At 67.1% G+C, this 57,671-nt stretch carries 45 protein-coding genes and 3 tRNA genes (2 of these 48 only partly in view); 26 read left to right on the top strand and 22 right to left on the bottom strand.

What is annotated here, in order from left to right:
* A protein-coding gene (locus DIE22_RS20515) for an 8-oxoguanine deaminase (RefSeq protein ID WP_124500074.1) crosses the window boundary here: on the top strand, nucleotides 1-372 show its 3' end. It extends 1,041 nt beyond the left edge of the window; the window shows 372 of its 1,413 coding nt (coding positions 1,042-1,413); its start codon lies off the left edge, out of view; the stop codon is at nucleotides 370-372.
* 135 nt (nucleotides 373-507) lie between these two features.
* On the opposite strand, the gene DIE22_RS20520 is transcribed toward DIE22_RS20515, so the two are convergent.
* Nucleotides 508-1,437 (bottom strand): LysR substrate-binding domain-containing protein, encoded by a 930-nt coding sequence (locus DIE22_RS20520; protein ID WP_006402708.1) that lies wholly within the window; start codon nucleotides 1,435-1,437, stop codon nucleotides 508-510.
* Nucleotides 1,438-1,659: 222 nt separating this feature from the next.
* Nucleotides 1,660-1,869, bottom strand: a complete 210-nt coding sequence (locus DIE22_RS20525; protein ID WP_059503232.1) for a dodecin — start codon at nucleotides 1,867-1,869, stop codon at nucleotides 1,660-1,662.
* Between the two features lie 134 nt (nucleotides 1,870-2,003).
* Here DIE22_RS20525 and DIE22_RS20530 point away from each other — a divergent pair, with 134 nt between their 5' ends.
* Nucleotides 2,004-2,897 (top strand): NAD(P)-dependent oxidoreductase, encoded by an 894-nt coding sequence (locus DIE22_RS20530; RefSeq protein WP_124500075.1) that lies wholly within the window; start codon nucleotides 2,004-2,006, stop codon nucleotides 2,895-2,897.
* Between the two features lie 77 nt (nucleotides 2,898-2,974).
* Here DIE22_RS20530 and DIE22_RS20535 read toward each other — a convergent pair whose 3' ends face one another.
* The 4 genes from DIE22_RS20535 to DIE22_RS20550 form a co-directional block, all read right to left on the bottom strand.
* Nucleotides 2,975-3,421 (bottom strand): hypothetical protein, encoded by a 447-nt coding sequence (locus DIE22_RS20535; RefSeq protein WP_027784713.1) that lies wholly within the window; start codon nucleotides 3,419-3,421, stop codon nucleotides 2,975-2,977.
* Nucleotides 3,422-3,764: 343 nt separating this feature from the next.
* Complete coding sequence (gene mscL / locus DIE22_RS20540; protein WP_034207569.1) at nucleotides 3,765-4,196, bottom strand: large conductance mechanosensitive channel protein MscL; 432 nt, start codon at nucleotides 4,194-4,196, stop codon at nucleotides 3,765-3,767.
* 234 nt (nucleotides 4,197-4,430) lie between these two features.
* Nucleotides 4,431-5,618, bottom strand: coding sequence for a tetratricopeptide repeat protein (locus DIE22_RS20545; RefSeq protein WP_124605992.1), 1,188 nt, complete (start codon nucleotides 5,616-5,618; stop codon nucleotides 4,431-4,433).
* Nucleotides 5,619-5,696: 78 nt separating this feature from the next.
* Entirely contained in the window at nucleotides 5,697-6,377 is a 681-nt protein-coding gene (locus tag DIE22_RS20550; RefSeq protein WP_124500077.1) for a PspA/IM30 family protein, read from the bottom strand.
* Nucleotides 6,378-6,816: 439 nt separating this feature from the next.
* On the opposite strand from DIE22_RS20550, the gene DIE22_RS20555 reads away from it, so the two are divergent.
* Entirely contained in the window at nucleotides 6,817-9,336 is a 2,520-nt protein-coding gene (locus tag DIE22_RS20555; protein WP_124500078.1) for a penicillin-binding protein 1A, read from the top strand.
* Between the two features lie 87 nt (nucleotides 9,337-9,423).
* On the opposite strand, the gene DIE22_RS20560 is transcribed toward DIE22_RS20555, so the two are convergent.
* From DIE22_RS20560 to mfd, 4 genes are all read right to left on the bottom strand, one after another.
* Nucleotides 9,424-9,852, bottom strand: coding sequence for a DUF3574 domain-containing protein (locus DIE22_RS20560; protein ID WP_124605993.1), 429 nt, complete (start codon nucleotides 9,850-9,852; stop codon nucleotides 9,424-9,426).
* 175 nt (nucleotides 9,853-10,027) lie between these two features.
* On the bottom strand, nucleotides 10,028-11,047 hold the full coding sequence (locus DIE22_RS20565) for a threonine/serine dehydratase (RefSeq protein ID WP_124500080.1): 1,020 nt from the start codon (nucleotides 11,045-11,047) through the stop codon (nucleotides 10,028-10,030).
* A 61-nt stretch (nucleotides 11,048-11,108) separates the two neighbouring features.
* A complete protein-coding gene (argE, locus tag DIE22_RS20570) occupies nucleotides 11,109-12,329 on the bottom strand; it encodes an acetylornithine deacetylase (protein WP_124500081.1) in 1,221 nt (406 codons plus the stop codon).
* Nucleotides 12,330-12,425: 96 nt separating this feature from the next.
* Complete coding sequence (mfd, locus tag DIE22_RS20575) at nucleotides 12,426-15,896, bottom strand: transcription-repair coupling factor (protein WP_124500082.1); 3,471 nt, start codon at nucleotides 15,894-15,896, stop codon at nucleotides 12,426-12,428.
* A gap of 108 nt (nucleotides 15,897-16,004) precedes the next feature.
* Here mfd and ispD point away from each other — a divergent pair, with 108 nt between their 5' ends.
* Nucleotides 16,005-16,715, top strand: a complete 711-nt coding sequence (gene ispD, locus DIE22_RS20580) for a 2-C-methyl-D-erythritol 4-phosphate cytidylyltransferase (RefSeq protein ID WP_124500083.1) — start codon at nucleotides 16,005-16,007, stop codon at nucleotides 16,713-16,715.
* 29 nt (nucleotides 16,716-16,744) lie between these two features.
* Complete coding sequence (gene ispF / locus DIE22_RS20585) at nucleotides 16,745-17,230, top strand: 2-C-methyl-D-erythritol 2,4-cyclodiphosphate synthase (protein ID WP_124500084.1); 486 nt, start codon at nucleotides 16,745-16,747, stop codon at nucleotides 17,228-17,230.
* A gap of 158 nt (nucleotides 17,231-17,388) precedes the next feature.
* Here the strand turns inward: ispF and DIE22_RS20590 are convergent, their stop codons facing one another.
* The 4 genes from DIE22_RS20590 to ompR form a co-directional block, all read right to left on the bottom strand.
* The gene (locus DIE22_RS20590) at nucleotides 17,389-17,916 is read right to left on the bottom strand and encodes a carboxymuconolactone decarboxylase family protein (protein ID WP_006752031.1); all 528 of its coding nucleotides are present in this window, start codon (nucleotides 17,914-17,916) and stop codon (nucleotides 17,389-17,391) included.
* 76 nt (nucleotides 17,917-17,992) lie between these two features.
* Complete coding sequence (locus tag DIE22_RS20595) at nucleotides 17,993-18,541, bottom strand: peroxiredoxin (protein WP_124500085.1); 549 nt, start codon at nucleotides 18,539-18,541, stop codon at nucleotides 17,993-17,995.
* Between the two features lie 189 nt (nucleotides 18,542-18,730).
* On the bottom strand, nucleotides 18,731-20,092 hold the full coding sequence (locus DIE22_RS20600) for an ATP-binding protein (RefSeq protein ID WP_124500086.1): 1,362 nt from the start codon (nucleotides 20,090-20,092) through the stop codon (nucleotides 18,731-18,733).
* Nucleotides 20,093-20,132: 40 nt separating this feature from the next.
* A complete protein-coding gene (gene ompR, locus DIE22_RS20605; RefSeq protein WP_006478565.1) occupies nucleotides 20,133-20,867 on the bottom strand; it encodes a two-component system response regulator OmpR in 735 nt (244 codons plus the stop codon).
* A gap of 258 nt (nucleotides 20,868-21,125) precedes the next feature.
* Here ompR and DIE22_RS20615 point away from each other — a divergent pair, with 258 nt between their 5' ends.
* The 3 genes from DIE22_RS20615 to DIE22_RS20625 all read left to right on the top strand — a co-directional run bounded on the left by DIE22_RS20615 (nucleotide 21,126) and on the right by DIE22_RS20625 (nucleotide 24,339).
* The gene (locus tag DIE22_RS20615; protein WP_124500088.1) at nucleotides 21,126-21,404 is read left to right on the top strand and encodes a hypothetical protein; all 279 of its coding nucleotides are present in this window, start codon (nucleotides 21,126-21,128) and stop codon (nucleotides 21,402-21,404) included.
* A gap of 141 nt (nucleotides 21,405-21,545) precedes the next feature.
* Nucleotides 21,546-23,048, top strand: coding sequence for a DUF1800 family protein (locus tag DIE22_RS20620; RefSeq protein WP_124500089.1), 1,503 nt, complete (start codon nucleotides 21,546-21,548; stop codon nucleotides 23,046-23,048).
* A 67-nt stretch (nucleotides 23,049-23,115) separates the two neighbouring features.
* Nucleotides 23,116-24,339: a DUF1501 domain-containing protein gene (locus DIE22_RS20625; protein ID WP_124500090.1), complete on the top strand. Its 1,224-nt coding sequence runs from the start codon at nucleotides 23,116-23,118 to the stop codon at nucleotides 24,337-24,339.
* A gap of 25 nt (nucleotides 24,340-24,364) precedes the next feature.
* Here the strand turns inward: DIE22_RS20625 and hpnD are convergent, their stop codons facing one another.
* Nucleotides 24,365-25,198: a presqualene diphosphate synthase HpnD gene (hpnD, locus tag DIE22_RS20630; protein WP_124500091.1), complete on the bottom strand. Its 834-nt coding sequence runs from the start codon at nucleotides 25,196-25,198 to the stop codon at nucleotides 24,365-24,367.
* Between the two features lie 236 nt (nucleotides 25,199-25,434).
* On the opposite strand from hpnD, the gene DIE22_RS20635 reads away from it, so the two are divergent.
* A tRNA-Leu gene (locus tag DIE22_RS20635) sits at nucleotides 25,435-25,521 on the top strand.
* A gap of 257 nt (nucleotides 25,522-25,778) precedes the next feature.
* Here DIE22_RS20635 and DIE22_RS20640 read toward each other — a convergent pair.
* Entirely contained in the window at nucleotides 25,779-26,111 is a 333-nt protein-coding gene (locus tag DIE22_RS20640; protein ID WP_124500092.1) for a hypothetical protein, read from the bottom strand.
* Nucleotides 26,112-26,350: 239 nt separating this feature from the next.
* Here DIE22_RS20640 and bcsD point away from each other — a divergent pair, with 239 nt between their 5' ends.
* Genes bcsD through DIE22_RS20670 form a run of 6 tightly spaced genes read left to right on the top strand, consistent with a single transcriptional unit; the run spans nucleotide 26,351 to nucleotide 37,180 of the window.
* A complete protein-coding gene (gene bcsD / locus DIE22_RS20645) occupies nucleotides 26,351-26,806 on the top strand; it encodes a cellulose biosynthesis protein BcsD (RefSeq protein WP_124500112.1) in 456 nt (151 codons plus the stop codon).
* Between the two features lie 45 nt (nucleotides 26,807-26,851).
* Entirely contained in the window at nucleotides 26,852-27,271 is a 420-nt protein-coding gene (gene bcsP, locus DIE22_RS20650) for a cellulose biosynthesis protein BcsP (RefSeq protein ID WP_124605994.1), read from the top strand.
* The gene (gene bcsQ / locus DIE22_RS20655) at nucleotides 27,268-28,047 is read left to right on the top strand and encodes a cellulose biosynthesis protein BcsQ (RefSeq protein WP_124500094.1); all 780 of its coding nucleotides are present in this window, start codon (nucleotides 27,268-27,270) and stop codon (nucleotides 28,045-28,047) included. The genes bcsP and bcsQ overlap by 4 nt, the downstream gene beginning before the upstream one ends.
* Nucleotides 28,044-30,221, top strand: coding sequence for a UDP-forming cellulose synthase catalytic subunit (bcsA, locus tag DIE22_RS20660; protein WP_124500095.1), 2,178 nt, complete (start codon nucleotides 28,044-28,046; stop codon nucleotides 30,219-30,221). Before bcsQ ends, bcsA begins: the two co-directional genes overlap by 4 nt.
* A gap of 16 nt (nucleotides 30,222-30,237) precedes the next feature.
* Nucleotides 30,238-32,721 (top strand): cellulose biosynthesis cyclic di-GMP-binding regulatory protein BcsB, encoded by a 2,484-nt coding sequence (gene bcsB / locus DIE22_RS20665; RefSeq protein ID WP_124605995.1) that lies wholly within the window; start codon nucleotides 30,238-30,240, stop codon nucleotides 32,719-32,721.
* A gap of 1 nt (nucleotide 32,722) precedes the next feature.
* Nucleotides 32,723-37,180, top strand: a complete 4,458-nt coding sequence (locus DIE22_RS20670; protein WP_124500096.1) for a cellulose synthase subunit BcsC-related outer membrane protein — start codon at nucleotides 32,723-32,725, stop codon at nucleotides 37,178-37,180.
* A gap of 343 nt (nucleotides 37,181-37,523) precedes the next feature.
* On the opposite strand, the gene DIE22_RS20675 is transcribed toward DIE22_RS20670, so the two are convergent.
* The 4 genes from DIE22_RS20675 to DIE22_RS20690 all read right to left on the bottom strand — a co-directional run bounded on the left by DIE22_RS20675 (nucleotide 37,524) and on the right by DIE22_RS20690 (nucleotide 41,268).
* Nucleotides 37,524-37,754 carry a hypothetical protein gene (locus DIE22_RS20675; protein ID WP_124500097.1) on the bottom strand — a complete coding sequence of 77 codons (231 nt, stop codon included), beginning with the start codon at nucleotides 37,752-37,754 and terminating at the stop codon, nucleotides 37,524-37,526.
* 101 nt (nucleotides 37,755-37,855) lie between these two features.
* On the bottom strand, nucleotides 37,856-38,965 hold the full coding sequence (locus tag DIE22_RS20680) for a class II histone deacetylase (protein ID WP_124500098.1): 1,110 nt from the start codon (nucleotides 38,963-38,965) through the stop codon (nucleotides 37,856-37,858).
* Between the two features lie 16 nt (nucleotides 38,966-38,981).
* Nucleotides 38,982-40,199, bottom strand: a complete 1,218-nt coding sequence (locus DIE22_RS20685; protein ID WP_124500099.1) for an MFS transporter — start codon at nucleotides 40,197-40,199, stop codon at nucleotides 38,982-38,984.
* A gap of 22 nt (nucleotides 40,200-40,221) precedes the next feature.
* Complete coding sequence (locus DIE22_RS20690; RefSeq protein WP_124500100.1) at nucleotides 40,222-41,268, bottom strand: porin; 1,047 nt, start codon at nucleotides 41,266-41,268, stop codon at nucleotides 40,222-40,224.
* 302 nt (nucleotides 41,269-41,570) lie between these two features.
* Between DIE22_RS20690 and DIE22_RS20695 the strand changes: the two genes are divergently transcribed.
* Nucleotides 41,571-42,716 (top strand): LuxR C-terminal-related transcriptional regulator, encoded by a 1,146-nt coding sequence (locus DIE22_RS20695; RefSeq protein WP_124500101.1) that lies wholly within the window; start codon nucleotides 41,571-41,573, stop codon nucleotides 42,714-42,716.
* Between the two features lie 101 nt (nucleotides 42,717-42,817).
* Nucleotides 42,818-43,816, top strand: a complete 999-nt coding sequence (locus tag DIE22_RS20700) for a 2-dehydropantoate 2-reductase (protein WP_124500102.1) — start codon at nucleotides 42,818-42,820, stop codon at nucleotides 43,814-43,816.
* A 252-nt stretch (nucleotides 43,817-44,068) separates the two neighbouring features.
* Here DIE22_RS20700 and DIE22_RS20705 read toward each other — a convergent pair whose 3' ends face one another.
* Together DIE22_RS20705 and DIE22_RS20710 are read right to left on the bottom strand one after the other, a co-directional pair.
* Entirely contained in the window at nucleotides 44,069-44,518 is a 450-nt protein-coding gene (locus DIE22_RS20705) for a MarR family winged helix-turn-helix transcriptional regulator (protein WP_124500103.1), read from the bottom strand.
* 62 nt (nucleotides 44,519-44,580) lie between these two features.
* Entirely contained in the window at nucleotides 44,581-45,750 is a 1,170-nt protein-coding gene (locus DIE22_RS20710; protein WP_124500104.1) for a glycerate kinase, read from the bottom strand.
* Between the two features lie 375 nt (nucleotides 45,751-46,125).
* Between DIE22_RS20710 and tig the strand changes: the two genes are divergently transcribed.
* The 9 genes from tig to DIE22_RS20765 all read left to right on the top strand — a co-directional run.
* On the top strand, nucleotides 46,126-47,472 hold the full coding sequence (gene tig, locus DIE22_RS20715; protein WP_124500105.1) for a trigger factor: 1,347 nt from the start codon (nucleotides 46,126-46,128) through the stop codon (nucleotides 47,470-47,472).
* A 140-nt stretch (nucleotides 47,473-47,612) separates the two neighbouring features.
* A complete protein-coding gene (clpP, locus tag DIE22_RS20720; RefSeq protein ID WP_124500106.1) occupies nucleotides 47,613-48,266 on the top strand; it encodes an ATP-dependent Clp endopeptidase proteolytic subunit ClpP in 654 nt (217 codons plus the stop codon).
* Nucleotides 48,267-48,430: 164 nt separating this feature from the next.
* The gene (clpX, locus tag DIE22_RS20725) at nucleotides 48,431-49,702 is read left to right on the top strand and encodes an ATP-dependent Clp protease ATP-binding subunit ClpX (protein WP_006754177.1); all 1,272 of its coding nucleotides are present in this window, start codon (nucleotides 48,431-48,433) and stop codon (nucleotides 49,700-49,702) included.
* A gap of 197 nt (nucleotides 49,703-49,899) precedes the next feature.
* Entirely contained in the window at nucleotides 49,900-52,323 is a 2,424-nt protein-coding gene (gene lon, locus DIE22_RS20730; RefSeq protein ID WP_124500107.1) for an endopeptidase La, read from the top strand.
* Nucleotides 52,324-52,770: 447 nt separating this feature from the next.
* The gene (ltrA, locus tag DIE22_RS20740) at nucleotides 52,771-54,141 is read left to right on the top strand and encodes a group II intron reverse transcriptase/maturase (protein ID WP_124605996.1); all 1,371 of its coding nucleotides are present in this window, start codon (nucleotides 52,771-52,773) and stop codon (nucleotides 54,139-54,141) included.
* A gap of 137 nt (nucleotides 54,142-54,278) precedes the next feature.
* Nucleotides 54,279-55,316 carry an IS110 family transposase gene (locus DIE22_RS20745; RefSeq protein WP_124605997.1) on the top strand — a complete coding sequence of 346 codons (1,038 nt, stop codon included), beginning with the start codon at nucleotides 54,279-54,281 and terminating at the stop codon, nucleotides 55,314-55,316.
* 449 nt (nucleotides 55,317-55,765) lie between these two features.
* Nucleotides 55,766-55,841, top strand: a tRNA-Val gene (locus DIE22_RS20750).
* A gap of 23 nt (nucleotides 55,842-55,864) precedes the next feature.
* Nucleotides 55,865-55,941, top strand: a tRNA-Asp gene (locus DIE22_RS20755).
* A 319-nt stretch (nucleotides 55,942-56,260) separates the two neighbouring features.
* Nucleotides 56,261-57,671 carry the 5' portion of a SurA N-terminal domain-containing protein gene (locus DIE22_RS20765; RefSeq protein ID WP_124605998.1) on the top strand. It continues 524 nt past the right edge of the window, so 1,411 of the gene's 1,935 nt are visible here — the first part of the coding sequence; the start codon lies at nucleotides 56,261-56,263; the stop codon falls past the right edge of the window.

Raw genomic sequence — 57,671 nt, forward strand, 5'->3', positions numbered from 1 at the left:
ATGGTCGCGGAAGTAAGGCAGGCGCTGCTGCTGCAGCGGGTCGGCTTCGGGCCCGATGCAATGACCGCGCGCGAAGCGCTCGAGATCGCGACGCTCGGCGGCGCGAAGGTGCTGAACCGCGACGATATCGGCGCGCTGAAGCCCGGCATGGCCGCGGACTTCGCCGCGTTCGACCTGCGCCAGCCGCTGTTCGCGGGCGCGCTGCACGATCCGGTCGCGGCGCTCGTGTTCTGTGCGCCGTCGCAGACGGCGTACACGGTGGTGAACGGGAAGGTGGTGGTGCGGGAAGGGCGGCTCGCGACGCTCGACCTGCCGCCCGTCATCGAGCGCCATAACGCGCTTGCGCAGGCCCTCGTGGAGGCGTCGCGCTGACGCACGGGCCTGGCGGGTCGCGCCGCGCGCCGCGGATCGGGCGCGCGGCGGTGGCCGCACCCGCCATACACCACCCGCCATACGCCGCGCCAGGCCGCACCGCAACGGCATGGCCGGCGCGCGCGTCGTGCGCGATTACGGCTCGATCAGCGTGCGGGTCGCTTCGGCGACGAGGCCGCGCAGCCAGCGCACTTCGTCGGAGTAGTGGCAGCGCTCGTGCCACAGCTGGTAGTACTGCATCGGCGGGAAGTCGAGCGGTGCCGGCACGACCGACAGCGGCAGGAACTTCGCGTAATGATCGGCGAACAGGCGCGTCGTCGTGAAGATCAGGTCGGACTTCACCAGCACGTACGGTGCGAGGTTGAAGTATGGCAGCGTGACGACCACGTGGCGCTTGAGCCGCTCGCGCGCGAGGTGCACGTCGATCGCGCCGCGCTGGCCGACCGAGTACGGCGTCGGCGCGAGATGCGGCGCGTTCAGGTACTGATCGAGCGTGAGCCCGCCGCGCTTCGCGAACGGATGCGTGTTGCTCATCAGGCAGACGATTTCGTCGACGAACAGGTTCGACAGGTGCAGCTGCTCGGGCGGCTCGGGCCAGTTGCCGACGACGATGTCGAGCTTGCCGTCTTCCAGCGCGAGCTCGTAGTCGAACGCGGGGCCGAGCGAGTGGAATTCGAGCGTCGCATTCGGTGCGGCCTGACGGAAGCGTTCGACGACGGTCGGCACGAACAGCACGTTCAGGTAGTCGGGGCAGCCGATCCGGTAGCAGCGGATCGACGTGGCCGGGTCGAAATTGTGCTGCTGGAACTTGATGCGCTCGATTTCGCGCAGCGCGTTCTGCACCGGCTCGAGCAGGCGCAGCCCGTATTCGGTCGGGACCATGCCGGACTTGCCGCGCACGAGCAGCGGGTCGCCGGTGATGTCGCGCAGGCGCCGCAGCGCGGCGCTGATCGCCGGTTGCGACTGGTTCAGTTTGACGGCCGCGCGCGTGACGCTGCGCTCCATCAACAAGGTGTGCAAGACGCGCAAGAGGTACGTGTCGATCGCCTCGCGTTGCTGACTCATGATATCTCCGTTTATATGTCCAGGCTGATCGAGGGGCGGGTGGGGTATATGGTTTTTAATATGAACCAAAGTCAGCGTCAAGAGATGGATACCCGCAGACGTCCGCCGGCCGGGCCTCGACAAGGGTCCGAACGGAGCGGAATGCAGGTGTGCGCGGCGCCGCGCGGACGCGCATTGCACGCGTCCGGTGGCCGGGGCGCCGCGCGTGGCGCGCGCGGCGCGTCAGTCGTCGATGCGCATGCCGACTTTCAGCGTGACCTGCCAGTGGATGACCTGGTCGCCTTCGATGTGGCCGCGCGTTTCGGTCACCTGGAACCAGTGCAGGTTATGCAGCGTCTTGCCGGCTTTCGAGATCGCGTTGCGGATGGCGTCGTCGCACGATTGCTGCGACGAGCCGGTCAGTTCGATCAGCTTGTAGACGTGGTCGCTCATGATGCGCTCCCTGGGATGTCGGTGTGTGCGGCCGGGCAAGCGGCGGGCCCGAAGCGGCGCCGCGCGTGTCCGGCTTCTTGAGTGATAGGTATGATGGGCGGCAAGTGCAACCCCAACTGGAGACGAGGAACATCGTGGAAGTCGGATTTTGCGGACCGGGATTGATGGGCGCGCCGATGATTCGGCATTTGCTGGCGGCGGGCCATCGGGTCAGCGTATGGAACCGGACGCGCGGCAAGGCCGAGGCGCTTGAAAAAGACGGCGCGCAGGTGGTCGACACGCCGCGTGAGCTGGCCGAGCGCGTCGACACGGTGTTCGTGTGCGTGCTCGACGGCCGCGCGGTCGGCGACGTCGCGTTCGGCGAGCACGGGCTCCTTGCCGGCGATGCGCATGCGCGCCGCTTGAAGCGCATCGTCGATCATTCGAGCATTGCGCCTGCCGCGACGCGCGACTACGCGGCGCGCGCGGCCGCGCTCGGCGTGGGCTGGATCGACGCGCCGGTGTCGGGCGGCGTGCCTGGCGCGCAGGCCGGCACGCTCGCGGTGATGGCGGGCGGCGGCGCGGCCGACCTCGACACGGTGCGGCCGCTGATCGACACCTACGCGTCGCGCATCACGCACATGGGCGCCGCAGGCGCGGGCCAGACCGCGAAGCTGTGCAACCAGGCGATCGTCACCGCGACGGTGACCGCGATCGCGGAAGCCGTCGGCCTGGCACAGGCGAGCGGCATCGACGCCGCGCGTCTGGCCGACGCGCTGGCGGGCGGGTGGGCCGATTCGGTGCTGCTGCAGACCTTCGTGCCGCGCATGACGTCAGGCGGCCATCCGCCGATCGGTGCGCTGAGCACGTTCCAGAAGGACGTCGATGCGATCGCCGACGCAGCGCGCGACACGGGCGCCGTGATGCCCGTATCGGCCACGGTGCAGCAGGTGCTGCGGCTGGGCGCCGCGCAGGGGCTCGCCGGTGCCGATTTCGCCGCGTTCATCGACATCGTCCGGCCCGGCAACGGGCGCGGGGCGGCACGGTGATCGCGCAGCGGCGGTGAAGCGGGAAGCCTGAATGGCCGATGGGCCGCCCGGAGGCGGCCCATCGTGTCGGTGTCGGTTCAGCCGAGTGAGCGCGGTGTCGTGTCGCCGGCGTTCTGGCGCCCGAGCCCGCCGCGCAGGCTCGCCTTCGTGCCTGCACCAAATTCGGGCAGGATGCGCGCGCGGGCACGACTCGCGAACACGAGGAAGCCGAAGCCGTTCGCCTCGTACCAGTATCCGCCGTTCTCGAGGCCGTCGAGCGGTTGTTCGAGCGCGTTGGCGATCGATTCGATGCAGCGCTTGCGCAGTTCGGCGATGGCCGGATAGGGCGGCTGTGCGCCGCGCACGCTGCACAGGAGCACGTCGAGGCCGGGCAGCACATGCGCGTAGAGGACAGGTTCGTCCTGCGCACGGGCGCGGGCAATCTTGGTGTCGAGCTGCGCGAACGGTTTCGAATGGCGCAATACCGCGAGGAAGGACTCCTGGCCATCCTGTTGCGCACGTCGACGTTTTTTCGGGAAGGACATAAACACTCGCCTCAAAAACAATTGCAAGAAATGCGGCACTTTCATGCGACCCACTCCCGGCTATGTACGCCGCATGTCGATCCTTTATAGCACACGAAAATGCTGCACTCGTGCGGTACGACGATCAATGTCTCCCGTCGACCCGCTTGCCACGATGATCGACACAGCCAGCGTCTTGGCGCCCGTACTGTCGTTTAGTCTCCATCATAGACCTGCTTTTCCCGCGCGTGCATTCGCGCGTCACAAAAAAGTGAGACAGGCATCGCGCGATGCGTGCACGATGCGTGCCCATGAAAAAAAGCCCGCACTTGGCGGGCCCGGCAGACGCGGCGTGGCGCGGTGCTCAGCGCTGCTTGAGCGAATCGCGGATCTCGCGCAGCAGCACGGTGTCTTCCGGCGTCGCGGCCGGCGCGGCCTCTTCCGGCTTGCGCAGCTTGTTGATGAATTTCACCATCAGGAAAATGATGAACGCGAGGATCACGAAGTTGATCGCCACGGTGATGAACGAGCCGTAGCCGAATGCGGCGACGCCTGCAGCCTGCAGGTCCTTGAACGAATCGGGATTACCCTTGAACGACGGGGGGATGGTGCCGAGCAGAACGAACTTGTTCGAGAAATCCAGACCACCGGTCAGCACGCCGATGACCGGCATGATGAGGTCTTTCACGACCGAGTCGACGATCTTCGAGAATGCGCCACCGATGATCACGCCGACGGCGAGATCCATCACGTTGCCTTTGACGGCGAACTCCTTGAATTCCTTGATTATGCTCATGAGCGGCTTTCTCCTGATTGGGGCGAGGGGAGGCGTGCCGCGACGCGCGGGGCTGCGAAACGTCGGAGGGGGTCGGAGGCACGCCGATGGCCGCATGATAGCGAACGTACCCCATTGCCGGTAGCCCATCTTGAAATGATTGACAAATCCGGCTGCCGGCGCGAGTGGAAATGAAAGCGGGCGCGGCGTGAAGGGCGGGCGTCGCGCGAAGTGTCGATGCCCGCGTGCGAATGCTCAGGTGTTGTCGTCGGTCCAGCCGTCGTCGTTGCTGCCGAGATCGACACCGCCGCCGTTGCCGTCGCTCCAGTTCGAATTGTCGCCACGACCGAAGTCGAAGCCCGGATCGTTGTTCTCCTGCCGCCGGCGCTGGTCGTCGACGATCACGTCGCGTTCGACCACGCGCTCGCGGCCGCCGGACATCGCTTCGCCGAGTAGCACGCCGGTCAGCAGCCCGCCCATTCCGCCGCCGAAACCGCCGCCTTGCTGGACCACGACGGGCGGCTGCTGTTGCGGATACGGTTGCGGCGGGTACGGCTGCTGCGGGTACGGTTGCTGCTGATACGGCTGGCCTTGCATGCCGGTCACGCGATCGGCTTCCTGCGCATACGCGGAGCCGCTGCCGTTCGCCGGCGCAGCGGGTCGCGCGCCCGGGTCGGGACGGCCTTCGACGCGTGCCTTCACGCTCGCATGCCGCTGTTCGAGTTCGTCGATGCGATAGGGCGGCACCGGATTCTTGCCGTTCGACAGCGCTTCGACGAGCGCGCGCGCGTCGGTCTCGATGCCTTCGAGCTCGCCGGTGAGCGCGGTGGCGCCGGGCGCCGTCGACAGCTTCGCGTCGAGTTTCAGCGGACGGATGTCGTTCAGCACGTCGGTCGCGCGCTTCAACTGCGTGCGGCGTTCGTCGTCGGCGCGGCTGTCGTCGGCCGAGCGCGCGCGCCGCAGCGTCCAGCGCAGCACCAGTGCAATGATCGCGACGATCAGCCCGATGCCGATCCACATGCCGGTCGACGGACCGTGTTTCGCGACCGGCGCGGCCGGTGCGAGCGACGACTGCAACGAACCGCTCTGCGTGACCGACGGTGCGTTGCCGCTGACGCGCGCGGCGTCCGCGCGAATGCGCGATTCGGTCTGCGCGAAGCGCGACGCGTCGGTGAAGCGCAGTTGCGGATCGAGCGACTTCGCCTGTTGCAGTTGCGCGAGCGCGTCGGACGCGCGGCCTTCGCGGTCCAGCACCTGTGCGTACAGGTAGTGCGCATGCGCGTTGTTCGGATGGGCAGCGATGACTTGCGACAGCTGCGTGTCGGCGCGCTGCCAGTCGCGTTGTGCGATCGACTGCTCGACTTGCTGCAGCGACGGGACCGCAAATGCCGCGGACGACAGCAGCATCAGCGAGAAGCCGAGTGCGGCGAGAGATTTCTTCATGGTCGAACCGGGCGCGAGCGCCCGTCTCCTGACGATCGGTGCGCGCCGCGGGCCCGGCGGGCCGCGGCGCGGTTGCCGTTACTGCGCGGGCGTGTCGAGCTGCTTCTTCAGCGCGGCGAGGCGGTCCTCGACCGACGGGCCCTTGTTCAGCGCGGCGAGCTTGTCGTCGAGCGCCTTGCCGCTCGACGTGTCGGCCGAATTCAGGCGTGCGTCCGAGCGTGCGTTCTGCAGCGCGACCTTGTCCTCGAGCTTCTGGAAATCCTCGGACAGGTTCTTGCCGCCGATGCCGCCCAGCGCGCTTGCCGCGACGTCCTTCGCCTGCGCAATTTCCTGCTTCGCCTGCAGGATGTTCGAGCGTGCGTTCAGGTCGTTGCGGCGCTGGCGCATGTCGGCGATCTGCCCCTTCAGCTTGTCGACCGACGGTTCGAGCGTCGTCAGCTCGGCCGCGAGCGCGTCGCGCTCGGCTTCCGCGTTCGACTGTGCGGCGAGCGCCTCGCGTGCGAGCGCTTCGTCGCCGGTCTGCAGCGCGCGCTTCGCGCCGTCCTCGTACTTCTTCACCTTGTCGTCGGCCGCATCGCGCTTGCTGCGCTGGGTCGCGACTTGTGCCTCGATCTCGATCAGCGAATTCTCGGCACGGCCGATGCTGTCGTCGAGCTCCCGCACGATCTGCCGTGCGTCGCGCGACGGATCCTGTACCGAGTCGGCCGCATCGTTCAGCAGGCCCTTGATCGTGCGCGAAACAGAGTCGAAAAGCGACATGAAATCCTCCGTGGTTGAAAGGCGCCGCGTGAGCGCGGCAGTGCCCGTCGCGAATCGGTTCCGACCCGCGTGAGCCGGCGGATATTACACCGCCGGCCCCTTAAATACGGCTTAAGTGCCGGAGTTCAAGCGTCACGCGCGTCCAGCATTCGAACCTTTCGTGTTTGAAAGCCATGCGGCGGCACGCACCGGGCTGCGAGTCCATGATAGGCGGAGCATGCCGCCAATACGTTCCGCAATTCACGCTTGTGCGGGAATTTTTACAAAAAATCGCGAAGCCGATCGGTCGATTTCATTAAAATGCGCTGTCACGTCGCGGGAACGGATCGCCGCGCGGCGGGGTCTGTCGACGTGACAGTTGCCACGATGCACACACTCTGATTCATCCGCTTGCATTTCCGCATGCGTCCGAGGGCGCCACGCCGCCCGCCATTCCGACATGCCAATCATCAAACGACCGTCTTCTCCTTCCGACCGGAACGAACCCCACTACACGTTGCGCCGTTCGCCGTCGGGAGCCTATTACCCCGATGATGACGACCGCGGCGACGACCGCCGCGCGCAGCGCAGCGCAGGCGGGGGCGACGGCCGCCGCTCGTTCGGCTCGCGCGTCGCGCTGTGGTTCGTCGGGCTGTTCGCGACGCTCGCGATCGTCGGCGCGCTGATCGTCGGCTACGCACTCGTCGTGATGGCACCGCAACTGCCGTCGCTCGACGCGCTGACCAACTACCAGCCGAAGGTGCCGCTGCGCGTGTTCAGCGCCGATCACGTGCTGATCGGCGAGTTCGGCGAGGAGCGCCGCAGCCTCGTGCGCTTCCAGGACATTCCCGACGTGATGAAGAAGGCGGTGCTCGCGATCGAGGACTACCGCTTCTACGAACACGGCGGCGTCGATTTTCTCGGCATCCTGCGCGCGGGCGTCGCGGATCTGATGCACGGCGGCGCGCGCCAGGGCGCGAGCACGATCACGATGCAGGTCGCGCGCAACTTCTTCCTGTCGAGCGAGAAGACCTACACGCGCAAGATCTACGAGATGCTGCTCGCGTACAAGATCGAGAAGGCGCTGACGAAGGACCAGATTCTCGAGCTGTACATGAACCAGATCTACCTGGGCCAGCGCTCGTACGGCTTTGCCGCCGCTGCGCGCGTGTATTTCGGCAAGGACCTGAAGGACATCACGCTCGCGGAAGCCGCGATGCTCGCGGGGCTGCCGAAGGCGCCGTCCGCGTACAACCCGGTCGTCAATCCGAAGCGCGCGAAGGTCCGTCAGGAATACATCCTGAAGCGCATGCTCGAGATCGGCTACATCACGCAGCCGCAGTACGACCAGGCGGTGAAGGAGGAGATCCGCGTGCGCACGCCGGGCAACCAGTACGCGGTGCACGGCGAGTACGTCGCCGAGATGGTGCGGCAGATGATGTACCAGCAGTACAAGGACGAAACCTATACGCGCGGGCTGACCGTCACGACGACGATCAACTCGGCCGACCAGGAAGCGGCATACCAGGCGGTGCGCCGCGGCATTCTCGATTACGAGCGCCGCCACGGCTATCGCGGGCCGGAAGGCTCGATCAACCTGCCGGCGGCCGGCGACGAACGCGACGAGGCGATCGACGACGCGCTCGCCGATCACCCGGACAACGGCGACCTGCAGTCGGCGGTGGTGCTGTCGGCTTCGCCGAACGCGGTCGAGGTGCAGTTCGTCGGCGGCGCGACGACGACGATCGGCCCGGCCGGGCTGCGCTTCGTGTCGGCCGCGCTGAGCCCGCGCGCGAATGCGACGCTGCGCGTCAAGCCCGGCTCGATCGTGCGCGTGCTGAGGGACGGCAAGACGGGCTGGCAGGTCGTGCAGCTGCCGCAGGTCGAAGGCGCGCTCGTCGCGATCGCGCCGCAGGACGGCGCGATCCGCTCGCTCGTCGGCGGTTTCGACTTCAACAAGAGCAAGTTCAACCACGTGACGCAGGCGTGGCGCCAGCCGGGTTCGTCGTTCAAGCCGTTCATCTATTCCGCGTCGCTCGACAAGGGGCTCGGGCCGGCGACGATCATCAACGATGCGCCGCTGTACTTCCCGCCGAGCGTGCCGGGCGGCACCGCGTGGGAGCCGAAGGACGACGACCAGCCGGACGGCCCGATGTCGATGCGTACCGGCCTGCAGCGTTCGAAGAACCTCGTGTCGATCCGGATCCTCGCGTCGATCGGCACCCAGTATGCGCAGCAGTATGTGACGCAGCGCTTCGGCTTTGATCCGGCGAAGACACCGCCGTACCTGCCGATGGCGCTCGGTGCGGGGCTCGTGACCCCGCTGCAGCTCGCGACCGGCTATGCGGTGTTCGCGAACGGCGGCTACAAGGTCGATCCGTACCTGATCGCCGAAGTCGACGACGCGCGCGGCCAGCCGCTGCAGAAGTCGCAGCCGGTGGTGGCCGGCGGCACGGCGCCGCGCACGATCGAAGGCCGCAACGCGTACGTGATGAACAGCCTGCTGCACACGGTCGCGACGGCCGGCACGGGCGCGGGCACCAACGCGCTCGGCCGCGGCGACCTGCAGGGCAAGACGGGTACGACGAACGACGCGAAGGACGGCTGGTTCGCCGGCTACCAGCAGTCGCTCGTCGCGGTCGCGTGGATGGGCTTCGACCAGCCGAAGAGCCTCGGCAGCCGCGAATTCGGCGCGCAACTCGCGCTGCCGATCTGGGTGAACTACATGCGCACCGCGCTGAACGGCGTGCCCGAGCAGCAGATGCCGATGCCGGACGGCCTGACGACGGTCGACGGCGAGCTGTACTATGCCGATCGCACGCCGGGCAACGGCTTCGTCGGAAGCGTGGACATCAACCCGGCCGCGAATGCGATCAGCGCGAACGATGCACTCGGCTCGGCCGGCTCGGAGGGGCTCGCACCGCCGCCCGTCACGCAGCAGGAGAAGCGGCAGATCATGGACATGTTCGAGAACAAGTAAGCGATACGCGGATGTTTCGCATGCGACGGGCGCCTTCGGGCGCCCGTTCTTTTTGCGTGTCGTCGCGCGTGGGCCGCGCAGCGCGAATCAGAACGACGCGCAGGCCGGCACGAGGGTGATGCCGACCGAGTCCTGCCGGAAGCGCTCACGGTACGCATGCCGGATCGCGGCGAGCCGCGCGTGCGTGTCGGCGGTATCGTCGGCGACGATACGGACCACGAAGCTCGCTTCGCGGATGATCCGGCCGGTGGCGCGGTCGCGCCATTGGCCGTGGGTGTCCCAGTAGGTGAAGCCGTCCGGGAAGCGCGGCGTGACGACGTCGGCGAGGAAGGCCGAGCGTTCCGCATCCGTGACGGGGCCGCGTCCGGCGATATCACGCCCGAACAGCAGGTCGGCCTGCAGCATCCGGTGTGCGTCCGGCTGTGTGCAGGCCGCAGAAGCGTCGATGACGGGCGAGGGCGGTGCCGCGCAACCGGCGAGCAGGGCGATGGCGGCGGCGCCGATCACGTGCCGCATGCGACGCCGCCACGTCGCGGTACGTGCGCTCGGCGGCGGCATCTGCCTATTTCGCGTCCGGCGCCCTTCGCACACATAAAACGCTGCGCGCTCAACCACTTGCGTGTTTGTCCGGCGGGTTATCAACAGGGCTGTCAACATAAACTGGGGATAACCCTGAGTATCCTGCGTGGATTCAGTGATGCAGTGTCGCGTGCGCGAGATGCATGCCGAGCGTGGCGGGGTCGGTGTTCGTGCCGGACAGCAGCACGCCGACCCGCTTGCCCTGCAGCGTTTCGCGCAGCGGGCCGAGCAGCGCCGCGAGCGGCGCCGCGCAGGCCGGTTCGACCGACAGCTTCAGGTGCGAGAACAGGAACAGCATCGCCGCGCGCAGCGCGTCGTCGGACACCGTGACGATGCGCTCGAGGTGGCGCCGGCACAGCTGGTAGCTGTATTCCTCGGTGTGCGGCGCCATCAGCGAATCGGCGATCGTCTGCATCGCGCTCATCTTGATCGTGTGATTGGCCGCGAAGCTGCGGCTCATCGCGTCGGCGCCTTCCGGCTCGACGCCGTACACGCGCACACGCGGGTTCGCGAGCCGCAGCGCGGTCGCCATGCCGGCCGCGAGCCCGCCGCCGCCGATCGGCACGATCACCGCGTCGAGATCGGGCGTCTGCGTCGCCCATTCGTAGCCGAGCGTCGCGGTGCCGAGAATCGTGTGATAGCCGTTGAACGGATGGATGAAGAAGCGGCCTTCCTCGGCCTCGATCCGCCGCACGAGGTCGAACGCCTGCGACGCGCTGCCGGCGAGCACGACTTCCGCGCGGTACTGCTTGCACTGCGCGATGCGCGCGGGGCTCGCGGTATGGAACATCACGACCTTCGCGCTGCTGCCGAGCCGCATCGCCGCATACGCGACGGCCGCCGCATGATTGCCGGCCGACACACAGGTGACGCCGGCGTTCTTGCGCGCTTCATCGAGCGCCAGCAGGTGCGTGAACGCGCCGCGCGCCTTGAAGCTGCCGCTCGCCTGCAGCAGCTCGAACTTGAAGTTGACGTGCGTGCCCTCGAGGGACGGCAGGTCGGCGCGCTCGAACACAGGGGTGCGCGCGACCCACGGCGACAACGCGAAATGCTGCGCGGCGATTTCGTCGAGCGTCGGAATCGGCTCGCCGTCGATCGTCGTATGGGCAGTGCCCTGTTGTTCAGTCGACATGACGTGGCGGGTGGCGGGGGTGGGGGCCGGCCCGCACACGCAGGCCGGCGTGGCGGGGCAGTCAGTGTGCGTCGACCGACATGCTGCGGATGAACTTGCGCAGGAACTGCTCGCAGCCGGCGAGCTGCGCGAGCTCGACATACTCGTTCGGCTTGTGCGCCTGTTCGATGTTGCCGGGCCCGCAGACGATGCTCGGGATGCCCGCGCGTTCGAACAGGCCGGCTTCGGTGCCGTATGCGACCTTGCGCTTGTCCTGGTCGGCCGTCAGCGCGCGCACGAGCTGCGTGATCGCCGCCTGTTCGGTTGCGTCGAGGCCGGGCGCCGCGGCGATCTTCGAGAACTCGATCGCCGCGTTCGGATGTTCGCGACGCATCTGCGGCAGCAGCGTTTCCTGCGCATACGCTTCGATGCGCGTGAAGATCTGCTCGGGATCGAGCGTCGGCAGGTTGCGGAACTCGAAGTCGAACCGGCATTCGGCCGGCACCGTGTTGATCGCGTTGCCGCCCTGGATCGTGCTCGTCTGCGCGGTCGTGAACGGTACGTCATACAGCGCGTCGAACGGGCCTTCGGCGCGGAAGCGCTCGGCGATGTCGCGGATGTGGCAGATGAGGCGCGCCGCGTATTCGATCGCGTTCAGGCCCTTCGGGGTCAGCGACGAGTGCGCCGCGTGGCCGCGCACGCAGCAGCGGTACGCGTTGATGCCCTTGTGCGCGATGATCGGCCGCATGCTGGTCGGCTCGCCGACGATGCAGCCGGACGGCTGCACGCCGCGCTTGACGAGGTCGGCGATCATCAGCGGCGCGCCCGCGCAGCCGATTTCCTCGTCGTAGGACAGCGCGAAATGGATCGGCTTCGCGAGCCTGGCCGCCTGCATCTCGGGCAGCAGCGCGAGCGCGGTGCCGATGAAGCCCTTCATGTCGCAGGTGCCGCGGCCGTAAAGCCGGCCGTCGCGGATTTCCGGCGCGAACGGGTTGCTGTCCCACTGCTGGCCGTCGACCGGCACGACGTCGGTGTGCCCCGACAGCACGATGCCGCCGTTCGTCGAGCCGTCGTGCGCGGGCACGGTCGCGAACAGGTTGGCCCAGCCTTCGCGCGGATCGTGCGTGATCGTCGACGCGATGCCCTTCGCGGCAAGCGCGTCGCACACCGTTTCGATCAGGCCGAGGTTCGGCACGCGGCTTGTCGTGTCCATCGACACCAGCTGCTTGATCCAGGGCAGGCTGACGAGCGAAGCGTCGCCTTGGTCGGCGGCGGACGGCGCCGTCGCGTCGAGAGTGGACATGGCAAAACTCCGTCTGATGAATGGGAAAATCATACTCAAAAACGCGTCCGCCCGCCTTCTCCGGCCGCGATGCGGTGCAGCATCGCGGCCCTGCCGTCAGCGTGCGGCGCTCGCCGCGTCGGCGCGCGGCGCGAGCGCACGCAGCGTTTCCTTGATTGTCGACACGCGGATCGCGAGGTCGGGCGAGCGCGTCTCGATGCGCAGCTTGTCCTGGCCCGCGAGCTTGATGTGCCGATGCTTCTGCACCATCTCGATGATGCGCATCGGATCGATCGGCGGGTTCGGCTCGAATTGCAGCCCGATCGCGGCCTCGCTCGCATCGATCTTGACGATGCCGAGCGGTTTCGCGGCCAGCCGCAGCCGGTGCGTCTCGACGAGCGCGTGCGCCTGCGGCGGCAGCTTGCCGAAGCGGTCGATCAGCTCTTCGTGGATGCCGTCGATCGCGTCGCCGTGCTCGCAGTTCGCGAGACGCTTGTACAGCGACAGGCGCTCCTGCACGTCCGCGCAGTAGTCGGCCGGCAGGATCGCGGGCGCATGCAGGTTGATTTCCGTCGTCGCGGCGAGCGGGGCGGTGAGGTCGGGCTCCTTGCCGTTCTTCAGCGCCTTCACCGCGTCGTTCAGCATGTCGGTGTACAGCTGGAAGCCGATCTCGTGGATCTCGCCCGACTGCTTGTCGCCGAGCACCTCGCCGGTGCCGCGGATCTCGAGATCGTGCATCGCGAGATAGAAGCCCGAGCCGAGTTCCTCCATCTGCTGGATCGCCTCGAGCCGGCGCTGCGCCTGCTTGGTCAGCGACTGCGGATCGTGGACCAGCAGGTAGGCATACGCCTGGTGGTGCGAACGGCCGACGCGGCCGCGCAGCTGGTGAAGCTGCGCGAGGCCGAACTTGTCCGCGCGGTGCATGATGATCGTGTTCGCGCTCGGCACGTCGATGCCGGTCTCGATGATGGTCGTGCACAGCAGCACGTTCGCGCGCTGCGCGACGAAATCGCGCATCACGCGTTCGAGTTCGCGCTCGTGCATCTGGCCGTGCGCGATCACGATGCGCGCTTCGGGCACGAGTTCCTCGAGCATCGCCTTGCGGTTCTCGATCGTCTCGACCTCGTTGTGCAGGAAGTACACCTGGCCGCCGCGCTTCAGCTCGCGCAGCATCGCCTCGCGCATCACGCTTTCCTCCTCGCGGCGCACGAAGGTCTTGATCGCGAGCCGCTTCTGCGGCGCGGTTGCAATGACCGAGAAGTCGCGCAGCCCCTCGAGCGCCATCCCGAGCGTGCGCGGGATCGGCGTTGCGGTGAGCGTCAGCACGTCGACTTCCGCGCGCAGCGCCTTCAGCGCTTCCTTCTGGCGCACGCCGAAGCGGTGTTCCTCGTCGATGATCACCAGGCCGAGGCGCTTGAACTGCACGTCCGACGACAGCAGCTTGTGCGTGCCGATCACGATGTCGACGCTGCCTTCGTTGATCTGCGCGATCGCCGCGTTCACTTCCTTCGCGGTCTTGAAGCGCGACAGCTCGACGATGCGCACCGGCCAGTCCGCGAAGCGGTCGGCGAAGGTTTGCGTGTGCTGCTCGGCGAGCAGCGTGGTCGGCGACAGCAGCGCGACCTGCTTGCCGCCCAGCACCGCGATGAACGCGGCGCGCAGCGCGACCTCGGTCTTGCCGAAGCCGACGTCGCCGCACACGAGGCGGTCCATCGGCTTGCCGCTCGTCATGTCGCCGATCACGGCCGCGATCGCCGCGGCCTGGTCGGGCGTTTCCTCGAAGCCGAAGCTCTCCGCGAACTTCACGTAGTCGCGCGGGTCGAGCGAGAACGCATGGCCTTCGCGGGCCGCGCGGCGCGCATACAGGTTCAGCAGCTCGGCGGCCGTGTCGCGGATCTGCTGCGCGGCCTTGCGCTTCGCGCGCTCCCACTGGCCCGAGCCGAGCGCGTGCAGCGGGGCGCTGTCGGGGTCGGCGCCGCTATAGCGCGAGATCACGTGCAATTGCGCGACGGGCACGTAGAGCTTGCTGTCGCCCGCGTATTCGAGATGCAGGAATTCGGTCTCGCCTTCGCCGAGATCCATCGACACGAGACCCATGTAGCGGCCGATGCCGTGCTGCGCGTGGACGATCGGATCGCCGACCTTCAGCTCGGACAGGTCGCGCACCATCGCGTCGACGTTGCTCGCCTGTTCCTGGCGGCGGCGCCCCGCGCGGCGGCCGAGCGCGCCGTACAGCTCGGTCTCGGTGACGATCGCGTAGCCTTCGCCCGGCACCGCGAAGCCGCTCGCGAGCGGCGCGACGCCGAGTGCGAACGGCGCTTCGCTTTCGAGCCAGCCCGCGAAGTGGTCGTTCGACGCGGGGCGCAGGTGATGCTCGGCGAGCAGCTGCAGGATCGTTTCGCGGCGGCCGGCCGATTCGACCGTCAGCAGCACGCGCTTGCCCGACGATTCGACGAACGTGCGCAGCGCGGCGAGCGGATCGTCGGCATGGCGATCGACCGTGAGTTCGGGCAGGCCCGTGGCCCAGCCGCCGGCCGGCTGGGCGGGCAGCACGACGCGTGCGAACGGCTTCGCGAACGCGAAGAAATCCTCGTCGGACAGGAACAGGCGCTGCGGCTCGAGGATCGGCCGCTCACGGTCGTGCGCGAGGAACGCATGGCGCTGCTTCGTATCGGCCGTGAAGCGGCGGATCGATGTGTCGAGATCGCCGGCGAACACGAGGTGCGCGTCCTGCGGCAGGTAGTGGAACAGCGTGGCCGTCTCGTCGAAGAACAGCGGCAGGTAATACTCGATGCCGGCCGACGGCACGCCGTTGCCGATGTCCTTGTAGATCGGCGCGCGGCTCGGGTCGCCTTCGAAGGTCTCGCGCCAGCGGCTGCGGAAGGCCGTGCGCGCGGCTTCGTCGAACGGAAACTCGCGGCCGGGCAGGAGACGCACGTCGCGCACCGGGTAGAGGCTGCGCTGCGTATCGGGATCGAACGCGCGGATCGAGTCGACCTGGTCGTCGAACAGGTCGATCCGGTACGGCAGCGGCGAGCCCATCGGGTACAGGTCGATCAGCGAGCCGCGCACGCAGTATTCGCCGGGCCGCACCACCTGGCTCACGTGCTCGTAGCCGGCCAGCGTGAGCTGCGCCTTCAGCTTCGCCTCGTCGAGCCGCTCGCCCTGCGCGAACGCGAAGGTGTACGCGGCCATGAACGACGCGGGCGGCATCCGGTACAGCGCGGTGGTCGCGGGCACCAGCAGGATGTCGCAGCGGCCCTCGCCGAGGTCGTGCAGCGTCGCGAGGCGCTCGGAGACGAGATCCTGGTGCGGCGAGAACGTGTCGTACGGCAGCGTTTCCCAGTCCGGCAGCAGGCGCACGCGCGCATCGGGCGAGAAGTAGCGGAGTTCGTGCGACAGCCGCTGCGCGTCGACCGCGTTCGCGCAGATCACCGCAAGGAGCGGGACGGCGCCGCGGTTGTCGGCGAGATAGCGGGCGATGGCGAGTGCGTCGGCGGAGCCGTGCGCGCCGTCGAAGGCGAACCGCTGGCCCGGTTTGACGCGGGCGACGGGCGAGGCGAACGGGGTGGAAGCGTTGTCTGGCATAGGGACGGCAGGGGTGGCGGGCACGGGCGCGGCGCGGTGCGCCGGTCGAGACGAAAGACCTATTATAAAATCCGCTTCTCGATTTCATCTTTCCGGCGTTTCCCTTTCGTGACTCCCCGACTTTTCGCCCTGATTCCTTGCGCCGGCACGGGCAGCCGCTCCGGTTCGGCCGTGCCGAAGCAATACCGCACGCTGGCCGGCCGCGCGCTCCTGCATTACACGCTCGCCGCGTTCGATGCGTGCAGCGAATTCGCGCAGACGCTCGTCGTCCTCGCGCCCGACGACACGCACTTCGACGCGCGCCGCTTCGCGGGCCTGCGCTTCGCGGTGCGCCGCTGCGGCGGCGGCTCGCGGCAGGCGTCGGTGCTGAACGGGCTGCTGGAGCTGGCCGAATTCGGTGCGACCGACCAGGACTGGGTGCTCGTGCACGACGCCGCGCGCCCCGGCATCACGCCGGCGCTGATCCGCACGCTGGTCGCGACGCTGAAGGACGACCCGGTCGGCGGCATCGTCGCGCTGCCGGTGGCCGATACGCTCAAGCGCGTGCCGGCCGGCGGCGACGCGATCGCGCGCACCGAGTCGCGCGACGCGCTGTGGCAGGCGCAGACGCCGCAGATGTTCCGCATCGGCATGCTGCGCGACGCGATCCTGCGCGCGCAGCGCGAAGGGCACGACCTGACCGACGAGGCCAGCGCGATCGAATGGGCCGGCCACACGCCGCGCGTCGTGCAGGGCAGCCTGCGCAACTTCAAGGTCACGTACCCGGAAGATTTCGCGCTCGCGGAAGCAATTCTCGCGCGCCCCGCGCACGCTTCCTGACTTTCACCTCATCTCAAACCGGATTACGCATGGACTTCAGAATCGGACAAGGCTACGACGTGCACCAGCTCGTCCCGGGGCGCCCCCTCATCATCGGCGGCGTGACGATTCCGTACGAGCGCGGCCTGCTCGGCCACTCGGACGCGGACGTGCTGCTGCACGCGATCACCGACGCGCTGTTCGGCGCGGCGGCGCTCGGCGACATCGGCCGCCATTTCTCCGACACCGACGCGGCGTTCAAGGGTGCGGACAGCCGCGTGCTGCTGCGCGAGTGCGTCGCCCGCGTGAAGGCGGCCGGCTTCACGATCCAGAACGTCGACAGCACCGTGATCGCGCAGGCGCCGAAGCTCGCGCCGCATATCGACGGGATGCGCGCGAACATCGCGGCCGACCTCGGGCTGCCGCTCGAGCGCGTGAACGTGAAGGCGAAGACCAACGAGAAGCTCGGCTACCTCGGCCGCGGCGAGGGCATCGAGGCGCAGGCCGCCGCTCTGCTGGTGAAGCTGGGCGCGTGAGCGCCTGATGCCGCTGGTGCCGGGTTGACGCCGGTCCGAAGCGGCGCGCAGGTTGTGCCGCCGGAATGAAAAATGCCACGCGCTTGCGTGGCATTTTCATTTTGCGGCCCGGTTCGGCGCGCATGGCCGCCGCACCGTGCTGCGGCTTGCGCGACCGCTTATTCGCCTTCGGCGGCGATCACCTGCGCGGCGGCGTTGATCACCGACGCGATGCGGCCGACGTCGCGCAACTGCGTCGTCGTCATCCCTTGCTCGTTCTTCAGCAGCGCATAGTGCGACTTCACGCAGAAGTGGCACTTGCCGACGATCGACGCGGCGAGCGCGTACATCTCGAAGCGGCGCTTGTCGACGCCGCCGTGCGACGCGTACGCGCCCATCCGCAGCTCGGCGCGCTGCGTCTTCAGGTCGGCGTCGTCGGCCATCTCGACATACGGATACCAGGTGTTGTTCATCCCCATCAGCGCGGCCGCCGTCAGCACGGCATTCGTCTCTTCGGGCGACAGCACGCCGGCTTCGCGGATCGTCTTCACGAGCACGGTGCTTTTCGCCGCGACCGCCGCCGCCAGCGCGACGCCAACCGCATCGTTGCCTTCGAGCGACGAGCGCGAGATCGTGCCGTCGAGGTTCAGGCGAATGTCCTTCGCGTAGTCGGGGATACGCGCCTTAATCGAATCGATGAATTCCATTGATATCTCCTATGGGTTGGCCGTTAAAAAAGCCCGCAGGCAGGACGTGCGCCGCGGGCTTCGTGCATCGATGCGCTTACAGCGTTGCGCCGCCGACTGCACGGTTGCACGGGCACAGTTCGTCCGTTTGCAGGCCGTCCAGAATACGCAGGACTTCTTCCGGGCTGCGGCCGACGTTCAGGTTGTTCACCGAAACGTGCTGGATCGTGTTGTCCGGATCGACGATGAACGTCGCGCGCAGGGCCACGCCGGCTTCCTTGTCGCGCACGCCGAGCTGGTCGATCAGCTCGCCCTTGACGTCGCCGAACGAGTAGTGGTTCAGCTTGTTCAGGTCCTTGTGCTCACGGCGCCATGCGAGCTTCACGAATTCGTTGTCCGAGCTGCCGCCGAGCAGGATGGCGTCACGCTCTTCGAACTGCCCCGTCAGCTTCGCGAACTCGACGATTTCCGTCGGGCACACGAACGTGAAATCCTTCGGATAGAAGTAGATGATCTTCCACTTGCCCGGGAACGATGCTTCGGTGACGGTCTCGAACGCCGACTGGCCGTTTTCCTCGTGATTGTTGAAGCCCGGCTTCGCGGCTACGACGGTGAATGCTTCGAGTTTATCGCCCACGGTTTTCATGCGGATACTCCTGTGTGAGTTGGGAAGAAGACTGAGTCAAGCTACCTCGGTGCTGCAACGCTGATGTGACAGCATGCCGACGACTATAACACTATTAACAAGGCGCTTCAATAGATTTTAACTAACGATCCTCATAGTTTTTTTCAACCGGACCGATAGTGTGATGCGCAAGAAGCGTGCACGAACGCGTCACGCCGCCGCACGCGCCTTGCCGGCGCCAGGGAATTCGAGCGTGACTTCGAGGCCTGCTTCGGGGTTGCGGTTACGCAGGCGCAGCGCGCCGCGATAGCGGCCGACGAGGCGCAGCACGATCGCCATGCCGAGCCCCGTGCCGTCCGCCTTGGTGCGCGCCGTGTCGACGCGGTAGAACGGGCGCATCACGAGCGGCAGCTGGTCCTCGGGGATGCCGGGACCCTCGTCGCTCACCGACAGTTCGACGCGCGCGTGCGTCACGCGCGTCTCGAGCGTGATGCGCGATACGCCGTCCTGGCGGCTCTGGCCGTATTTGCGCGCGTTCTCGACGAGGTTGCCGATCACGCGGCGCATGTCGGTTTCGTCGGCTTCGATCACGGCGCTCGGCGCGAGCCGCGTGCGGATCTCGACGCCGTCCTCGCCGGACACGCGCGCGGCGACTTCCTGTGCGATCGACGACAGGTCGACCGGCTCCGGCTTGCGTTGCGACGGGCGCGCGTAATCGATGAAGGCCGCGATGATGCGGTCCATCTGCTCGATGTCGTCAACCATCGCATCCTTGGTCGCCTGGTCCGACGGGCTCATCTCGGTCTCGAGCCGCAGCCGCGCGAGCGGCGTGCGCAGGTCGTGCGAGATGCCCGCGAGCATCAGCGCGCGATCGGCCTCGAGCTGTTCGAGGTCGCGCACCATCTGGTTGAAGCTGCGGTTGGTATCGGCCGCGACGCCCATCCCGCGCTCGGGCAGCGGGTCGGGCGCCTGGCCGGAACCGACCTGGCGCGCGGCGAGCGCGAGCCGCGTGAACGGCCGGTTCACGAGGCTCGTGATGAACGCCGAGCCGAACAGCGACAGCGCGAGCGCGAACAGGCCCCAGCCAGCCCACTGCAGGCCGGTGACGTTGTCGAGCTGGTCGCGGTCGAGCGCGACCCAGTAATCGTCGTCGTCGATCTTGAAGCTGATCCACACGCCGGGGATGTCGTTGACCGACTGCGCGATCACGGTATCGTCGCCGAGACGGCTGCGGATGTCATGTTCGATCAGGCGGTTCAGCGATTCGTCGGGCTGCAGCTTGAATTTGTCGGTTTTCTCGCGCGGGTAGACGCGCACGCCCTCGTTGCTCTCGAGATCCTGCAGCAGCGCGCGCCGCAAATCGGGATCGGAATAGAGCAGGGCGGTGCGCGTGAGCTTCACGACCGCGACGAGCTGGAGCGCGACGCGTTGCGCGCGCGGCTCGCGCTCGATCACGCGAAAGCTCTGGAACCACGCGGCGAGACTGACCGAGATCAGCAGCGCGATCAGCAGGAAGGTGCGCCAGAACAGCCCGCCGAACGCGAGCTGCAGGAGGCGCCGGTCGATACGCATGGGGCGGGCCGTGGACGGGCGAAACCGGAAAGGAAAAAGATCAGGCAGCGCCGTCCGGAATGAACACGTAGCCGAGGCCCCAGACGGTCTGGATGAAGCGCGGGCTGCCCGGATCCGGTTCGATCAGCTTGCGCAGACGCGAGATCTGCACGTCGAGGCTGCGGTCGAACACTTCGTATTCACGACCGCGCGCGAGCTCCATCAGCTTCTCGCGCGACAGCGGCTGGCGCGGATGACGCGCGAACACCTTCAGCACCGAGAATTCGCCGGTCGTCAGCGGAATTTCCTGGCCCGACTTCGTCAGCGTGCGCGTCGCGAGGTTCAGCGAGAACTCGCCGAACTCGAACACCTCGGTGGTTTCCGACGGCGCGCCCGGCAGTTCGGCCGGCGCCTGGCGGCGCAGGACCGCGTGAATGCGCGCGACGAGCTCGCGCGGGTTGAACGGTTTCGGCAGGTAGTCGTCGGCGCCCATCTCGAGGCCGACGATGCGATCGACATCCTCGCCCTTCGCGGTGAGCATGATGATCGGCGTGCGGTCGTTGCTGCCGCGCAGGCGGCGGCAGATCGACAGGCCGTCTTCGCCCGGCAGCATCAGGTCGAGCACGAGCAGGTCGAAGCGCTCGCGCACCCAGAGCTTGTTCATCGCGGTCGCGTTCTCCGCGACGTAGACGTTGAAACCCTGCTCGCCGAGATAGCGGCGCAGCAGATCGCGCAGGCGCGGGTCGTCGTCGACGACGAGAATCTTGGAGGGGTTTTTCGTTTCCATGATCGGCATCTTATCGCGAATGGGAAATCACGCACGGTCGCGTATTTTCGCGCGTTACAGTCCGTTACAAAATTTACTCGTAGTGTCGCGCGGAGTAAAGGCAGGCTATAGAGATTCCTTTACTCGAAGCCGAAATTCGGTAGATACTCCCCTGCACTCCATCTTTCATCTTTGTACACCCGAATTCCGCAGGGTTTTTCAAGTACCAGAGGTAACCGGTTGCCGCGTGACGAAGGGAACAAATCGACCAGAGAAGCGAGGACGGTCATGCGATCTGCCCGGATTGCACTGATGCTGACGATCGCACTTGCCGGTCCATATGCGTCGAACTTCGCGTATGCGCAGCGCCCCGAGCAGGGCGCCTCGTCGCGCAAGCTGCAGCGCGGTAAAGCGCCGCAGTCCGACCGCGCCGCCGACATGGCGGTCCGTTCCGCCGTGCCTCCCGATCTCGAACAGCACCGCCGCGACGGGCACATGACGCCCGAGGAGCGCCACCTGTTGCGCCAGCACATCGAGGACGCCGTCCGCGAGCTGTACAAGCGCTGACGTGTGCCGTGTTCGCACTGCGCGGAACACGCCGCGCGGAAAAGATTCGTAGCACTTTTTCCGTCAACTTTCGGTCAACTTTTGCCTGCCGATTGCCGTTGAACCGGCATCCGCACCGCCGGTGCGTTCCGGGAGTCCACGATGAAAGCGAACGCTGCCGCCCCGGCATCGCCCGCGATGCAGGCGCCACTCGACGCCGACGATGCGCTGTTCTTCCTGAGCCGTACCGGCTTTTCTCCCGCACCGGCCGAGGTCGCCCGCATCGTCGGCATGACGCGTGCGCAAGTCGTCGCCGATACGCTCGGCAACGTGCGCCGCGAGCCCGTGACGGCGTGGCCCGACTGGCTCGCCGAGTTGCCGCCGACGCGCGCGCAGCGTCAGGCGCTGACGCCGGACATGCGGCGCGACGAGCAGCGCGAACGCAATCGCCGCTACGATGCGTTGCGCGCGGCGTGGGTCAACGAGATGGTCGCGACGCCGTCGCCGCTCACCGAGCGCATGACGCTGTTCTGGCACGGGCACTTCACGTCCGGGCAGGACAAGGTTCCGTACCCCCAGACGATGGCCGCGCAGAATGCGCTGTTTCGCCGCGAGGCGCTCGGCAACTTCGGCGCGCTGCTGCATGCGGTCGCGAAGGATCCTGCGATGCTCCAGTATCTCGACGGCGCCAGCAACCGCAAGGGGCGTCCGAACGAGAATTTCGCGCGCGAGGCGATGGAGCTGTTCACGCTCGGCGAAGGGCATTACACGCAGCACGACGTGACCGAAGCCGCGCGCGCGATGACCGGCTGGAGCGTCGATCCCGATACGCTGCGCTTCGCGGTGCGGCCCGAATGGCACGACGCGGGCGACAAGACGATACTCGGCGAGACCGGCGCGTTCGACGGCGACGGGTTTCTCGACATCCTGCTGAAGCGGCCCGACACCGCGCGCTTCATCGCGGGCAGGCTGTGGCGCGAGTTCGTGGCCGATACGCCCGAGGTTGGCGCGCTCGATGTCGTGGCCGAACGGTTTCGCGCGAGCGGCTACGACATCCGCGCGGCGCTCGCCGCGCTATGGTCGACCGACGCGTTCTGGGACCCGCGCAATCGCGGTGTGCTCGTCAAGTCGCCGGCCGAGTTCGTCGTCGGGTCGGTGCGGCTGTTCGACGTCGCGTACGGCGATCCGCAGACGCTCGCGGACACCGTGCGCACGCTCGGGCAGAACCTGTTCTATCCGCCGAACGTGAAGGGCTGGCCGGGCGGCGCGATGTGGATCAACAGCACCACGCTGCTCGCGCGCAAGCAGTTCGTCGAGCAGTTGTTCCGCGCGACCGAGACGGCCGGCATGCGTGCACCCGCGCATGCGATGGCGGCGCCGTCGCCGAATGCCCGTGCGCATGCGATGCCGGTTGCGGACACCGCGTCCGGTGCGGGCTTGCCCGGCGCGAAGGGCAAGCCCGCGCGCGGCGGCCTGCGATTCGACCTCGAACGCTGGCTCGCGCAGTATCGTGCGCGGCCGCAGGCGATCGCCGGATTGTCGACCGAGCTTCAACTGCAGCACGCGGTGCTGCCGGTGTCGCCGGTCGCGGCGATCGATACGGACTCGACCGGCAGCGCGTATCTCGAGGCGCTGTTGATGGATCCGGCCTATCAACTGAAATGACTGAAACAACGACGAACAGGCGCGCTGCAGCGGTGGCCATGCCGCACGGCGAACCGAAGGATGCACGATGAACCGACGTGATTTTCTGACGCTGACGGGCGCCGCGGCCGCGGCGGGCGTGTCGTTGTGGCAGCCGCCCGTGCAGGCGGCGATAGCGATGGCCGCGGCGGAGCGGCGGCCGGAGGCCGGCTATGCGAACGTGTTGATCCTGGTCGAGCTGAAGGGCGGCAACGACGGCCTCAACACGGTGGTGCCGTATGCGGATCCGCTCTACTACCCGTTCCGCCGCAGCATCGGCATCAAGCGCGACCAGGTGCTGCAGCTCGATGCGCATACGGGGCTGCACCCGTCGCTCGCGCCGCTGATGCCGCTGTGGCGCGACGGGCAGGTCGCGATCGTGCAGGGCGTCGGCTATCCGCAGCCGAACCTGTCGCATTTCCGTTCGATCGAGATCTGGGATACCGCGTCACGCTCGGACCAGTACCTGCACGAAGGCTGGCTCACGCGCACGTTCGCGCAGGCGCCGGTGCCGCCCGGTTTCGCGGCAGACGGCGTCGTGCTCGGCAGCGCGGAGATGGGGCCGCTCGCGAACGGCGCGCGCGCGATCGCGCTCGTCAATCCCGCGCAGTTCATCCGCGCGGCGCGGCTGGCCGAGCCGTCGTCGCTGCGCGAACGGAATCCGGCGCTCGCGCACATCATCGACGTCGAGAACGACATCGTGAAGGCGGCCGACCGGCTGCGCCCGCGCGGCGGGATGCGCGAGTTCAGGACGGCCTTTCCGGCTGGTACGTTCGGGACGTCGGTGAAGACCGCGATGCAGGTGCTCGCGGCATGCGAAGCGTCGGGGCCCGGCGCGCAGGACGGCGTCGCGGTGCTGCGGCTCACGCTCAACGGGTTCGACACGCACCAGAACCAGCCGGGACAGCAGGCTGCGCTGCTCAAGCAGTTCGCGGAAGGGATGAGTGCGATGCGCGGCGCGCTGATCGAGCTCGGACGCTGGAACCAGACGCTCGTGATGACGTATGCGGAATTCGGGCGGCGCGTGCGCGAGAACCAGAGCAACGGCACCGATCACGGCACCGCCGCGCCGCATTTCGTGATGGGCGGCCGCGTGGCCGGCGGGTTGTACGGTGCGGCGCCCGCGCTCGGGCACCTGGATGGCAACGGCAACCTGCCGGTCGCGATCGACTTTCGCCAGCTTTATGCGACCGTGCTCGGGCCGTGGTGGGGGCTCGATGCGACACACGTGCTGCAGCAGCGCTTCGACACGCTGCCGCTGCTGAAGGCGTGATGTCGGACGCGCGTTGCGCTGCGGGTCAGCGGCGGCGGGCGGCGCGCCACGCGATCCACAGCTTGCGGATCGGCGTCAGCGCGATGCGCTGGTGCAGCACCTGGTAGCCGTCGCGCTCGATTTCGTCGAGCAGCGCGCCGGCCAGTGCGATCTGCGCACGCAGCGTGCGCTGCGCGCGGCGCTCGGGTCCGGGGATCGCCGCTTCGGCGGCGGCGAGCGCTTCGCGCGCGCGGGCCGTCTGAAACTGCAGCAGTTCGGTGAAGGCCGGGCTGTAGCGGCGGTTCAGCAGGTCGGCCGCGGTCACGTTGTAGCGTTGCAGTTCGTCGATCGGCAGATAGATGCGGCCGTGACGCGCATCGTTGCCGAGCTCCTGCACGAATTGCGCGAGCATCAGCGCGCGGCCGGCATCCGCGGCCCACGGCTGCGGGTCGGCCGGGTTCGCGGCGCTCGCGCGCGCGACCAGCGACGCGAAGGTGCCGCCGACCTGCGCGATGTAGCGCTGCAGGTTCGTGAAATCCAGGTAGCGCGCCTGTTCGAGATCCATCCCGTAACCGTTGACGAGCGTGCGCAGCGCGTCTTCTTCGGTCGCGATCGCCGGGTGATGCCGCGCGAGCGCCTTCGTGACCGGGTGCGACGGTTCGCCGGCGGCGAGCGCCGCGAGTTCCTTGTGCCACCACGCGAGCTTCGTATGTCCGACGGTCGGATCGCTGGTTTCCTTCACGGTTTCCTCGAGTTCGCGGCGCAGCGCGAACAGGGCGGTCAGGCGCGGTTCGGCCGCGAGCGGCGCCTGGCGCAGCGCATAGTAGACGCTGGAGCCCGCGGGGGCGGCCTTTTGCTGACAATAGTCGTCGAAGTTCACGGGTGGGATCGTGGCGGAGGCGGGTTCGGGAGCGCGCGCCGGCGCGTGGCCGGCACGTCGAGCGCGGCATTCTAGCACCGCTGTCCGGCGTGCGCCGGCGGGGCGAGACAATGCTGCGCAGATCGGGTAGAATCTCGCGCTCGCCTGATCGGGTGTGCCGGTTTTCGGGCCGGCATGAAGCCCCGGCGCGTGGAGCACGCATCTTGCGTGCCGCGCGGTCAGGCGACGGACAATACGCGTGAGTGGCGAAATTGGTAGACGCACCAGGTTTAGGTCCTGACGCCCGCAAGGGTGTGCCGGTTCGAGTCCGGCCTCACGCACCACCAAAGAAAAAGGTCACGTACCGCAAGGTGCGTGGCCTTTTTGCCTTTGGCAGAGACGATGCCGCGAGCGCCAATGTCGGAGCCGCCTCGGCCGGCGTGTCGCCGGCGTTCCCCGCGACTTGCTTTTTGACGCTCGCTTTCGGTGCAGCGCTCAGGTCGTCGACATACGCACTGAAGTCGCGGTCCTGGTCAAACCGTGCGGTTAGCCGCTGCTCCACCAGTTCACCACGCTAGAAGCTTTCACCGTACACCGAGAGCTAGAAGCTGCGGTACTGCTCGATGGCAGTGCGCGTGCTCTCGTTGAAGGGCAAGTTAACGCGTGCGGACGGGGCAACGACCGTGAGCTTCTTGAGAGCCGCCATGAGAAGGCTCAGGGCATTGAGTACGTTGTTTGCAGCGCACTCGTCGTTGCGTTGTATTGCGTATAGCGCCCCCGAAAAAACTGCCTCCCCCTTCACGGATTCCCGCTCACGGGCACGATTGGCGCTCGAACCGTCACCATTGGCGGAATCCACGAACTTCAACAGAATCTTCGCCCGGCCGCGCCGGATACGGCGCCTTGCCATCGTTTCATGCGTCACGTCGCGCACGAACGCGGCCTGATATCAGGTTGCCGGTTCGCTGACGATCGCGTTCGGCGACCGCCGGGGCCGCTCCCGCCAACTGTCGGTTATGTCCGATAGTTTGGCGTTTTTCGGCTAGGTATCGAACTCCATTCGACTCCCCGGATTCGATACGATGCGCAAAAACGCTGTTGCCAAGATGTCCGCACGCGAAACGCACGATGCGGTCACGGCGACACTTGTCTTTCACCGGGGATCCGTCGTCCATGCAGGGAATGTTGGAGCATCTTCTCGAGCGCCAGGTGTCGCACCAATGGCGCGGATTCCTGGAGGCACTGGCCGGCGAATTCACCGATCAGCTCGATCGAGACGAGTTGAGGCAGTTGATGGCACGCGTCGGCATGCGCTTTGCGGCTGCGCATCCGCTTGGCCCCTGCGCGTCGACGGACGATCTCACGGATGCATTGAACGCGCGCTGGCGCGACATGCAGTGGGGTTATGCCGAACTGTCCGACGAACACGAATTCCTGCGCATCGTCCATTACGCCGCGCCGTTGCGCGCGCTCGGCAATGACCATCTCGCGTGGTCCTCGGCCTTTTTGCAAGGCGCGTATCAGGGCTGGTTCGACAGCGTCGGCGCGACCGGTCTGCGCGTGGTGCAGGACATTGCGCCGCCGGACGACTCGCGAATCGAACTGCGCGTTGCGCGGGCACGGAACTGAGCGGCCCGGTCGACCGGAATTTCCGCGATAACAAATGGGCACGTTATGTCGACCTCACGGGATATCGAATCGTTGTTCAAGCGTTTTGGCGGTGATGCCGGACGCTATCAGGAAGTACGTGCCGAGGCGGATGCCGAAGCGGCGCGCGCGCGCTGGCCGTTGCTCGACGGCGTCGAACTGCGCGAGAGCGATCCGCATGGGCAACCGGACTCGGGGGCGCCGGACAACGGGCAGAGCCTGAGCAATATCGTGATGACGGACCCGCATTCGGCGCTTGCGCCGGATGCCGATAGACGAGATCACCCCCCGGGCCCGCTGAAGGAACTGGTCGGCAGACCGGCGGCATCGGACAGTGCGCGCACGCAAGGGCCGTCGGAGCCGCTGGTCCGGTTGTTCGAGCGGCTGCGAACCGGGGCGACGGGCGAGGGGCCCAAGAAGCCGTCGCTGTGGACGGGCCGTTCATGAAGATTGTCGCGATTGCCTCGGCAAAGGGCGGCGTCGGAAAGACGACGCTGGCGGCGAACCTCGCGGCCGTGATGGCGGCGTCGCGGCGGCGGCGCGTGAGCGTGGTGGATCTCGATCCGCAGAATGCGCTGAAGCTGCATTTCGGCGTGCCGCTCGAGATGACCGAAGGGCTCGCCGACGCCGCGCTGAACGGGCTGAGCTGGCCGGCCGCGGTCGTCGACGGGATCACGGTCATGCCGTTCGGCGTGGTAAGCGAAACGGATCAGCGTCGCTTCGAGCGACTGCTGGACCGCGATCCGTCGTGGCTCGCGCGCGGGCTCGCGGCGCTCGGGCTCGGCGACGACGACATCGTGATCCTCGATACGCCGCCGGGCACCTCGGTCTACATGCGTGCCGCGCTGACGGCCGCGCATTTCGTGCTCAATGTCGTGCTTGCCGATGCGGCATCGTACGCGTCGATCCCGCAGATGCGGCGGATGCTCGACGCCTATGCCGCGACTCGTGCGGATTTCGTGGGCGACGGCTATGTGGTCAATCAGGTCGATCAGTCTCGCGAACTGGGCCGCGATGTGCTGCGCGTGCTGTGCGACAGCCTCGGCGCGGCACGGTTCGGCGGCGTGATCCACGCGGATGAAGGGGTCGCGGAATCGCTCGCGTGCCGGACCACCGTGAATCGCTACGATCCGCGTTCGCAGGCGGCTGCCGATCTGAACGCGTGCGGCGCGTGGCTCGAGCGCGCGCTCGAGCGGCGTGACACTGCGCGGAGCGTCGCTTGAGCGCCCGCGGGGAGGCTGCGCAACCCTCGGCGGTCGATCGGTTCGTTGACGCGCTGCCCGGGAGCGGCTGGTTCGTCGTGCTGCCGGTGGCGGCATGCGCACTGCTGGCGCTGTACTTCGTATGTACCGTGCCGCTCGACAATATCGGGCAACTCGTGTTCGCCACCTGCTGCATCGCCTGTTCGCTGGTGGTCCGGCGCCTGGGCGGCCGCTACGCGACGCTCGTCATGATCGTGCTGTCGGTGGCGGCCACCGGCCGGTACATGTACTGGAGGCTGTCCGACACCCTGGTGTGGCTGCATCCGCTCGACGCGGTGTGGGGCACGCTGCTCGTGGCTGCCGAAGTCTATGCGGCGGCGGTGCTGCTCCTCGGCTACTTCCAGACCGCGTGGCCGCTCGGGCGCAAGCCGTTGCCGTTGCCTGCGTCGCGCGCGCATTGGCCGAGCGTCGACGTGTTCATTCCGACGTACAACGAACCGTTGAGCGTCGTCAAGCCGACCATCTATGCCGCGCTCGCGCTGGATTACCCGGCCGACAAGCTGTCGATCCACGTGCTGGACGACGGGCGTCGCCCGGAATTCCGTGCGTTTTGCGAATCGGTCGGCGTGCGCTGGACGACCCGCGATCACAATCGCCATGCGAAGGCCGGCAACCTCAACGAAGCGTTGAAGATCACCGACGGGGAATACGTCGCGATCTTCGATTGCGATCATGTGCCGACGCGATCGTTCCTGCAGATTGGTCTCGGCTGGTTCATTCGGGATCCCAAGCTATCCATGCTCCAGACGCCGCATCATTTCTTTTCGCCGGACCCGTTCGAGAGAAACCTCGGCATTTTCAGGGAGGTGCCGAACGAAGGCGAATTGTTCTATGGGCTGGTGCAGGACGGCAACGATCTCTGGAACGCGACGTTTTTCTGCGGGTCGTGCGCGCTGCTGCGCCGCTCGATGGTGGAGGAGATCGGCGGCATCGCGACGGAGACGGTGACCGAGGACGCGCACACCGCGCTCAAGCTGCATCGCCGCGGCTATACGACCGCCTATCTTGCGATACCGCAGGCGGCGGGGCTCGCCACCGAGAGCCTGACCGGACACATTGGCCAGCGGATCCGCTGGGCGCGCGGCATGACGCAGATATTCCGCATCGACAACCCGTTGTTCGGGCGCGGGCTGACGCTGGGCCAGCGGCTCTGCTACCTGAACGCGATGATGCATTTTTTCTACGGCATCCCGCGGCTCGTGTTCCTGACCGCGCCGTTGTCGTTCCTGTTCTTCGACGCGCACGTGATCCATGCTTCCGCGACGACGCTGGCACTCTATGCGCTGCCACACGTCGTACACGCGAACGTGACGAACTCGCGGATGCAGAGCCGGTTCCGGCATTCGTTCTGGGCCGAAGTGTACGAGGCCGTGCTGGCGTCGTACATCGCGTTGCCGACGTTGCTCGCGCTGGTCAATCCGCGGCTGGGCAAGTTCAACGTGACGGCCAAGGGCGGGAAAATCGACCGCGGCTACTTCGATTGGGCCGTGTCGAAACCGTACCTGATCCTGGTGATCCTGAACGTGATCGGCCTCGCGATAGGCGCCCTGAACCTGTCGCTCAACCGCCACGTCGGCAGCGAAGTCCAGACGACGGCGTTCAACCTGGCGTGGACGACCTACAACATCCTGATTCTGGGCCTCGCCGTCGCGGCGGCGAACGAACGCCGGCAGGTACGCATTTCTCATCGCGTCGCGGCACGCATTCCGGTCATGCTGCGCTTTGGGAACGGCCGGACACTGGCATGCGAAACGCGTGACTACTCGGAGGGCGGCATCGGCGTGGCAGTCCCCGACGATGCGCGCATTCCGGGCGGCGAAGCGGTGACGGTGTCGCTGTTTCGCGGTGCCGACGAGTACGCATTTCCCGCGACGATCGAATATGTCGAACCAGGACGTGCCGGCGTCCGGTTCGAGAGCCTGTCGCAACAGCAAGAGTTCGATCTCGTCAGTTCGACTTTTGCACGCGCGGACGCATGGATCGACTGGACGGACGGCCGCCGGCCCGATTCGCCGCCGCGTGCGTTCCTGCATCTCGCGAAGGTCGGCGTGCACGGCTTCTTTCGCGTGACCGCACGCCTGTATGCGGACATGCGCATGCTCGGGCGCGGCGGTCGAAACAACGACAAAAATTAACGTGATGGCGGAAAGAATGACGTGGGCGTCGCGACAGCGCGGCAGCACGCACCGCGAGGCGTGCATTTCGCAGGGCGCGGTTGCCGCGGTTTCTGCTCGTGTCGGCTGGGATGCGCGCGTGCCGCGCAGGATGCTGTCAGTCCTGCTCTGGGCCATCGCGAGCGGCATCGCATCGGGCAACGGGGCATCGGCCACCGAGATGCAGGCGCCGGGCACGGTGCGGGCGGCGGATGGCGCGATGTCGTCGGGCGACGTGGCGCCGCCGTCGCCGGCCGTTCCCGTCGGGCTCGCCACGGCGCGGCCGACGCTGCTCGCCGAGCCGGTTCCGGCGGCCGACGCCGAGCGCCGCCGCTCCGGCGGGCTGCCGACCACGGCCGAACCCGGCGCGCGCGTGCCCGGCGGCCGGCGCCAGGCACTGACGTTCGCGGCTCTCGGGGCGCGCGATCCCCTGCAGTTGCGGGGCACGGACGGCCAGAACGGCATCGCGTTCTCGGTCCGTCGCGACGAGGTCGTCACGGGCGCGACGCTGCATCTGATCTACAGCTACTCGCCCGCGCTGCTGCCGGATCTGTCGCAGCTCAAGGTGCTCGTCAACGGCGAAGTGGCGGCGACGCTGCCGCTGCCGGCCGCTCAAGGCGGGATGACGGTTGCACGCGACGTGTTGATCGATCCGCGCTTCGTCACCGAATACAACCATCTCAATGTTCAGCTGATCGGTCATTACACGAACGGTTGCGAGAATCCAGCCAGCTCCTCGCTGTGGGCAACGGTGAGCAACGCGAGCCGGCTCGACCTGACCTATGCGGCGCTGCCCGAACGGCCGGAGCTTGGCGTCCTGCCCGCGCCGTTCTTCGATTCGCGGGACGTACGGCGGCTCGAACTGCCTTTCGTATTCGCCGCGCGACCGCCGCGGGAGACGCTGGAAGCGGCGGGCATCGTCGCTTCGTGGTTCGGCGCGCTGGCCGCGTATCGCGGCGCGCGGTTTCCGGCCCGGCCCGGCGGCCTGCCCGAATCGGGCAACGCAGTGGTGTTCGCGACGGCCGACGATCGTCTGGACGGCGTGACGGTGCCGGCAATCGACGGACCGACGCTGGCCATCGCCGAGCGGCAGGCGCCTGCCCAGGGTCAGCTCTTGCTGGTGCTCGGTCGAACGCCGGGCGAAGTGAAGGTTGCCGCGCTTGCGCTCGCGCTCGGCAGCAAGACGCTAGCGGGCACGCATGCCACGGTGAGCCGACCCGCGAACGTCGCGCCGCGCGTGCCGTACGACGCGCCGAACTGGCTGCCGTCGACCCGCCCGGTGCGGATCGGTGAGCTGCTCGAGGGACGTGCGCTCAGCGTGTCCGGATACGACGCGGGCGCCGTTCGGATCGACTTGCGCGTGGCCCCCGATCTGTTCACGTGGAATACGCGCGGCGCGCCGATCGACCTGCGTTATCGATACACGCCGACGCTGCGCGCGGACCGTTCGTCGCTCAACCTGAGCGTCGGCGACGCGTTCGTGAAGGCGCTGCCGATCCCGGCGGGGGAAACATCCCGCTGGAGCGTGAGTCGCTTCCTGCCATTCGTCGGTAGCGGTATCGACCGCGCGACGCTCCACGTGCCGCCGCTGCTGCTCACGCCGCGCACGCAATTGCAGCTGCACTTCTTCTACGAGATCCCGGATCTGGGCAAATGCACGGGGCGGCTGCTGCAGAACGTCGCGGGTTCGATCGATCCGGACTCGACGATCGATGTGTCGTCGTTTCCGCACTACAAGGCGCTGCCCGACCTCGCCGCGTTCGCAAACAGCGGTTTTCCGTTCACGCGGATGGCCGACCTGTCGGACACGGCCGTCGTGCTTCCGGCCGAGCCGACCCCGGACGTCTACGGCCTGTACCTGCTCGCGATGGGCCGCATGGGCGTGTCGACGGGCTATCCGGTCAGCGGTGTGACGGTGACGGACGCCGGCGGCGTCGGTGCGTTCGCGTCCAAGGACCTGCTGATTCTCGGTGCGCCCGATACCCAGCCTCTGCTGACCCGCTGGGCGGCGCGCATGCCGTTCGGCACGGATCAGGACCGCGGCATCTTCGGCCGCGCCGAGGCGGCGCAGTCGCCTGGCGCCGAGCGTGAGCGCGTGCGGGCCGGCCTCTCGATCGTCTCGGACGGCACGAGCGCGCTGATGGCCGGATTCGAGTCGCCGTTGCGCAAGACGCGCAGCGCCGTCGCGTTGATCAGCGCGACTGGGCATGCGGACGAGGTGCTCGGCCGCGCACTGCTCGACGACGACATGCTCACGTCGATCCAGGGCGCGATGGTCGTGATTCGCGATCGCACCGTCTCGGTAACGTCGGACGCAACGTCGTACCACGTCGGTGCGCTGCCGCCAATCACGTACCTGCGCTGGGTCCTGTCGGAGCGTCCGCTGCTGCTTGCGCTGTTCAGCGTGCTGGCAGCGTTTGTCGCGGCGGCGCTCTTCTATCGTTTGCTGCGTGGGCGTGCGGCGCGCCGGCTGAAGGAGTGACATGCGAAACCGACGGTTACGCGGGCTCGGCGCCGCCCGCGCGGGCGGTATCGCGAGTCTCCTGCTCGCGCTGGCCCTGCCGCACGCGGCTGCTGCCGGCAGCGACGCGCTGAAGGTGCTCGTCGAGCAGGGCCGATACTGGCAGGCGCACGGTCGAGGCGACCTCGCGGCACAGGCCTGGCAGAAGGTGCTGGGCGTCGATCCGGATCAGCCCGACGCGCTGTTCGGCATGGGCATGGTGCTCGCCGATCGCCACGATGTCGACGGCGCGCGCCGCTACCTGGAACAGTTGCGCCGTATCGCGCCCGGCTTTGCGCGGATCGACGAGCTTGGCCGACGCCTGGGCGACGCGAGCGTGCGGGACGGCGAGATCAGCGATGCCCGCCGCCTCGCGCAAACGGGGCAGAGCGCGCTGGCCGCGCGACAGTATCAGCACGCGCTGCAAGGCGCGCCGTCGTCGCCGGCACTGCAGCTCGAGTACTTCCAGGCGCTCGCGGCCACGCCGAGCGGATGGAATGAAGCGCGGCGCGGCCTGGAACGTCTCGCGCGCGACAACCCCGACGATCCGCGCTACGCGCTCGCGTATGCGCAACACCTGACCTATCGTGACGCGACGCGCCGCGACGGCATCGCGCGGCTCGAGCAGTTGTCCGCCGACGGGAAAGTCGGGAAAGAGGCGCGCCAGAGCTGGCGCCAGGCGCTGCTCTGGCTCGCGGCAAGGCCGTCGGATCAGGCGCGCTATCTCGCCTACCTGAAGCGGGTGCCCGACGATCCGCCGGTCAAGGCGCGCTACGACAGCATGGTGCGACAGGATCAAACCGGGCGCGAGGGCGATCAGCGAGGCGCGTCGAACGAAGCGCGCGGCCGCGCGATCGAGGACGGCTTCGCGGCACTCCAGCGCGGCGATCTCGACGCGGCGCGGGCCCGCTTCGACGGCGTGCTCGACACGTTGCCGAACGACAGCGACGCGCTGGGCGGTCGCGGCATCGTCGAACTGAAGCAGGAGCGCTTTGCGCAGGCGCGAAGCGATCTGGAGCGCGCGTCGCGAGGCGGGAATGCGGCGCGCTGGCGATCGGCGCTGGGCAGCGCGACATACTGGGCCTACACGAGCGAGGCACTGGGCGCGCAAAGCAACGGCGACTTCGCACAGGCGAAAGCGCTGTTCGAGCGCGCGATTCTTGCCGATCCGTCGAACGTCACCGCGCAGGTGCTGCTGGGCGACGCGCTGCTGGAGCATCGCGATGCGCGTGGCGCCGAGCAGGCGTACCGGATGGCGCTGCGGCGTCAGTCCGACAATCCGGACGCGATACGCGGCATGGTCGGCGCGCTGGCCGCGCAGGGGCGCGGCGACGAAGCATTGCAGTTCGCGACGCAACTGAGCGCCGAGCAGCAATCGAAGGCCGGCGGCCTCGACCGGCTGCGTCGCACGGCCGAGGCGGCGCAGGCGCGGCAGGCCGAAGCGCGCGGCGACCTGGGCGCGGCGCGCAGTCTGTTCGAGGATGCGCTCGCGGGCAGCCCGGACGATCCGTGGCTGCGGCTGGATCTGGCACGCGTGTACGTGCGGCAAGGCGCGCTCGCGTCGGCTCGCAGCGTGATGGACGGATTGCTGGCCGAGCGACCCGACATGCCCGACGCGCTCTATGCCGGCGCGCTGCTGGCCGAGCAGACGCAGGACTGGAGCATCGGGCTGCAGCGGCTCGAGCGCATCGCGCCCGCGCAACGCACGACGGCGATGACGACGTTGCAGCACCGCCTCTGGGTCGGCCAGCAGGTTGCACTCGCGACACGGATGGCGCGCGAGGGCCGCCGTGCGCAGGCGCTCGGCGTGCTGCACGATGCGGAGGGAATCGGTCAGGCGGTGCCGGCGCTCGCGGCGCAGCTGTCGGCGGGCTATGCGCAAGCCGGCGACACGTCGCGTGCGCTCTGGATCGTGCAGCGTGCGCTGGCCCGGGAACCGGGCAACGCCGACGTGCTGCTGCAATATGCGCGGATTCTGCTGACCGTGCGCGACGATGCGCTTCTGGGCGACGCGATGCGCCGGCTCGCCGCGATGCCGCTGTCGCCCGCGCAGCGCGGCGACTTCGAACGCCTGAACCTCGAAATCGTCGTGCGCCAGGCCGATGCGGTACGCCAGGCAGGCGACCTCGCCGGCGGCTACGCCGTCATCGCACCGTGGCTGGCCGCGATGCCCGACAGCCCGGAACTCCAGACCGCGCTTGCGCGGCTGTATACGTCGGCCGGCGACGCGCCGAACGCGCTGAAATGCTATCGGGTCGCCCTGGCCCGCCGGCCCGACGATACGGGATTGCTGGTCGCGGCGATCTATGCGGCGAGCGGCGCGAAGGCATGGCGCGACGGCGAAGCGTTCGCGGCCACCGCGCTGCGTATTGCGCCCGACGACGCAGGGCTGCTTGCCGCGACGGGCCGCCTGTATCGCGCGGAGGGGAATCTTTCGCTCGCCGCGCAGTATCTGCAGCGTGCGCTGCTGACCGCCAATACGCCGCCCCCGAGCAGCAAGCCGGCGCGGTCGAACGTTCCGCGCGGTTGGGAGGACGCGATGCGGCGCATCGGCGCGAACCCGCTGCCCGGTACCAATCCGTTCGAAGGCAAGACCGCCGTCGACGTCGTGCGTCCGTCGACCGGCTCCGGCGCCGCGGTACCGCCGCTGCCGGGCATGCCTTCCTGGTCCACCCCGTCTTCTTCTGCCCCGACCGTGCCCTATACGATGCCGCCCGCGCCGCCCGCGACCTACGTCACACCGTCCGCCATGCCGGAGGCGCACATGGTGCCGTCCGCCATGCCGCTGCAGCCAGTCGCGCGCGATCCCGGCGGTTACGGCCAGGAGAGCGCTGGCGCGGGCGAATCGGGTGGGCCTGCGATCGCGCGGCGCTATCGGCCCTATCGGGAGCCTGCCGCCGACGTACCGCCGGCGGGGACGTCCGCGGGATGCGTGTCGCAGGCCGATTCGAACGATGACTGCGCCGGCTACGTCGCCACGCCATGGCCGATGTCGCCGGCGTCGCGCGCTGCGGCGACGAGCGCGTCGCCGATGGCATCCACGCCCTCCGCCAGGGCGAGCCGGCCGTCGCGCGGCGGCGCGAAGGCTCCCTCCGCGCGGTCGTCCGCTCCTTCGCTGGCATACGGGCAGCCCGATGCGTCGCCTCGCTATATCCCGCAACCGCCGGCCGGCTATGCGCAAAGTGCGACCGCGGCCCGGTCGCCGCGGCCGGATGCGGGCGCGGACGCCGGCGGACAGATGCTCGATGTCGCGTCGGAGCTTGCCCAGGTGAACCGCGAGCAGGCCAGTACGGCGACCGGCGGCCTCGTGTTCCGAAACCGTACGGGCGAAGCAGGGCTGTCGGGCCTCACCGATATCGAGGCGCCGCTCGAAGGGCGTATCAAGGCGGGCAACGGCCACATCGTCGTGACCGCCACCCCCGTCATGCTCGACGGCGCCAACTCGGCCACCGATGTGCCGACCCTCGCCCGGTTCGGCGCGGGGCTCGCAGCGGCGCCCGGCGGCGGCTCGCCGGGTTCCCAGACGGCGAGCGGCGTCGGTCTCTCCGCAGGCTACGAAGGCAAGCAATTGAAGGTCGATATCGGCGCGACGCCGGTCGGGTTCCCTTACCAGGATATGGTTGGCGGCGTGCGCTACAACGGTGCCATAACCGATCGGGCCGCCTATTCGCTGGCCGTCACGCGCCGCGCGGTGACCGACAGCCTGCTGTCGTTCGCGGGCGCGCGCGATGCGGGTGCCGGCCTCAAATGGGGCGGCGTGACGCGCAGCGGCGCGCGCGGCGCGCTGAGCTGGGACGACGGCACCAGCGGCGCGTATGTCGCGGGCGCGTTCGACTACTACGACGGCCATCACGTGGAACGGAACTTCGCCGGCAAGGGGAGCGGCGGCGCCTATACGCGCCTGTTTCGCGACGCCGACCGGACGCTTACCGTGGGCATCAATGCGACGTGGATGCGCTTCGGCAAGAACCAGTCATATTTCACGTACGGCCAGGGTGGCTATTTCAGTCCGCAGCAGTATGTGATCCTGAACATACCGGTCGAGTATGCGGGGCGAACGGGTGCCTTTGCCTACGATCTGAACGGTTCGTTCGGTGTGCAGCATTACCGGCAGAACGCGGTGCCGTATTTCCCGCTCGATCCCGGCATGCAGGCGCAAGCGGCGGCGAACGCAGCCACCAGTCAAGCGGTGGGGCTCGACCCGGGGGCCGTGTATCCGGCACGCAGCAAGACCGGCATTGCCTATTCGCTCGCCGCGCGCGGCGAATACCAGGTCGCCCCGCAGCTTGCCGTCGGCGGGACTGCCTCGTTCGGCAACGCTTATCAGTATCGCGAGTGGACGGCGGCCGTCTATCTCCGTTACAGCTTCACGCCACAAGTCGGCGTGTCGCCGTTTCCGCCGCGCGCGTTCACGTCGCCGTATCTCGCGGAAGCCGACTGACCGGATTCGCATGGAGTCGTGGCGGTTCGATGCGATATGCAGTGCACGACGCCATCCTCGCGCATACGCATGCTGGCGGATCCGTTCAGAGGTTGGTCGGCCCGTCGTTGATGCGGAACAGTGCGACGCCGATACAGAAGCCGAACGTCGCGCGGAAAATGTCATTGTCGATGCCGAACATGGTCGCATCGCTGATCAGGCCGTGGCGCGCAAACCTCGGCCCTCGGCGAGGAGATGGGGCGGCCAATCGCTTACGTATCGTATGAGCAATACTTTTCAGATTCGCGGGCTGTTTAACCCGGGGTCGTGGCCCGACCGCGGCGCTTTGTCGTTTTGAGCGCGTCTAATCCCAGAAACTCCGCACCGCGACCGCGACGATCACCGGCACCGAAAACACCAGCGGAATCGCGAAATACTGGGCTTCGCGATCGACGATCCAGCTATAGATCAACCACGCCGCGCCGATCGCGAACGTGATGAGGCCGACCAGCACGGCGGCGATATTCAGCGCCAGCTTCGACGGCTGGCGGCGCGCTTTCTCGTTGGTGTCGGGTTCGCGCGGAGAGGATTTCATCTGAAGAGGGGCCTGGCAGGTGTAAAAGCACAGGAGACCCCATCCGCACCGATCGCGCAAGGGCCTGCGCATGCCGGCCCGGTATTGTCGGTGAGCGCGCGTTACAACCCGAACGACGCCGCCAGTTCGTCGAGCAGTTCGCGCTGGAACGCGACGAACCGCTCGCCCGGCTGCTGCGCGAGCGCGAGGTCGAGCATCGGATCCGCGACATCGGTGCGCATGCCGGCCAGCTCCTCGACGATCGCGAGTCCGCAGAACGGCACGTACGCCTCCGAATAGCCGCCTTCATGGACGATCACGAGCCGCCCGCCGCAGTGGCGCTGCGCCGCTTCCTTCACCGCACGCGTCATGAACCGGTAGCTGTCGGTATGCAGCTGCATGCGCGCGAGCGGATCGACCGCGCTCGCGTCGAGGCCGCTCGCAACGACGATCAACTCGGGCCGGAACCGCTCCAGCGCCGGCAGCACGATGCGCGCGAAGGCATGGCGATACGCGTCGTCGCCGCTGCCCGCGAGCAACGGCACGTTCAGGTTCGCACCGACGCCCGCGCCTTCGCCGCGATCGCCGCTGCCGCTGTAGCCGGGCGGAAAGCAGCGGTCCTGATGCAGCGAGATCGTCAGCGTGTCCGGATCGTCGTAATAGATCGACTGCGTGCCGTTGCCGTGATGCACGTCCCAGTCGAGCACCGCGACGCGATCGATGCCGTGCTTCGCGCGCGCGGCCTCGATCGCGATCGGGATGTTCGCGAGCAGGCAGAAGCCCATCGGGCGATCGCGCAGGCAGTGATGGCCGGGCGGTCGCGACAGCGAGAACGCGTTGACCGCATGCTCGGCGACGACGGTGTCGACCGCCGCGATCGCGAGGCCTGCGGACAGCGCGGCGATTTCGTAGCTACCGTTGCCGAACGGCGCGAGATCGCCGAGGTCGCCGCCGTGCGCATCGCTGAGCGCGCGGAACGCGTCGAGATAGCTTGCCGGATGGATGCGCAGCAGATCGCCGGTGGTGGCCGGCGCGGCGCCGCGCATGTCGAGGTGGGCGGCAAGGCCCGACGCCTGCACGAGCGATAGGAAGCGGCGTTTCGAATCGGGCGATTCCGCGTAACCGGCGCTCGACGGCGGCTGGACCCAGCCGCCGACCGGGAAGAACAGCGCGTGCGTGCCGCCGGTGTGCCAGAAGGTGCGTTCGTCGGTGAAGAAGGCAGTGCGATTCATGGGTGGGCTTGACCTGTCACGGTTGGGAAGAAACGGAAGTCATGGAAGTCCGCGTGCGGCGGTCGATATGGCGCAGCGCGGCGAACGACGCGATCGCGACGGCGGTTGCGGCCGCGAACAGCGCATGCATCGTGCCGCCGGCATCGAGCAACAGTCCGGCGAGCAGGGGGCCGGCCGCGAGCCCCGCGCCGATGACGAAATTGAGCGTCGCGACGAGGCGCCCGGACGTATCGATCTGCGCGACGGTCGCGAGAATGAACGGGAGCACGAACGTCCACGCGAACTTGAACGCGAAGATCGCGGCGCTGTAGCCGCTCGCCCGCGGCAGCGCGGCGAGTGCGACGAGCGCCGCCGCGAGCAGCGCGTAACCGGCGGCCAGCATCGCCCGCCGTGCAAGCCGGCCGCCCGCGCACGATGCGAGCGCCGCGCCGGCAATCCCCATCACGCTCGCGATCGCGAGTACGTTGCCGGTCGACTGCGGATCGAGCCCGGCCGCCGCCGCCGCGCGGCTCGCGAACGTCCACACGCTGCCGATCGCGAGATAGAACGCCAGCACCGCGCCGATCGCGAGCGCGACGAAACGTCGTGACGCATCCGTCGCGGCGTCGCGCGCGGCCTGCGCCGACGCGGTCCGCGCACCGAGCGTCGCCGGAAAGCCGCGCGACAGCGGCGCGGCAAGCCCCGCGAGCAAGGCCAGCGCGACATACAGCGCACGCAGCCCGAACGCGGCGAACAGGTGAGGCAGCACGAACAGGCCGATCGCGCCGGCGATCAACTGGCCGACGACCCACAGCCCGTACACGCGATCGCTGTTCTCGCTGGTGGCCGCGCTCGTCATGCAGAGCACCATCAGCGAACCGCCGCCGAGCGCGGTGACGGCGCGCAGCGCGAGCAGCGGGACGAAGCCGGGCATCCACCACGCGGTCAGGAGATTGCCCACGCCGAACAGGGCGATCGCGCAGGCAGCGACGCGGCGCGCATCGACGCGGCCGAGCCACAGGTACGACGGCAGGGTCGCGACGCTGAACGCGCCGAGTTCGACGAAGAAGTACGTGCCGATCTGCGACGCGGACAGCCCGAGCTGCGTCGCCAGCTGACCGGCGACGGCCGGCGCGACGAGCAGCAGCAGCGGCGTGATGGCCGCGAACACGACGAGTGCGACGAGCGTCGAGCGTGCGAATGTCGACGCGCGGCCGTCGGACGGCAGCGCGGCATCGGAGCAAAGGGTTTTCATGGCGGGATCTCGCTGGACGGAATCAGAACAGGTGGTACATGCCGGCCATCGCGCCGAACTGCGATGCGCCGGCGAGCGGCGTCGGGTCGTATTCGTAGACGGTCTGCGAGCTCTGGCCGCTGTTGCGCGCATAACCGAGGTTCACGTAGGCGACGGTGCGTTTCGACAGCGCGTAGGTGGTGCTCGCGATGAACAGCGTCGGGTGGCCGATCGCCGGCGTGTGCGAATCGGTGTGGTAGACGCCCGCGTTCAGTCCGATTCCGCTCGACGTCAGGTAACGCGCGCCGCCCCAGACGATCGTGCGCGCTGCATCGAGCTCGCCGGTCAGGCGTTCGATGCCCGCATAGACGGTGAGCGGCAGGGTCGCGAAGGCATAACGCGCGGCGAGCGTGCCGAGTTCGCGGCGGCGCGCGGACGCGTCGTCCGCCGCGGATGCGTCGCCATGCGCCTGATGCAGCACCGCGCTGACCGACAGTCCGTTGCTCGTGTACTGGCCGCCGAGTTCGAGCACGCGTGCGGCGCGCGTATTGCCCGCGACACCGGCCGTCGCCGCGAGGGCCTCGACATCGAAGCCGGCGAACGTCGGCGACTGGTACTTGATCGAGTGGTCGATGAAGTTCGCCGTCATCGGCACGATCACGCCCTGGCCGCTGTACGACGCGTACCACAGCGGGTCGTAGAACAGCGTCTTGTCGAACAGCACGCTGAATTGCCGTCCGAGCGTGACGGTGCCGACCGGGCCTGCGACACCGACGTACGCGCCGCGGAAGAACGCATGGCCTGCGGCGGTCGCGGTGCCGTCGTTGAGGTTGAGGCCCTGTTCGAGCTTGAACAGCGCGCGCCAGCCGCCGCCGAGATCCTCGTTGCCCTTCAGTCCGACCTGCGACGGCAGGATCCCGTAGTTCTGCAACTGCACGGCCGCGTGCCGTCCGTCGGCATGCGTCAGGTATTGCACGCCGGCGTCGAGCGCGCCATACAGCGTGAGGGTCGATTGCGCGTGCGCGGCGAGACTGCACGCGGCGAGCGCCGCGGTGGCGGCGGCCGTGCGGATGAAGCGGGGTGTCATCACGTGGGGTTCTCCATACCGTGCTGCATCGTGTGTCGTTGGTGTTGTCGCGACGCAGTGTCCGCAGCGGGAAAGCCGGCGAACAGTCGTGCAGATGAACGGTGTGGAAAACCCGCGGTGCACGGCATGGATGTGCCGCGACGCCGCGGTGCGGCGTGCTGCGCAGCAGCAACGGGCGGCGTACCGTTCAAATGGATGGGGCTGCCGCGTGTTCCGGCAGCGGCGCCCGTCAAAAATGCCGGTCGCTATAATCGGCCGGTCTGCGTTGCGCGCATCAGCGGCCCGATCGGGCGGGGGAGCGGAAGGTGAGGATCACGACGGATATCGGGCAGGATCTCGACGCGCTGCGCGACGTGCCGGCCGCGATCGTGCTCGACGAATCCGCATGGCCGCCGCTGCCGTCCCGCCGCGCCGATTTCGACGGCGTGACGCGCGGCGACACAGCGCGGCGCGAACTCGGCCTGATGCTGCTCGACCTGTACGCGGTCGCCGCGCAGTCCGGCATCGGCGAATTCGAGTGCCGCTTCTTTTCGCTGCTGCAGGGGCTCATCCCGTTCGACGCCGCGTGGACCGGCGTCGCGACGCACGTGCCGACCGGCCCCGTGATGCACAACAGTTTCCTGTACCGCCTTCCGCATGCGTTCTTCAGCGACTGGAAACGCGTGCGCGACTGCGATCCGCTCGCGCAACGCACGCTGCTCGGCGCACACGGCCGCGCGGTGCGCTTGTCGGTCGTCGAGCCGGGGTTCGACGCGCGGTTTCGCGACTGGTGCGTGAAGTACGGGCTGGCACAGCTGATGTGCGTGTGTACGCTCGACCGCCGCTTCGGGCTGACGACCTTCATGTCGATCTACCGCCAGGGCCTGAATCGTCCGTTCAGCGACGACGACGCGAGCCGCTTCGAGGAAGTGATCCCGCATCTGGCGGCCGCGCTGACGATCAATCGCGCGGCACAGCTCACGCGCGAGCGTGGCGACGCGGTTGCGCCGGCGGCACGCGCGCTGTGCGACAACTTCGGCGTGCTGCATCACGCCGATCACGGCTTCGACGACGTGCTGCGGACCGAATGGCAGGCGTGGACGGGCCCGCGTGTGCCGCAGCCGCTGGTCGCGCATGTGCGGCGCCAGTCGGGGCAGCCGTTCATCGGCGACGCGTTGCGCATCCGGTGCGTGCCCGTCGCGGGGCTGTTCCAGATCGAGGCGCGGCCGCGCTCGCTGCTCGACCGGCTGAGTCCGCGCGAACTCGCGGCGATCCGCCATTACGGCGCCGGGCGTTCGCACAAGGAGGTCGCGCAGCAGATGGCGATCTCGCCGACGACCGTGCGTCACTACCTGCGCTGCGCGTACCGCAAGCTCGGCATGCACGACAAGAGCCAGATCGCCGGCGTGCTCGGTGCGACGGGCGGCCGGACCGACGACGAGCCGGTGGAGGCGGGCGGCGCGCCGCGCTGAATCGCGCGTGCGGACACCGGCATGCAGACACCCGCATGAATAGTTGTATCCGCAACCATTGAGCGTTATGCTCGTCAGCTCCCAGCAGACGGATTTCCATCATGAACGACACGAATTCAGGGTCGGTGCGCGCGGCGGTGGTCGGTGTCGGCGCGATCGGCGGATTGCTCGCGGCCGCGCTGTCGCGCGCCGGCATGACGGTGAGCGCATACGTGCGCGGAGCGACGCTCGATGCGCTGAACGCGCACGGCGTGCGCGTGGTCGACGAGGCGGGCGCCGTGTCGTCGGTCCCGGTGCGCGCGAGCGACGACGCGGCCGCGCTCGGCGTGCAGGACTACGTGGTGATCGCGTTGAAGGCGCAGGCGTTGCCGGCGCTGGCCGCGCGCATCGCGCCGCTGGTCGGGCCCGGCACCGTGATCGTCGCCGCGATGAACGGGCTGCCGTGGTGGTTCACGCACGGGCTCGCGGGCCCGCTCGACGGCGTGCCGCTCGACGCGGTCGACCCGGCCGGCGCGGTCTCGGCGGCGCTGCCGCCCGCGCAGGCGATCGGCTGCGTCGTGCATCTGTCGTCGAGCACCGATGCGCCGGGTATCGTGCGGCGCGGCCGCGGCAACCGCCTGATCATCGGCTCGCCCGATCCGAGCCTCGACGCGCCGACCGCGCGGTTCGCGGCGGCGCTTGCCGCGGGCGGCTTCGACGTCGAGTCGACACCGGCGATCCGCACCGAGATCTGGGCGAAACTGTGGGGCAACATGAACATGAATCCGTTGAGCGCGCTCACGGGTTCGACCGCCGAGCAGCTGCTCGACGATCCGTTCACGCGGGAACTCGCGTTGCGGATGATGGAGGAGGCGGCCGCGATCGGTGCGAAGCTCGGTCTCGATACGGGGATGAGCGGGCCGCAGCGGATCGCCGTGACGCGCAAGCTCGGCGCGTTCAAGACGTCGATGCTGCAGGATGTCGAGGCCGGACGGCCGCTCGAGACCGGGCCGATCCTCGGCGTGTTTCCGGAGCTGGGGCGCAAGCTCGACGTGCCGACGCCGTATTGTGACGCGGTGCTGGGGTTGCTGCGTCAGCGCGCGGCGAACAGCGGGCTATAGCGGAGTGGGATCGCCGCGGTGATTGCCTGGCGTGATGGAGGCCGGCGCGCAGTCGTTCGGTGCGTGCCCGGCAGGGAAGACCGGGCCGCCGCCCATGCGTTCGGGCGACTCGGGCGCCCTGCGGGATTCATCTGAATAAAGCGGCGGCCGCTGGATCGCTCGTGACGCTCGCACGGCCCGGTGCGGCAATTCCCGGGCATGTGCCGCACATTCGCGACGCGCGAGTGGCACGGATCGCGTCCGCCGCGCGACTCACTCGTCGCGTTCGACCGCGTGCGCGACCACCTTGTCGAGCAGCCGCTCGAACGTCTGGCGTTCACTGTCGGACAGGCACGCGAGCAAGCCTTCATTCCACTTGCGCACGACCGGCATGATCTTGCGATGCAGCGCACGGCCGTCGGCGGTCAGCGCGATCAGCACGATCCGGCCGTCCTCCTCGCTCGCGCTGCGCTCGAGCAGCCCCTGGCGCAGCAGCGCTTCCGCCGCGCGGCTCGCCTGGCTCTTGTCGAGATTGGTATGACGGGCGAGATCCATGATCGAAAACGGGCCGAACGCGCCGACGGCGGCGATCACGCGCGCCTCGGGCAGCGAAATGTCCAGCTTGTGCCGGTACACCTCGGCGATCCCGCGGTCGGATCGCTTCGTGAGCGCATGGAGGCGATAGGTCAGAAACTGATCGAGCCCGGCTTGACGGCCTTTCATGTCGAATCCTGAAGAAAAAGGGCGGGCCCGATTGTTCCTGTATCGCGCGCTCGGGTCAACGGTCAGTGTGCGCCGTACTTCAGCCGTGTCAACTGTTCGGCTTCGTTCGCGAGCAGGTTCGCCGCGTCGCGGATCGCGACGTCGAGCGTGATCGGCCCCGGCGCCGGCGAAAAGCAGCCGGAAAAATGTTCGGACAGGCGCGGCAGCGCGGCCGGGTCGACCGCGCCCGACAGCAGCGACGCGGGCACGCCCGCGGCCTGCGCATGACGGCAGGCGATGAACGGCGCCTTGCCGTGCAGCGTCTGCACGTCGGAGCGGCCTTCGCCGGTGATCAGCCAGTCGGCGCCGGCAAGTGCCGCGTCGAGCCCGATCTGCCGCGCGACGACTTCCGCGCCGGCTTCGAACTGCGCACCCAGCATGTGCAGCGCAAAACCGAGGCCGCCCGCGGCGCCGGCACCGGCCAGGTCGCGGGCGCGACCGGCGGAAGTCCCCGTGGGACGCCGGTCGAGCGCGGCCTCGAGCAGGTCGGCGAAGCGGTCGAGCGCGGCATCGAGGGTCGCAATCTGGTCAGGCGTCACGCCCTTTTGCGGACCGAATACCGCGGTCGCGCCATGCGCGCCCGTCAGCGGATTGTCGACGTCGGACATGCCGGTGAATTCCGCTTCCTTCAGGCGCGGATCGAGCCCCGACGCGTCGATCCGTGCGATGTCGGCGAGCCGCGCGGGGACGGGTTCGACCAGCTGGCCGGCCGCATCGAAGCATTGCAGGCCGAGGCCCGCGAGCAACCCCGCGCCCGCGTCGTTGGTGCTGCTGCCGCCGAGTGCGACGAAGAACCGGCGCACGCCGTCGTCGAGCAGCGCGCGGATCGCCTCGCCCATCCCGCGCGTGCTGCGCGCGTCGACCGGCACGCTCATGCCGACCGCGTCGGTGATCCCGACGATCTCGGCCGTCTCGACGATCGCGGTGCGCGCATCGATCACGCCGACCGCCGCGTCATGTGGCGCGAGCGACGCGCCGGCCACCCGCATGACACGCCGCGTGCCGCCGCCGGCGAGCATCGCATCGAGCGTGCCTTCGCCGCCGTCGGCCATCGGGCAGCAGCGCACGACCGCGTCGGGCCGGGCGCGGCGGATGCCGGTGGCGATCGCGTCCGCGACCTGCTCGGCGGAAAGCGAGCCTTTGAACGAATCGGGCGCGATGACGACGACAGGCGCGGACGGGTGTTGCGGCATGGTGTCTCCGGAAGGCGTGATTGGTGTGATGAATGATGGCGCGAGCGCGTCGCACCCTCAATCGGAGCTTACAGGATGGCGGGCCCGCGGTGGATACGGCGGACGGCATAGCGGCGATCCGCGTGCATGGCCGTGCACGGACAGCGGGTATGCACGTACGTCGTGCCGATCTGGCGGTGCGAGGAAAATTGTTTGCTAGAATAGTCGATTCTTCCGGCCAAAGCCGTGCTCCGAGCCGCTTGCGCTAGCCATCCGGCGCGTGCAGGGATGGCGTGGCGCTCCGGCGCGGCGTGTGCATGCGATGCACCTCTCGCCGCAGGCAGGCACGGCAAGGAAAACCCGATTCGCTCGAATAATTTTAGGACGATTGAAGCCATGGCTAACGTTGTTGAGAACCTCGGCAAGCTTGAACGCCGCGTGACGATTTCCCTGCCGAAGGACACCGTGCAGAAGGAAATCGACGCCCGTATCCAGAAACTCGCGAAGAACGTTCGCATGCCGGGTTTCCGCCCGGGCAAGGTGCCGCTGAAGATGGTCGCCCAGCAGTACGCGGGTCAGGTCGAGGCGGAAGTGCTGAGCGACAAGATCGGCCAGGAATTCTTCACGATCAGCCGCGCGGAAAACCTGCGCGTGGCTGGCCAGCCGAACTTCGAGCCGAAGCAGGAGCAGGCCGAGGATGCCTACGCGTTCGACGCGACGTTCGAGGTCTACCCGGAAGTGAAGATCGGCGATCTGGCGACGGCTGAAGTCGAGCGCTCGACGACGTCGATCGGCGATGCCGAAATCGACCGCACGCTGGACATCCTGCGCAAGCAGCGCGTGCACTTCCACGCTCGCGGCGAAGCCGGCGAGCACGGCGACGGCGGTGCGGACACCGCAGCCAAGAACGGCGACCGCGTGACGGTCGACTTCGTCGGCAAGATCGACGACGTCGCGTTCCAGGGCGGCACGGCCGAAGACTTCCCGTTCGTGCTCGGCGAAGGCCGCATGCTGCCGGAATTCGAAACGGCGGCGCTCGGCCTGAAGGCCGGCGAACAGCGCACGTTCGACCTGAAGTTCCCGGACGACTACCACGGCAAGGACGTGGCGGGCAAGACGGCGCAATTCACGGTCACGATGAAGAAGATCGAGTGGCCGCACCTGCCGGAAATCGACGGCGAATTCGCGAAGTCGCTCGGCATCGAAGACGGCGACCTGACGAAGATGCGCGGCGAGATCAAGGAAAACCTCGAGCGTGAAGCGAAGCGCCGCACGCAATCCATCGTCAAGAACCAGGTGATGGATGCGCTGCTGAAGATTTCCGAACTCGACGTGCCGAAGGCGCTGATCGAGCAGGACCAGCAACGCCTCGTCGAAATGGCTCGCCAGGATCTGGCGCAGCGCGGCGTGCCGAACGCGAAGGACGCACCGATCCCGGGCGAGATGTTCGCCGAGCAGGCAGAGCGTCGCGTGAAGCTGGGCCTCGTGCTGGCCGAGCTCGTGAAGTCGAACAGCCTGGAAGCGAAGCCGGAACAGATCCGTGCGGAAGTCGACGAGTTCGCGAAGAGCTACGAAGACCCGAAGGAAGTGGTCCGCTGGTATTATTCCAACCAGCAGCGCCTCGCCGAGATGGAAGCGTTCGTCGTTGAAAGCAACGTCGTCGACTTCGTGCTGGGCAAGGCAAAGGTGACGGACAAGGAAGTGAGCTTCGAGGCACTCGCGAGCGCATCGGCGCAAGCGTAAGTGTCGCTCTAGCGGCGTGCCGGCTGTCGGAGCGACGGCCCGCACGCCGTTTTTACGTCAAGCGCACGGTTGCCATTAATATGGCGATTGAGCGGGCGGCTTCCTTCCGTTCAATTTTCCATTCGAACAAGGTTCATTGAATGATCACTCGCGCTGAATTGCTGGACATGCTTGCTTCGAACGCGCCGCAGGGTTTCGAGGCGCAAGCGCTGGGGCTGGTGCCGATCGTCGTCGAAACGAGCGGCCGCGGCGAGCGTTCGTACGATATTTATTCGCGTCTCCTGAAGGAGCGCCTGGTGTTCATGGTCGGCGAAGTGAACGACCAGACCGCCAACCTCGTGGTCGCGCAATTGCTGTTCCTCGAGAGCGAGAATCCCGACAAGGACATCAACCTCTACATCAACAGCCCGGGCGGCTCGGTGTCGGCCGGCATGGCGATCTACGACACGATGCAGTTCATCAAGCCGGACGTGTCGACCCTTTGCATGGGCCTCGCGGCCAGCATGGGCGCGTTCCTGCTCGCGTCGGGCGCGAAGGGCAAGCGTTTCGCGCTGCCGAACTCGCGCGTGATGATTCACCAGCCGCTCGGTGGCGCTCGCGGCCAGGCATCCGACATCGAGATCCAGGCACGCGAAATCCTCTACCTGAAGGAACGGCTGAACAACCTGCTCGCGCAGCACACGGGCCAGGACGTCGAGCGCATCGCGCGCGACACCGACCGTGATAATTTCATGTCGAGCGAGGACGCGAAGGCGTACGGGCTGATCGATCAGGTGCTGCTGAAGCGCCCGTGAGCTTAAGTGGGGTGCCGCCCCGATTCGCGCGGCACCCCCGCAACGTCCCGAGTGCCTTGAGCATCTGCGGCAAGCGCATCCAGCCGGCTCCGGTCGCGCCCTAGGCGCGGCGTCCGGAGCATTCGGCGTATCATGTCATTTACCTGTCCGGAGGCTCTACATTCATGGCGGACAAAAAAGGTTCGAACAGCGAGAAGCTGTTGTATTGCTCGTTCTGCGGGAAGAGCCAGCATGAGGTGAAGAAACTCATCGCCGGCCCGTCGGTATTCATCTGCGATGAGTGCATCGACCTCTGCAACGAGATCATTCGCGACGAGGCGGCTGCCGCCGGCGTCGAGGCCAGCCTGTCCCGGTCGGATCTGCCGAGCCCGCAGGAAATTCGCGACATCCTCGATCAGTACGTGATCGGCCAGGAGCGTGCGAAGAAGATCCTCGCGGTGGCGGTGTACAACCACTACAAGCGCCTGAAGCATCTCGACAAGAAGGACGACGTCGAACTGTCGAAGAGCAACATCCTGCTGATCGGCCCGACGGGCTCCGGCAAGACGCTGCTCGCGCAGACCCTCGCGCGGTTGCTGAACGTGCCGTTCGTGATCGCCGATGCGACGACGCTGACCGAAGCCGGCTACGTCGGCGAGGACGTCGAGAACATCATCCAGAAGTTGTTGCAGAACTGCAACTATGAGGTCGACAAGGCGCAGCGCGGGATCGTCTACATCGACGAAATCGACAAGATCAGCCGCAAGTCGGACAACCCGTCGATCACGCGCGACGTGTCGGGCGAGGGCGTCCAGCAGGCGCTGCTGAAGCTCGTCGAGGGCACGATGGCGTCGGTGCCGCCGCAGGGCGGCCGCAAGCACCCGAACCAGGATTTCATCCAGGTCGACACGACCAACATCCTGTTCATCTGCGGCGGCGCGTTCGACGGTCTCGAGAAGGTGATCACCGATCGCACCGAAAAGACGGGCATCGGCTTCGGCGCGACGGTCAAGAGCAAGCAGGAGCGCGACGCGGGCGAAGTGCTGCGCGAGACGGAGCCGGAAGACTTGATCAAATTCGGTCTGATCCCCGAATTGATCGGCCGTCTGCCGGTGGTCGCGACGCTCGGCAAGCTCGATGAAGCCGCGCTGATGAAGATTCTCGTCGAGCCGAAGAACGCGCTCGTCAAGCAGTATCACAAGCTGTTCGCGATGGAGCGCGTCGAGCTGGAAATCCGGCCGGGCGCGTTGCAGGCAGTCGCCCGCAAGGCGATCCGCCGCAAGACCGGCGCGCGCGGTTTGCGTTCGATCATCGAACAGGCCTTGCTCGACGTGATGTACGAGCTGCCGGCGATGAAAGGGGTCAGCAAGGTCATCATCGACGAGAACGTGATCGATGGCGACGGCAAACCCCTGCTGATCTATGAGGACACGCCGAAGGTGGCGGGTTCGAACTGACCGGCTTGCCGACGATGTTCTGCGAAAAAGGCCGTTCATGAGACCGTGGGCGGCTTTTTTTCGTTTATCTTGTGGGTAACTCTGACTCGACACGCGGTGGTTACTTTCTTACCGAATATTTCCCGCACTTGAAGGCTTGCAATTCGTTGTGGCGGCCTCAATTACCGAACAATTGATTCCACTCATGGGGAAATGAAATGTCAGGCACCCAACTTCTCCCGCCGGAACGCATCACGCTCCCGCTGCTGCCGCTGCGGGACGTCGTCGTTTTCCCGCACATGGTGATTCCGCTCTTCGTGGGCCGACCGAAATCGATCAAGGCCCTCGAAGCAGCGATGGAAGGCGGAAAGCACATCATGCTCGTCGCCCAGAAAACCGCGGCCAAGGACGAACCGACCGAAAAGGACATGTACGAGGTCGGTTGTATCGCCAACATCCTGCAGATGCTGAAGCTGCCGGACGGCACCGTGAAGGTGCTCGTCGAGGGCCTGCAGCGTGCGAAGGCGTTGTCGATCGAAGAGCAGGAGACGCAGTTCTCCTGCGAAGTGATGCCGCTCGAGCCCGATCACGCCGACAGCGCGGAAACGGAAGCGCTGCGCCGCGCGATCGTGTCGCAGTTCGACCAGTACGTGAAGCTGAACAAGAAGATCCCGCCGGAGATTCTCACGTCGCTGTCGGGCATCGATGAAGCCGGTCGCCTCGCGGACATGATCGCCGAGCGTCTGCCGCTGAAGCTCGACCAGAAGCAGCATATCCTCGAGATGTTCCCGGTCATCGAGCGCCTCGAGCACCTGCTCGCGCAGCTCGAAGCCGAGATCGACATCCTGCAGGTCGAAAAGCGCATCCGCGGGCGCGTGAAGCGCCAGATGGAAAAGAGCCAGCGCGAGTACTACCTGAACGAACAGGTCAAGGCGATCCAGAAGGAACTGGGCGAAGGCGAAGAGGGTGCGGATCTCGAGGAACTCGAGAAGCGCATCAACGCCGCGCGCATGCCGAAGGAAGCGAAGAAGAAGGCCGACGCCGAGCTCAAGAAGCTGAAGCTGATGTCGCCGATGTCGGCGGAAGCGACCGTCGTGCGCAACTACATCGACACGCTGATCGGCCTGCCGTGGCGCAAGAAGAGCAAGGTCAACAACGATCTGTCGAACGCCGAGCAGGTGCTCGACGAGGATCACTTCGGCCTCGAGAAGGTGAAGGAACGCATCCTCGAGTACCTTGCGGTGCAACAGCGCGTGGACAAGGTCAAGGCGCCGATCCTGTGTCTCGTCGGGCCTCCGGGCGTCGGCAAGACCTCGCTCGGCCAGTCGATCGCGCGTGCGACGAACCGCAAGTTCGTCCGGATGGCGCTCGGCGGCGTGCGTGACGAAGCCGAGATCCGCGGCCACCGCCGGACGTACATCGGCTCGATGCCGGGCAAGATCCTGCAAAGCCTCGCGAAGGTCGGCGTGCGCAATCCGCTCTTCCTGCTCGACGAAGTCGACAAGATGGGCATGGATTTCCGCGGCGATCCGTCGTCGGCGCTGCTCGAAGTGCTCGATCCGGAACAGAACCACACGTTCGCCGATCACTACATCGAGGTCGACTTCGACCTGTCGGACGTGATGTTCGTCGCGACGTCGAACTCGCTGAACATCCCGCCGCCGCTGCTCGACCGGATGGAAGTGATTCGTCTGTCGGGCTACACGGAAGACGAGAAGGTCAGCATCGCGCAGCGTTACCTGCTGCCGAAGCAGAAGAAGAACAACGGCCTGAAGGAAGGCGAGATCGAGGTCGCCGAGCAGGCGATCCGCGACATCATCCGCTACTACACGCGCGAAGCCGGTGTGCGTTCGCTCGAGCGGGAAGTGTCGAAGATCTGCCGCAAGGTCGTGAAGATGCTGCTGCTGAAGAAGGCATCGGGCGCGATCAAGGTCGATGGCGAGAACCTCGATACGTTCCTCGGCGTGCGCAAGTACGACTTCGGCCTCGCGGCGAAGGAAAACCAGGTCGGTCAGGTGACGGGCCTCGCGTGGACGGAAGTCGGCGGCGACCTGCTGACGATCGAAGCCGCGGTGATGCCGGGCAAGGGCAACGTGATCCGCACCGGTTCGCTCGGCGACGTGATGAAGGAGTCGGTCGAGGCTGCACGTTCGGTCGTGCGCTCGCGTTCGCGGCGTCTGGGCATCAAGGACGAAGCGTTCGAGAAGCAGGACATCCACATCCACGTGCCGGAAGGCGCGACGCCGAAGGACGGTCCGTCCGCCGGCGGTGCGATGACGACCGCGCTGGTGTCGGTGCTGACGGGGATCCCCGTGCGTGCCGATGTCGCGATGACGGGCGAGATCACGCTGCGTGGCGAAGTGCTGCCGATCGGCGGGCTGAAGGAAAAGCTGCTGGCTGCGCATCGCGGCGGCATCAAGCTCGTGCTGATCCCGGAAGAGAACGTGAAGGATCTCGCGGACATTCCGGACAACGTGAAGAACGCGATCGAGATCGTGCCGGTCCGCTGGATCGACAAGGTGCTCGAGCTCGCGCTCGAACGTACGCCGACTCCGCTGCCGCCTGAAGAAGAGGCGAAGGCTGCGGCACCGGTCGGCGAGGCGGCGAAGGATGCCGGCTCGACGGAAGTCGTCAAGCACTGAGAACCTGAACGCCGTCGCTGACGGTGGTTCACGAAACCCGCGGCGTGTCCGCGGGTTTTTTTATTGGTGCGCCCAGCATGGGCGCATTCCTGCGGGTGTAAGTCCCGCCATGAGCTGGTCACAGCGAGTGAAGTGAAGCGCAACTGCATGAGGGTGACCGAGTGTGGGGAGGAAGCGTGGAGCGTAAATCGCGAGCCGATGAACAAGAACCGCATAGAAGGCGTTGCCGAGCAGGGCGAGCGGGCCATAAACCGCGAAGCTCTCGTGACCAAGGCGAGGCGGCGTAAATGCGGCGGTTGAGCGATGAAGGAATGCGTTCTTACCTGGGGAGGTCTCGCTTTATGCCTGAAAGGGCGACGGCGGCAAGCCGGAGCGAGAAGTCAGCAGAGGCCATAGTAGCTGCGGGGTTGGTGGCGAAGGGCCGAACGAGTAGGAGGGCCGAAGGCCGTGTCGCTCGGACGTGCAGTGCATCAGAAGCCCGCGCAGGCGGGGCGTAACGCGGGATGGCGAGGTGAAGCCGTGCCTGAAGCGGTGCGTGATGAAGCTCGGACGGCGCGGCGCGAGACTGGAGGCTCAGGGCGAGATGGCCTGCTCACGCAGGCGCTCGCGAGAGCGAATCTGGTGATGGCGTGGAAACGCGTCAAAGCCAATCGCGGCAGTGCCGGGGTGGATGGGAAGTCGATCGCCGAAACGGCGGAACACCTCAAGACGCACTGGCCCCGGATTCGGGAAGCGTTACTGGAGGGAAGCTACCGGCCCGCGCCGGTGCGGCGAGTCCAGATTCCGAAGCCCGGCGGCGGGATGCGTGAACTGGGGATTCCGACGGTGACGGATCGCCTGATCCAGCAAGCCCTGCTGCAAGTCTTGCAGCCCATCATTGATCCGACCTTCTCAGAACACAGCTACGGCTTCCGACCGGGGCGTCGAGCGCGTGACGCGGTGCTGATGGCGCAACGTCATGTACAGGATGGCTACCGAGTGGTGGTCGATGTGGATCTGGAGAAGTTCTTCGATCGGGTCAATCACGACATCCTGATGGAGCGGCTATCGAGGCGGATCGACGACAAGGCTGTGCTGCGGCTGACTCGTCACTACCTTGTGGCCGGGATCATGGATGGCGGAGTGGTCAGTGAGCGATACGAGGGCACGCCGCAAGGCGGGCCGCTCTCACCGCTGCTGGCCAATGTGCTGCTGGACGAGGTGGACCGGGAACTGGAGGGGCGAGGACACAGGTTCGTGCGCTATGCCGACGACTGCAACGTGTACGTGCGCAGTGGCCGGTCGGGCGAACGGGTGCTGGAAGGACTGCGCAAGCTCTACGAGCGGCTCCACCTGAAGGTCAACGATGCCAAGACGGCGGTTGCGCAGGCGACGGGTCGCAAGTTTCTGGGCTACGCGCTATGGCGTGGCGCAGGCGAGCGGATCAAATGCGCGGTGTCGTGGAAGGCGCTAGCGACCTTCAAGCAACGCATCCGGGAACTGACACGCCGCTCGGGCGGGCGAAGCCTGCCGGAGGTGGCGGAGCGCCTGAAAGCGTATATGCCAGGCTGGAAAGCGTACTTCCAGCTGGCGCAGACGCCGAGGGTGTTCCGCGAACTCGACGAGTGGATAAGGCACCGGTTGCGCGCAGTGCAGCTCAAGCACTGGCGTCGAGGCGCGACGATGTATCGGGAGTTGTTGGCATTGGGCGCCTCACCAGAGGATGCCCGGCGGGTAGCCGCGAACAGTCGGCGCTGGTGGCGAAACAGCCGCCTGCTACTGAATCGCGTCATGCCGATCGCCTACTTCGACCGACTTGGCGTACCACGGCTCTCATGACCTCAACTGCTCGAACCGCCCGGTGCGGACCCGCATGCCGGGTGGTAATGGAATGGACGCCCCCGTCCGAAACGGCGTCGCCGTGTCAAAGTGGTGAGGCTGTCGAACCACCACCTTAATCGGAGGAGGGCGTCACCATGAACGTTACTACAGTGGGCATTGACCTCGCCAAGTGCATCTTCCAAATCCACGGTGTCGACGAGCGCGGCAAGCCGGTATTGAGGAAACAACTGAAACGGCACCAGATGGTCGCATTCTTTGCAAACTTGCCAGCCTGCCTGATCGGCATGGAAGCCTGCGCCAGCGCGCACTTCTGGGCTCGCAAGCTGCAGGGGCTTGGGCATACGGTACGGCTGATGGCTCCCCAGTTCGTTAAACCTTACGTAAAGACAAACAAGAATGACGTGGCAGATGCCGAAGCCATCTGTGAGGCTGTGGCTCGCCCGAACATGCGATTCGTGCCCGTCAAGAACGTTGACCAGCAGGCGGTGCTGGCGCTGCACAGAGCCCGCCAAGGCTTCGTTCGGGCTCGTACCGCGCAGGCCAACCAGATCCGCGGGCTGCTGGGGGAATTCGGCCTGGTGGTCCCTCGGGGGATCACGAGCATCGCCCAACATGTACCCCAGCTCATCGAAGACGCCGGCAATGAACTGCCGGGGTCATTCCGTCTGTTGATGCGGCGCCTGATAGATCACCTGAAGGAACTTGAGCGGCAGGTCGACGAGATCGAGACGCAGATCAAGGCGTGGCATCACGCGAGCGATGCCAGTCGCCGATTGGCAGAGATTCCGGGCATCGGCCCGATTACGGCGAGCGCGCTGGTTGCCTCGATCGGCGATGCCAAGTCCTTCAGTACCGCTCGACAACTGGCGGCCTGGCTGGGTCTGGTACCCAGGCAGCATTCAAGCGGAGGCAAGCCGACGCTGCTGGGCATCACGAAGCGCGGTGATACTTACCTGCGTACGCTGATGGTGCACGGCGCGCGGGCTGTTGTTCGCTATTGCGCCAACAAGGACGATGCGTTCTCGGGCTGGCTTCAGCGTTTGCTCACACGCCGACACAAGAACGTCGCCGTGGTGGCGGTGGCAAACAGGAATGCCCGAATTGCGTGGGCACTGCTCACGCAAGGCACCGTGTTCCGATCGGATTACCCGCCGACCGCAGTCGCCGCGTAATCGGATCGGGTGTAGTTAAGGCTCCCCCCAGGAGGTTGCTTGGGCAATCGTGACGTGATGGCAAGATAGGTTGGACCGGGATCGGAATACTCTGCCCTCCCACAGGCGCTTCGAGCGCGAGGTGGTGATTAGAGTCCGATCAGCTGATTCCATCAGGGACAGAGGCATCGCAGTCGCCTCCTCAACAGTCCGGATGTATGGCCGCAATCTCAATCCGTCTGCCAATCGCGTACGACTGCCTTGCAAAACGGGGGCGTCCATGTATGTGGGAGGGGATCGGTCAGGCTACCTGACCGCCCCTATCCCGATTGCATCGGGATCGTGTGTTGGGCAGCGCGTTAAAAATTTTTGCGCACGGGCTTGGCAAAATGATCGGGGATGAATTAAACTTGCGGGCTCGCTGGTTGTTGATGCCGAAACGCAGATCGCAGCCAGAACGAATCGGAAACGGGTGCTTAGCTCAGCTGGTAGAGCGGCGCCCTTACAAGGCGTAGGTCGGGGGTTCGAACCCCTCAGCACCCACCAGTTTCCCGATTCAGCCAGACCAAGGAGCGGTAGTTCAGTCGGTTAGAATACCGGCCTGTCACGCCGGGGGTCGCGGGTTCGAGTCCCGTCCGCTCCGCCAAAAATGAAGAAGCCCGCCTTGCGCGGGCTTTTTCATTTGTATCGTCGGTTGCGCCCGCTTGCGGGCGCGTGACTGCGGAGTGGAGGAAGCCGCCTGCGCGGCTTCCGGCGGGACTCGAAGGGCTGCGCGTGTACGCGCAGCCGCGGCCTGCAGGATGTAGGCGAGTCCCGTCCGCTCCGCCAGAAAATGAAGAAGACCGCCTTGCGCGGATTTTTTCATTTGCATCGCTGGTTGCGCCCGTTCGTTGCGCACCTGCTTTTCTCCCGTGCCACCCCGTATGTTGTAATATCGGACGTTTTGTCCAATTTTCCCGTCACGCATGCTCGATTTCTTCCGTAATCACCAGCGCCTGATGATGGCGCTCCTGCTCCTGATCGTGTTGCCGGGGCTGGGTTTCGTCGGGATCCAAGGCTTCCGCGGCTTCTTCGACGACAGTGCGAACGTCGCGGCGGTCAACGGGCACAAGATCACGCGGGTCGAATTCGACGGCGCGTTCCGCCAGCAGATCGACCAGGCGCGCCAGGCGCTCGGCGGGCAGTTCGACATCAAGATGTTCGATACGCCCGAACATCGCAAGCAGGTGCTCGACGGCCTGGTCCAGCAACGCGTGCTGGCCGACGAGACGCAGCGCCTGCACCTGACCGCATCCGACAACGCCGTGCGCGACGCGCTGATGGGCGACCCGATGATCGCGTCGCTGAAGAAGCCCGACGGTTCGATCGATGTCCAGCGCTATGCGCAACTGCTGTCGTTCCAGGGGATGACGCCCGAACAGTACCAGGAGCGCGTGCGCTACAGCCTCTCGCTGCAGCAGATTCCGGCGAGCATCGTGGCGAGCGCATTCACGCCCAAGGGCCCGGCGCAACGCCTGTCGGAACTGGCCGCGCAACAGCGCGACGTGCAGGCGCTCGTGCTGAAGACGAGCGACTACGCGGCCAAGGTACAGCCGACCGCCGCGCAGCTCACCGCGTACTATGACGCGCACAAGCAAAGCTTCGCGACGCCGGAAACCGCGACGATCCAGTATCTCGTCTATTCGCCGGCAGCGGCCGCCGCGAGCGCGCAGCCGACCGATGCGGACATCAAGAAGTTCTACGACGACAACCCGACGCACTTCCGCTCGGAAGCACAGGTGCGCGTGAGCCACATCTTCATCGCCGCGGCGAGCGATGCAAGCGCGGCCGACAAGGCGGCCGCGAAGGCGAAGGCCGAGCAGCTGCTGGCCGACGTGAAGGCGCATCCGGACCAGTTCGCGCAGATCGCGCAGAAGAGCTCGCAGGATGCGCCGTCGGCCGCGAAGGGCGGCGATCTCGGCTTCATCACGCGCGGCTCGACGGCGGGCGGCAAGGCGTTCGACGATGCGGCGTTCGCGCTGAAGCAGGGCGACGTGAGCGGTATCGTGCAATCGGATCTCGGCTTCCATATCCTGAAGGCGACGGAGGTGAAGCCGTCGGTGGTCAAGCCGTTCGCGGACGTGAAGGACCAGATCGCAGTCGACCTGAAGCAGCAGTACGCAGCGAAGGCGTTCTCGGACAATGCGGAAGGCTTCACGTCGACCGTGTATGAGAAGGCGAAGACGCTGCAGCCGGCCGCCGACAAGTACAAGCTGACGATCCAGACTGCCACGGTCACGCCGACGCCGAATCCGCAACTGCCGCCGACGAGCCCGCTGAACAATCCGAAGTTCCTCGCCGCCGTGTTCGCGAACGATTCGGTGAAGAACCAGAACA

The organism is Burkholderia sp. Bp9142 (genome assembly GCF_003853415.1).
In the GTDB taxonomy this organism is placed as follows: domain Bacteria; phylum Pseudomonadota; class Gammaproteobacteria; order Burkholderiales; family Burkholderiaceae; genus Burkholderia.

Coding starts and splice junctions, on each gene's coding strand:
- DIE22_RS20520 (WP_006402708.1), bottom strand. CDS start 1,437: ATGAGTCAGCAACGCGAGGCGATCGACACGTACCTCTTGCGCGTCTTG.
- DIE22_RS20525 (WP_059503232.1), bottom strand. CDS start 1,869: ATGAGCGACCACGTCTACAAGCTGATCGAACTGACCGGCTCGTCGCAG.
- DIE22_RS20535 (WP_027784713.1), bottom strand. CDS start 3,421: ATGTCCTTCCCGAAAAAACGTCGACGTGCGCAACAGGATGGCCAGGAG.
- mscL (WP_034207569.1), bottom strand. CDS start 4,196: ATGAGCATAATCAAGGAATTCAAGGAGTTCGCCGTCAAAGGCAACGTG.
- DIE22_RS20545 (WP_124605992.1), bottom strand. CDS start 5,618: ATGAAGAAATCTCTCGCCGCACTCGGCTTCTCGCTGATGCTGCTGTCG.
- DIE22_RS20550 (WP_124500077.1), bottom strand. CDS start 6,377: ATGTCGCTTTTCGACTCTGTTTCGCGCACGATCAAGGGCCTGCTGAAC.
- DIE22_RS20555 (WP_124500078.1), top strand. CDS start 6,817: ATGCCAATCATCAAACGACCGTCTTCTCCTTCCGACCGGAACGAACCC.
- DIE22_RS20560 (WP_124605993.1), bottom strand. CDS start 9,852: ATGCGGCACGTGATCGGCGCCGCCGCCATCGCCCTGCTCGCCGGTTGC.
- DIE22_RS20565 (WP_124500080.1), bottom strand. CDS start 11,047: ATGTCGACTGAACAACAGGGCACTGCCCATACGACGATCGACGGCGAG.
- argE (WP_124500081.1), bottom strand. CDS start 12,329: ATGTCCACTCTCGACGCGACGGCGCCGTCCGCCGCCGACCAAGGCGAC.
- mfd (WP_124500082.1), bottom strand. CDS start 15,896: ATGCCAGACAACGCTTCCACCCCGTTCGCCTCGCCCGTCGCCCGCGTC.
- ispF (WP_124500084.1), top strand. CDS start 16,745: ATGGACTTCAGAATCGGACAAGGCTACGACGTGCACCAGCTCGTCCCG.
- DIE22_RS20590 (WP_006752031.1), bottom strand. CDS start 17,916: ATGGAATTCATCGATTCGATTAAGGCGCGTATCCCCGACTACGCGAAG.
- DIE22_RS20595 (WP_124500085.1), bottom strand. CDS start 18,541: ATGAAAACCGTGGGCGATAAACTCGAAGCATTCACCGTCGTAGCCGCG.
- DIE22_RS20600 (WP_124500086.1), bottom strand. CDS start 20,092: ATGCGTATCGACCGGCGCCTCCTGCAGCTCGCGTTCGGCGGGCTGTTC.
- ompR (WP_006478565.1), bottom strand. CDS start 20,867: ATGCCGATCATGGAAACGAAAAACCCCTCCAAGATTCTCGTCGTCGAC.
- DIE22_RS20615 (WP_124500088.1), top strand. CDS start 21,126: ATGCGATCTGCCCGGATTGCACTGATGCTGACGATCGCACTTGCCGGT.
- DIE22_RS20620 (WP_124500089.1), top strand. CDS start 21,546: ATGAAAGCGAACGCTGCCGCCCCGGCATCGCCCGCGATGCAGGCGCCA.
- DIE22_RS20625 (WP_124500090.1), top strand. CDS start 23,116: ATGAACCGACGTGATTTTCTGACGCTGACGGGCGCCGCGGCCGCGGCG.
- bcsD (WP_124500112.1), top strand. CDS start 26,351: ATGCAGGGAATGTTGGAGCATCTTCTCGAGCGCCAGGTGTCGCACCAA.
- bcsP (WP_124605994.1), top strand. CDS start 26,852: ATGTCGACCTCACGGGATATCGAATCGTTGTTCAAGCGTTTTGGCGGT.
- bcsQ (WP_124500094.1), top strand. CDS start 27,268: ATGAAGATTGTCGCGATTGCCTCGGCAAAGGGCGGCGTCGGAAAGACG.
- bcsB (WP_124605995.1), top strand. CDS start 30,238: ATGACGTGGGCGTCGCGACAGCGCGGCAGCACGCACCGCGAGGCGTGC.
- DIE22_RS20670 (WP_124500096.1), top strand. CDS start 32,723: ATGCGAAACCGACGGTTACGCGGGCTCGGCGCCGCCCGCGCGGGCGGT.
- DIE22_RS20675 (WP_124500097.1), bottom strand. CDS start 37,754: ATGAAATCCTCTCCGCGCGAACCCGACACCAACGAGAAAGCGCGCCGC.
- DIE22_RS20680 (WP_124500098.1), bottom strand. CDS start 38,965: ATGAATCGCACTGCCTTCTTCACCGACGAACGCACCTTCTGGCACACC.
- DIE22_RS20685 (WP_124500099.1), bottom strand. CDS start 40,199: ATGAAAACCCTTTGCTCCGATGCCGCGCTGCCGTCCGACGGCCGCGCG.
- DIE22_RS20700 (WP_124500102.1), top strand. CDS start 42,818: ATGAACGACACGAATTCAGGGTCGGTGCGCGCGGCGGTGGTCGGTGTC.
- DIE22_RS20705 (WP_124500103.1), bottom strand. CDS start 44,518: ATGAAAGGCCGTCAAGCCGGGCTCGATCAGTTTCTGACCTATCGCCTC.
- DIE22_RS20710 (WP_124500104.1), bottom strand. CDS start 45,750: ATGCCGCAACACCCGTCCGCGCCTGTCGTCGTCATCGCGCCCGATTCG.
- tig (WP_124500105.1), top strand. CDS start 46,126: ATGGCTAACGTTGTTGAGAACCTCGGCAAGCTTGAACGCCGCGTGACG.
- clpP (WP_124500106.1), top strand. CDS start 47,613: ATGATCACTCGCGCTGAATTGCTGGACATGCTTGCTTCGAACGCGCCG.
- clpX (WP_006754177.1), top strand. CDS start 48,431: ATGGCGGACAAAAAAGGTTCGAACAGCGAGAAGCTGTTGTATTGCTCG.
- lon (WP_124500107.1), top strand. CDS start 49,900: ATGTCAGGCACCCAACTTCTCCCGCCGGAACGCATCACGCTCCCGCTG.
- DIE22_RS20745 (WP_124605997.1), top strand. CDS start 54,279: ATGAACGTTACTACAGTGGGCATTGACCTCGCCAAGTGCATCTTCCAA.